This is a genomic window from Paraplanobispora siamensis (genome assembly GCF_016863175.1).
GTDB classification, from domain to species: domain Bacteria; phylum Actinomycetota; class Actinomycetes; order Streptosporangiales; family Streptosporangiaceae; genus Planobispora; species Planobispora siamensis.
The window spans coordinates 1-56,926 of sequence record NZ_BOOJ01000009.1 but is presented as its reverse complement, the minus strand read 5'-3'; the positions used below and the strand labels follow the sequence as shown (position 1 = coordinate 56,926).

Annotated in this window: 56 protein-coding genes (1 of these 56 cut by a window edge); 16 read left to right on the top strand and 40 right to left on the bottom strand. The window is 70.8% G+C overall.

Annotated features, from left to right (window positions below; all coding sequences use genetic code 11):
* On the bottom strand, positions 1–628 hold the 5' portion of the coding sequence (locus Psi01_RS04365) for a DivIVA domain-containing protein (protein ID WP_204062616.1). 362 nt of this gene lie to the left of the window's left edge; 628 of the gene's 990 nt are visible here — the first part of the coding sequence; the start codon lies at positions 626–628; its stop codon lies beyond the left edge, outside the window.
* Positions 629–802: 174 nt separating this feature from the next.
* Between Psi01_RS04365 and Psi01_RS04360 the strand changes: the two genes are divergently transcribed.
* Entirely contained in the window at positions 803–1,513 is a 711-nt protein-coding gene (locus Psi01_RS04360) for an ABC transporter ATP-binding protein (protein WP_204062615.1), read from the top strand.
* Between the two features lie 97 nt (positions 1,514–1,610).
* A complete protein-coding gene (locus tag Psi01_RS04355) occupies positions 1,611–2,282 on the top strand; it encodes a hypothetical protein (protein ID WP_204062614.1) in 672 nt (223 codons plus the stop codon).
* A 102-nt stretch (positions 2,283–2,384) separates the two neighbouring features.
* Here the strand turns inward: Psi01_RS04355 and Psi01_RS04350 are convergent, their stop codons facing one another.
* Positions 2,385–2,732, bottom strand: a complete 348-nt coding sequence (locus Psi01_RS04350; RefSeq protein ID WP_204062613.1) for an ArsR/SmtB family transcription factor — start codon at positions 2,730–2,732, stop codon at positions 2,385–2,387.
* 92 nt (positions 2,733–2,824) lie between these two features.
* On the opposite strand from Psi01_RS04350, the gene Psi01_RS04345 reads away from it, so the two are divergent.
* Together Psi01_RS04345 and aspS are read left to right on the top strand one after the other, a co-directional pair.
* Complete coding sequence (locus tag Psi01_RS04345; RefSeq protein WP_204062612.1) at positions 2,825–3,823, top strand: zinc-dependent alcohol dehydrogenase family protein; 999 nt, start codon at positions 2,825–2,827, stop codon at positions 3,821–3,823.
* Positions 3,824–4,250: 427 nt separating this feature from the next.
* Positions 4,251–5,639, top strand: a complete 1,389-nt coding sequence (aspS, locus tag Psi01_RS04335) for an aspartate--tRNA(Asn) ligase (protein WP_239127069.1) — start codon at positions 4,251–4,253, stop codon at positions 5,637–5,639.
* A gap of 4 nt (positions 5,640–5,643) precedes the next feature.
* Here the strand turns inward: aspS and Psi01_RS04330 are convergent, their stop codons facing one another.
* On the bottom strand, positions 5,644–6,219 hold the full coding sequence (locus Psi01_RS04330; RefSeq protein ID WP_204062611.1) for a hypothetical protein: 576 nt from the start codon (positions 6,217–6,219) through the stop codon (positions 5,644–5,646).
* Positions 6,220–6,339: 120 nt separating this feature from the next.
* Positions 6,340–7,464 (bottom strand): dual-specificity RNA methyltransferase RlmN, encoded by a 1,125-nt coding sequence (rlmN, locus tag Psi01_RS04325; RefSeq protein ID WP_204062610.1) that lies wholly within the window; start codon positions 7,462–7,464, stop codon positions 6,340–6,342.
* Positions 7,465–7,537: 73 nt separating this feature from the next.
* Between rlmN and Psi01_RS04320 the strand changes: the two genes are divergently transcribed.
* Positions 7,538–8,662: a suppressor of fused domain protein gene (locus Psi01_RS04320; RefSeq protein ID WP_204062609.1), complete on the top strand. Its 1,125-nt coding sequence runs from the start codon at positions 7,538–7,540 to the stop codon at positions 8,660–8,662.
* Positions 8,663–9,013: 351 nt separating this feature from the next.
* Here the strand turns inward: Psi01_RS04320 and Psi01_RS04315 are convergent, their stop codons facing one another.
* The 6 genes from Psi01_RS04315 to Psi01_RS04290 form a co-directional block, all read right to left on the bottom strand.
* Positions 9,014–9,778 (bottom strand): phosphatidate cytidylyltransferase, encoded by a 765-nt coding sequence (locus Psi01_RS04315; RefSeq protein ID WP_239127068.1) that lies wholly within the window; start codon positions 9,776–9,778, stop codon positions 9,014–9,016.
* 124 nt (positions 9,779–9,902) lie between these two features.
* On the bottom strand, positions 9,903–10,460 hold the full coding sequence (gene frr / locus Psi01_RS04310) for a ribosome recycling factor (protein WP_203875489.1): 558 nt from the start codon (positions 10,458–10,460) through the stop codon (positions 9,903–9,905).
* Between the two features lie 93 nt (positions 10,461–10,553).
* Positions 10,554–11,324, bottom strand: coding sequence for a UMP kinase (gene pyrH / locus Psi01_RS04305; RefSeq protein WP_204062607.1), 771 nt, complete (start codon positions 11,322–11,324; stop codon positions 10,554–10,556).
* Positions 11,325–11,372: 48 nt separating this feature from the next.
* On the bottom strand, positions 11,373–12,206 hold the full coding sequence (tsf, locus tag Psi01_RS04300; RefSeq protein WP_204062606.1) for a translation elongation factor Ts: 834 nt from the start codon (positions 12,204–12,206) through the stop codon (positions 11,373–11,375).
* 144 nt (positions 12,207–12,350) lie between these two features.
* Entirely contained in the window at positions 12,351–13,295 is a 945-nt protein-coding gene (gene rpsB, locus Psi01_RS04295; protein ID WP_204062605.1) for a 30S ribosomal protein S2, read from the bottom strand.
* 302 nt (positions 13,296–13,597) lie between these two features.
* Positions 13,598–14,299, bottom strand: a complete 702-nt coding sequence (locus Psi01_RS04290) for an ArsR/SmtB family transcription factor (RefSeq protein ID WP_204062604.1) — start codon at positions 14,297–14,299, stop codon at positions 13,598–13,600.
* A gap of 106 nt (positions 14,300–14,405) precedes the next feature.
* Here Psi01_RS04290 and Psi01_RS04285 point away from each other — a divergent pair, with 106 nt between their 5' ends.
* The 3 genes from Psi01_RS04285 to Psi01_RS04275 all read left to right on the top strand — a co-directional run bounded on the left by Psi01_RS04285 (position 14,406) and on the right by Psi01_RS04275 (position 17,385).
* Positions 14,406–15,665, top strand: a complete 1,260-nt coding sequence (locus Psi01_RS04285) for an MFS transporter (RefSeq protein WP_204062603.1) — start codon at positions 14,406–14,408, stop codon at positions 15,663–15,665.
* 142 nt (positions 15,666–15,807) lie between these two features.
* Positions 15,808–16,713, top strand: a complete 906-nt coding sequence (locus tag Psi01_RS04280) for a M23 family metallopeptidase (RefSeq protein ID WP_239127065.1) — start codon at positions 15,808–15,810, stop codon at positions 16,711–16,713.
* A gap of 123 nt (positions 16,714–16,836) precedes the next feature.
* The gene (locus tag Psi01_RS04275; RefSeq protein ID WP_204062602.1) at positions 16,837–17,385 is read left to right on the top strand and encodes a hypothetical protein; all 549 of its coding nucleotides are present in this window, start codon (positions 16,837–16,839) and stop codon (positions 17,383–17,385) included.
* Positions 17,386–17,617: 232 nt separating this feature from the next.
* Here the strand turns inward: Psi01_RS04275 and Psi01_RS04270 are convergent, their stop codons facing one another.
* From Psi01_RS04270 to Psi01_RS04190, 17 genes are all read right to left on the bottom strand, one after another.
* On the bottom strand, positions 17,618–18,136 hold the full coding sequence (locus tag Psi01_RS04270; protein ID WP_204062601.1) for a hypothetical protein: 519 nt from the start codon (positions 18,134–18,136) through the stop codon (positions 17,618–17,620).
* Positions 18,137–18,837: 701 nt separating this feature from the next.
* Positions 18,838–20,049 carry a DNA-processing protein DprA gene (gene dprA / locus Psi01_RS04265; protein ID WP_239127064.1) on the bottom strand — a complete coding sequence of 404 codons (1,212 nt, stop codon included), beginning with the start codon at positions 20,047–20,049 and terminating at the stop codon, positions 18,838–18,840.
* On the bottom strand, positions 20,046–21,776 hold the full coding sequence (locus tag Psi01_RS04260) for a YifB family Mg chelatase-like AAA ATPase (RefSeq protein WP_239127062.1): 1,731 nt from the start codon (positions 21,774–21,776) through the stop codon (positions 20,046–20,048). Before Psi01_RS04260 ends, dprA begins: the two co-directional genes overlap by 4 nt.
* 51 nt (positions 21,777–21,827) lie before the next feature.
* The gene (locus Psi01_RS04255) at positions 21,828–22,181 is read right to left on the bottom strand and encodes a YraN family protein (protein WP_204062600.1); all 354 of its coding nucleotides are present in this window, start codon (positions 22,179–22,181) and stop codon (positions 21,828–21,830) included.
* 361 nt (positions 22,182–22,542) lie between these two features.
* Entirely contained in the window at positions 22,543–22,866 is a 324-nt protein-coding gene (locus Psi01_RS04250; RefSeq protein ID WP_089208053.1) for a DUF2469 domain-containing protein, read from the bottom strand.
* A 127-nt stretch (positions 22,867–22,993) separates the two neighbouring features.
* Positions 22,994–23,686 carry a signal peptidase I gene (gene lepB / locus Psi01_RS04245; protein ID WP_204062599.1) on the bottom strand — a complete coding sequence of 231 codons (693 nt, stop codon included), beginning with the start codon at positions 23,684–23,686 and terminating at the stop codon, positions 22,994–22,996.
* Between the two features lie 9 nt (positions 23,687–23,695).
* Complete coding sequence (gene lepB / locus Psi01_RS04240; RefSeq protein ID WP_204062598.1) at positions 23,696–24,565, bottom strand: signal peptidase I; 870 nt, start codon at positions 24,563–24,565, stop codon at positions 23,696–23,698.
* A gap of 265 nt (positions 24,566–24,830) precedes the next feature.
* On the bottom strand, positions 24,831–25,184 hold the full coding sequence (gene rplS / locus Psi01_RS04235; RefSeq protein WP_204062597.1) for a 50S ribosomal protein L19: 354 nt from the start codon (positions 25,182–25,184) through the stop codon (positions 24,831–24,833).
* Between the two features lie 158 nt (positions 25,185–25,342).
* Entirely contained in the window at positions 25,343–26,131 is a 789-nt protein-coding gene (gene trmD / locus Psi01_RS04230; protein ID WP_204062596.1) for a tRNA (guanosine(37)-N1)-methyltransferase TrmD, read from the bottom strand.
* Positions 26,132–26,135: 4 nt separating this feature from the next.
* Complete coding sequence (gene rimM, locus Psi01_RS04225; RefSeq protein ID WP_204062595.1) at positions 26,136–26,651, bottom strand: ribosome maturation factor RimM; 516 nt, start codon at positions 26,649–26,651, stop codon at positions 26,136–26,138.
* A gap of 111 nt (positions 26,652–26,762) precedes the next feature.
* A complete protein-coding gene (locus Psi01_RS04220) occupies positions 26,763–27,005 on the bottom strand; it encodes an RNA-binding protein (protein WP_184945466.1) in 243 nt (80 codons plus the stop codon).
* A 1-nt stretch (position 27,006) separates the two neighbouring features.
* On the bottom strand, positions 27,007–27,468 hold the full coding sequence (rpsP, locus tag Psi01_RS04215; protein ID WP_204062594.1) for a 30S ribosomal protein S16: 462 nt from the start codon (positions 27,466–27,468) through the stop codon (positions 27,007–27,009).
* Positions 27,469–27,978: 510 nt separating this feature from the next.
* Complete coding sequence (gene ffh / locus Psi01_RS04210) at positions 27,979–29,526, bottom strand: signal recognition particle protein (protein ID WP_204062593.1); 1,548 nt, start codon at positions 29,524–29,526, stop codon at positions 27,979–27,981.
* Positions 29,527–29,656: 130 nt separating this feature from the next.
* Positions 29,657–30,250 (bottom strand): GTP-binding protein, encoded by a 594-nt coding sequence (locus Psi01_RS04205; protein ID WP_204062592.1) that lies wholly within the window; start codon positions 30,248–30,250, stop codon positions 29,657–29,659.
* The gene (locus Psi01_RS04200) at positions 30,231–30,653 is read right to left on the bottom strand and encodes a DUF742 domain-containing protein (RefSeq protein ID WP_204062591.1); all 423 of its coding nucleotides are present in this window, start codon (positions 30,651–30,653) and stop codon (positions 30,231–30,233) included. The genes Psi01_RS04205 and Psi01_RS04200 overlap by 20 nt, the downstream gene beginning before the upstream one ends.
* Before the next feature lie 114 nt (positions 30,654–30,767).
* The gene (locus Psi01_RS04195; protein WP_275423584.1) at positions 30,768–31,190 is read right to left on the bottom strand and encodes a roadblock/LC7 domain-containing protein; all 423 of its coding nucleotides are present in this window, start codon (positions 31,188–31,190) and stop codon (positions 30,768–30,770) included.
* 33 nt (positions 31,191–31,223) lie between these two features.
* On the bottom strand, positions 31,224–34,157 hold the full coding sequence (locus Psi01_RS04190; protein WP_204062590.1) for a sensor histidine kinase: 2,934 nt from the start codon (positions 34,155–34,157) through the stop codon (positions 31,224–31,226).
* Between the two features lie 626 nt (positions 34,158–34,783).
* Between Psi01_RS04190 and Psi01_RS04185 the strand changes: the two genes are divergently transcribed.
* Genes Psi01_RS04185 through Psi01_RS04165 form a run of 5 tightly spaced genes read left to right on the top strand, consistent with a single transcriptional unit; the run spans position 34,784 to position 39,195 of the window.
* Positions 34,784–35,770 carry an ABC transporter substrate-binding protein gene (locus Psi01_RS04185; RefSeq protein WP_204062589.1) on the top strand — a complete coding sequence of 329 codons (987 nt, stop codon included), beginning with the start codon at positions 34,784–34,786 and terminating at the stop codon, positions 35,768–35,770.
* Positions 35,770–36,561, top strand: coding sequence for an ABC transporter permease (locus tag Psi01_RS04180; protein WP_204062588.1), 792 nt, complete (start codon positions 35,770–35,772; stop codon positions 36,559–36,561). Before Psi01_RS04185 ends, Psi01_RS04180 begins: the two co-directional genes overlap by 1 nt.
* The gene (locus Psi01_RS04175) at positions 36,558–37,361 is read left to right on the top strand and encodes an ABC transporter permease (RefSeq protein ID WP_239127061.1); all 804 of its coding nucleotides are present in this window, start codon (positions 36,558–36,560) and stop codon (positions 37,359–37,361) included. Before Psi01_RS04180 ends, Psi01_RS04175 begins: the two co-directional genes overlap by 4 nt.
* Before the next feature lie 9 nt (positions 37,362–37,370).
* Positions 37,371–38,153 carry an ABC transporter ATP-binding protein gene (locus tag Psi01_RS04170; RefSeq protein WP_204062587.1) on the top strand — a complete coding sequence of 261 codons (783 nt, stop codon included), beginning with the start codon at positions 37,371–37,373 and terminating at the stop codon, positions 38,151–38,153.
* Between the two features lie 34 nt (positions 38,154–38,187).
* Entirely contained in the window at positions 38,188–39,195 is a 1,008-nt protein-coding gene (locus tag Psi01_RS04165) for a methyltransferase (RefSeq protein WP_204062586.1), read from the top strand.
* Positions 39,196–39,296: 101 nt separating this feature from the next.
* On the opposite strand, the gene Psi01_RS04160 is transcribed toward Psi01_RS04165, so the two are convergent.
* The 7 genes from Psi01_RS04160 to Psi01_RS04130 form a co-directional block, all read right to left on the bottom strand.
* On the bottom strand, positions 39,297–40,538 hold the full coding sequence (locus Psi01_RS04160) for a flavin-dependent oxidoreductase (RefSeq protein ID WP_204062585.1): 1,242 nt from the start codon (positions 40,536–40,538) through the stop codon (positions 39,297–39,299).
* A 568-nt stretch (positions 40,539–41,106) separates the two neighbouring features.
* Positions 41,107–41,646: a GTP-binding protein gene (locus Psi01_RS04155; RefSeq protein WP_204062584.1), complete on the bottom strand. Its 540-nt coding sequence runs from the start codon at positions 41,644–41,646 to the stop codon at positions 41,107–41,109.
* Between the two features lie 7 nt (positions 41,647–41,653).
* Positions 41,654–42,022 carry a DUF742 domain-containing protein gene (locus tag Psi01_RS04150; protein WP_203875513.1) on the bottom strand — a complete coding sequence of 123 codons (369 nt, stop codon included), beginning with the start codon at positions 42,020–42,022 and terminating at the stop codon, positions 41,654–41,656.
* A 56-nt stretch (positions 42,023–42,078) separates the two neighbouring features.
* Positions 42,079–42,501 carry a roadblock/LC7 domain-containing protein gene (locus Psi01_RS04145; protein WP_203875514.1) on the bottom strand — a complete coding sequence of 141 codons (423 nt, stop codon included), beginning with the start codon at positions 42,499–42,501 and terminating at the stop codon, positions 42,079–42,081.
* Positions 42,498–45,662: a sensor histidine kinase gene (locus Psi01_RS04140; protein ID WP_204062583.1), complete on the bottom strand. Its 3,165-nt coding sequence runs from the start codon at positions 45,660–45,662 to the stop codon at positions 42,498–42,500. Before Psi01_RS04140 ends, Psi01_RS04145 begins: the two co-directional genes overlap by 4 nt.
* A 173-nt stretch (positions 45,663–45,835) precedes the next feature.
* Positions 45,836–47,242, bottom strand: coding sequence for an aminobutyraldehyde dehydrogenase (locus Psi01_RS04135; protein ID WP_204062582.1), 1,407 nt, complete (start codon positions 47,240–47,242; stop codon positions 45,836–45,838).
* 29 nt (positions 47,243–47,271) lie between these two features.
* Positions 47,272–48,540 (bottom strand): glycosyltransferase, encoded by a 1,269-nt coding sequence (locus tag Psi01_RS04130; protein ID WP_204062581.1) that lies wholly within the window; start codon positions 48,538–48,540, stop codon positions 47,272–47,274.
* A gap of 152 nt (positions 48,541–48,692) precedes the next feature.
* Between Psi01_RS04130 and Psi01_RS04125 the strand changes: the two genes are divergently transcribed.
* Entirely contained in the window at positions 48,693–49,271 is a 579-nt protein-coding gene (locus Psi01_RS04125; protein ID WP_239127060.1) for a TetR/AcrR family transcriptional regulator, read from the top strand.
* On the opposite strand, the gene Psi01_RS04120 is transcribed toward Psi01_RS04125, so the two are convergent.
* The 4 genes from Psi01_RS04120 to Psi01_RS04105 are packed head-to-tail and all read right to left on the bottom strand — an operon-like array spanning position 49,265 to position 53,064.
* A complete protein-coding gene (locus Psi01_RS04120) occupies positions 49,265–50,302 on the bottom strand; it encodes an ABC transporter ATP-binding protein (RefSeq protein WP_204062579.1) in 1,038 nt (345 codons plus the stop codon). The genes Psi01_RS04125 and Psi01_RS04120 overlap by 7 nt on opposite strands.
* Positions 50,302–51,075, bottom strand: a complete 774-nt coding sequence (locus Psi01_RS04115; RefSeq protein ID WP_204062578.1) for an ABC transporter permease — start codon at positions 51,073–51,075, stop codon at positions 50,302–50,304. Before Psi01_RS04115 ends, Psi01_RS04120 begins: the two co-directional genes overlap by 1 nt.
* Positions 51,068–51,943 carry an ABC transporter permease gene (locus Psi01_RS04110; protein WP_204062577.1) on the bottom strand — a complete coding sequence of 292 codons (876 nt, stop codon included), beginning with the start codon at positions 51,941–51,943 and terminating at the stop codon, positions 51,068–51,070. The genes Psi01_RS04115 and Psi01_RS04110 overlap by 8 nt, the downstream gene beginning before the upstream one ends.
* Complete coding sequence (locus Psi01_RS04105; protein WP_204062576.1) at positions 51,940–53,064, bottom strand: polyamine ABC transporter substrate-binding protein; 1,125 nt, start codon at positions 53,062–53,064, stop codon at positions 51,940–51,942. The genes Psi01_RS04110 and Psi01_RS04105 overlap by 4 nt, the downstream gene beginning before the upstream one ends.
* 141 nt (positions 53,065–53,205) lie before the next feature.
* Here Psi01_RS04105 and Psi01_RS04100 point away from each other — a divergent pair, with 141 nt between their 5' ends.
* Both Psi01_RS04100 and Psi01_RS04095 read left to right on the top strand, forming a co-directional pair.
* Positions 53,206–54,288 carry a hypothetical protein gene (locus Psi01_RS04100; protein WP_204062575.1) on the top strand — a complete coding sequence of 361 codons (1,083 nt, stop codon included), beginning with the start codon at positions 53,206–53,208 and terminating at the stop codon, positions 54,286–54,288.
* Between the two features lie 36 nt (positions 54,289–54,324).
* Positions 54,325–55,281, top strand: a complete 957-nt coding sequence (locus Psi01_RS04095) for an SIS domain-containing protein (protein ID WP_204062574.1) — start codon at positions 54,325–54,327, stop codon at positions 55,279–55,281.
* A 60-nt stretch (positions 55,282–55,341) separates the two neighbouring features.
* Here Psi01_RS04095 and Psi01_RS04090 read toward each other — a convergent pair whose 3' ends face one another.
* Both Psi01_RS04090 and Psi01_RS04085 read right to left on the bottom strand, forming a co-directional pair.
* On the bottom strand, positions 55,342–55,755 hold the full coding sequence (locus Psi01_RS04090) for a DUF742 domain-containing protein (protein WP_204062573.1): 414 nt from the start codon (positions 55,753–55,755) through the stop codon (positions 55,342–55,344).
* 3 nt (positions 55,756–55,758) lie between these two features.
* Entirely contained in the window at positions 55,759–56,217 is a 459-nt protein-coding gene (locus Psi01_RS04085; RefSeq protein WP_204062572.1) for a hypothetical protein, read from the bottom strand.
* Positions 56,218–56,926: the final 709 nt, after the last annotated feature.

Genomic DNA, 56,926 nt, shown 5'->3' with positions numbered 1-56,926 from the left:
GCCGGTAGGGCTGCTCCTGAAGCGGCTCCTGGTAGGGCTCCTGGTACGGCTCCGCCTCGGCGGATCCCTCCGGTCCGGGGGCGTGCTCCTCACCGCCGTGCGCCACGGCCGCCCGGCCCTCGTCGTCGGCCGGGCCGTCCCCGCGCGCCGGCTCCGCGCCCACGGCCGCCGGGGACCGCACCGCGCCGGAATCGGGCCGATCCGGTACGGCGACGCCCGGGCCGGGCCGATCCGGTACGGCGACGCCCGGGCCGGGCCGATCCGGTACGGCGATGCCGGGATCGGGCCAGCCGGACGGGGAAGCCGCGGGTACGGCGGGCCGCGCCGCGCCGTTCCCCGATCCGGGCGCCGGAGTCCGGGTCTCCACCGTCCGCGCCTGCGCGGCGTGCAGCTCCGCGGCCCTGGTCTCCACCGCCACGATGAAGGCCTCCAGCGCGAAGTCCACCGCGGTCTCGTTGTAGCCGCCCAGTTTGGTACGGAAGCGCGCGTCGCGGATCTCGTCGGCGGTGATCGGCTCTCCGACCAGCGTGCCCCGGCCGAGGGTGCCCTCGATGCGACGGATCAGTGCGTCCACCTGGTCCGGGTCATATCCGGAACGCACGCCCAGCACCCGTGGAAAGCGGTTCAAAACCCCGCATCCTTTCCATTCCCTGTGTGACATCTCATTCTGAAGGGCCGTACCCGGTAAAGCGAGTAACGGTGACGGCTCGATCCGGCGACGACAACGATCACTGTGGCGACGGCGGGGACGTCCGCTACGGGGACAACGGGGCCGATCACGGCGAGGTAGGGTGGCGGGCCTATGCGGCTCTCCGATGTGTCCTTCCGATACTCCCGCCGCGGCCCGTGGATCATCCAGGAGGTCGAGCTCGCGCTCGGCGCCGGGTCCGTCGTGGAGGTCACCGGCCGCAACGGGGCCGGCAAGTCGACGCTCCTGCGCCTGCTGGCCGGGATCGTCCCCCCGACCCGGGGCTCGATCGCCGACCGGCCCCCGGTCGTCGGCTACGCCCCCGACGTCTTCCCCGTCGACCAGCCGTTCACCGTCTCCGCCTATCTGGCGCAGATGTCCCGGATCCGGGGCGTGCCCGCCGCCTCGGGCACGGCCCTGGCCGAGCGGCTGAACGCCTCCCACCTGCTCGGCCAGCCGCTCGGCGACCTGTCCAAGGGCAGCGCGCAGAAGGTGGGGCTGATCCAGTCGCTGCTGGCGCCGCCCGGTCTGCTGATCCTCGACGAGCCGTTCTCCGGCCTCGACGAGCAGACCAGGACCGAGCTCCCGGAGATCATCGAGGAGGTCGCCTCGGCCGGCGGCGCCGTCGTGGTCAGCGACCACCAGAACCAGCTGCGCAGCTTCCCCGGCGCCGACCACTGGCTGGTCGAGGACGGCGCGGTCGTCGCCCGCGACGGCGAGCGGGCGCGGCGGACGGTCATCGAGGTGATCGTCGACGCCGACGAAGCCGACGAGGTCGAGCAGAAGCTGCGCGCCGACGGCTACACCACCAGGCGGGCCACATGAGGCGCGGCAGCCGTACGGCGAGGGGAACGGGCCGCGTGGGGGTGGACGCGGACCGCGGAACGGCGCGGGTGCGCTCCACGGTGCGAGGAGACCTCCGGTGATCCGTCTCATGCGGTTCAAGCTGGCCGCCTACGCCAGGTCCCACCGGTTGCTGCAGCCGGTGATCGGGCTGTTCACGATGATGCTGATCTTCTACTCGTCGGTGATCCCCGACGGCAAGCAGCTGACCTCCTACGCCGACTCGGCCGGGCTGCTGATCGTCGTCTTCGCGTGGGCCGCCCGGGGCCTGCTCGACACCGAGCCCGCGGCGCAGCGGCTGATCTCGATGACCGCGGCCGGAGGCCCCCGCAGGGAGATCGGCGCCGGGCTGCTGGCGGCCCTGACCGTCAACATCGGCCTGGCGGCGATCGCGATCACCCTGCCGCTGATCCACGGCTTCGCCTCCGTCCCCCCGGCCGGCGACATCGCCAGAGGCGTCGTCCTGCACCTGCTCGGCCTCGGCGCCGGCACCGCCCTCGGCGCGCTGACCAGCAAGCCGATCATGCCCTCCCCCGCCACGTCGATGCTGGTGCTGTTCGGCGGCTACGTGATGCTGCTGCTGATCAGCCTCACCCCGATCGGCTCGTTCACCGTGCCGGTCATGCCCTGGATGCGCGCGGCCAACGCCGGCACCCTCGACGAGATCCTGCTCCCCGTCACGGCCGCCACCCTCCTGTGGTCCACCGCCGGCGCCCTCGCCTACATCCGTCTCCGCCGCACCCGCCCCTGACCGGTGACCCCACCCGTGGAGCGCGTCCGCAGTGGGCCACGCGCCGCCCGCCCCCGCCGCCCCGGCGATCGTCGACAGCACGAGCTTCGGCCGTTGACGTGTTCAGCCGGCCGTGGCGCGTTCGGGATCACCTGTCGGCCGCTCGGCTGTGACGATGGCGTCCAGCAGACCGGGGAAGACCTCGTCGACCTCGTCGCGCCTCAGGGCGTTCATCCGTGAGGTGCCGGCGTAGTACTGCCGGATGAGACCGGCCTCACGCAGGATCCGGAAGTGGTGCGTGGCCGTGGACTTGCTCACGGGCAGGTCGAACCCGCCGCAGGCGATGTCGCCGGAGGCGCCGCACAACTGCGTGACGATGCTCCGCCGTACCGGGTCGACGACGGCTTCGAGGACCCGCTGCAACGTGATCGTCCGTACGTCGGGGTGGTGAGGGATTCGATCGGCCTCCATGACCCCATAGTACGACAGCCATCAAAGTTTGACCGCCATCGTACTTTCGTGCTTGGGTGGATCATCATTCATCACGGCGGGAGGACGGGGCGATGAGCAAGGCGGTGCTGTTCCGCGGACTCGGCGGGCCCGAGGTCATGCGACTGGAGGACGTGGAGACCGGTGAGCCGGGCCCGGGCGAGGTGCGGATCCGGGTGGACGCGATCGGCCTGAACCGGGCTGAGGTGCTGTTCCGCACCGGGGACTACATCGAGCCGGTGCGGCGGTTCCCGGCCCGGCTGGGCACGGAGGCCGCCGGTGTGGTCGAGGCGGTGGGCGAGGGCGTGACCGGGTTCCGGCCCGGGGACGCGATCAGCACCGTGCCGGCGTTCTCGCAGAACGACTACGGCGTCTACGCCGAGCGGGCGATCGTGCCCGCGGCGGCAGTGGTACGGCGCCCCGAGGGGCTTGACGCGGTGGAGGGCGCGGCGGTGTGGATGCCGTACGTCACGGCCTACGGCGGGCTGGTGGAGGTCGGCGGAATGCGTCCCGGGGACACGGTCGTGCTGAACGCGGCCTCCAGCAGCGTCGGCCTGGCCGCCATCCACGTCGCCGAGCGGATCGGCGCCACGCCGATCGCCGTCACCCGCACCGCCGCCAAGAAACGGGCGCTGCTGAAGGAGGGCGCCGCGGAAGTGATCGTCAGCGAGTCGGAGGACGTGGCCGAGCGGGTGCTCGCGGCGACCGGCGGGCGGGGTGCGGAGTACGTCTTCGACGCCGTCGCCGGCCCCGGGGTGCGGGATCTTGCCAAGGTGGTAGCCGACGACGGCACGCTGATCCTGTACGGCGCGCTGAGCGGCGAGGCGACCCCCTATCCGGGATTCGAGCTCGGCATGCCCGCGCTGAACATGCGCACCTACACGTTGCTGGAGACGACCAAGCGGCCCGAGCGGCTGCGCCGGGCGGCCGCCTTCGTGACCTCCGGGCTGCGCTCGGGAGCCTTCCGGCCCGTGGTGGACCGCACCTTCGAGCTGGGCGACATCGTCGAGGCGCACCGCTACCTGGAGTCGAACGCCCAGATCGGCAAGATCGTGGTCACCGTCACGCACTGATCACCGCCGGGCCGCCGGTCGCGGGATCCCCGGCCGATAACCGTTTGCGGGTTCGATGAGGCGCCTCCTAGGGTGGCGGCAACGCGTTGACGGAGACGAGTAGTCCGAAAGATCACGCGGGTCGAGAGAGCCGCCGGAAGCTGTGAAGGCGGCCCTGCGCCTTCGGACGAAGACCCTCCCGAGTGCGGGGAGGAACGGCCCCGCCGCCGGAGTGCGGCACCGGGCCCGATGCCCCGCCGGCCGGCCCCCGTCATCGGGCCCCAGAGGCCGCCGCCTCACCATCCGGCACCGGATGCGCCCCGCGCCGTCGGGCGTCACGGGTCACCCGGCGCCACGGGACGGCGGCGGCGAAAGTGCGGTGGCACCGCGAGTTGCCCTTCTCGCCCGCACTCCCAAGGGATCAGCTCATGCTCCGTGAGGAAACGTGATGATCCATCGAGTTCTCGCCGCCGACCTGCCCGCGCACGTCGGCCGTACCGTCCGGCTCTCCGGCTGGCTGCACCGCCGCCGCGAGCTGAAGTCCGTCTCGTTCCTGGTGGTCCGCGACCGTTCCGGGCTGGCCCAGGTCGTGCTCCGCGAGCCGGTGCCCTACCCCGAGGAGACGGTCCTGGAGGTCACCGGCACCGTGGTCGCCAACCCCGCCGCGCCGGGCGGTGCCGAACTGGCCGGAGCCGAAGCGGAAGCCGAGACCGGCACCGGGGCCGAGACCGCCTCCGAGACCGGCACCGGGACCGGCACCGGGACCCGGCCGGTGGCCGGGAGTCCGGCCGGGCCGGTGGTCGAGGTGCTGTCGGAGGCCGTTCAGCCGCCCCCGTTCGACCTCTACCGGCCCGCCGTTCCGGCCGCGCTGCCGACCATCCTCGACAACGCCCCCGCCGCCCTGCGTCACCCGCGTCTGCGGGCGCCGTTCGAGATCGCCGCGGCCGGGGTGGCCGGGTTCCGGGCCGCGCTGGACGGGCTCGGGTTCGTCGAGACCCACACGCCGAAGATCGTCGGCACCGCCACCGAGTCCGGGGCGAACGTCTTCGGCATCGACTACTTCGGCCGCCCGGCCTTCCTGGCGCAGTCGCCGCAGTTCTACAAGCAGGCGCTGGTCGGGGTCTTCGAGCGGGTCTACGAGGTGGGCCCGGTCTTCCGGGCCGAGCCGCACGACACCGCCCGGCATCTGGCGCAGTACACCAGCCTGGACGCCGAGCTGGGGTTCGTGCGCGACCACCGGGACGTGATGGCCGTGCTGCGGCAGGCTCTGGCGGGCATGCACGCCTCGGTGTCCGCGCGGGCCGGATCCGCGCTCGCCCTGCTGGAGATCGAACTGCCCGAGGTTCCGCAGGAGATCCCCTCGATCCACTTCGCCGACGCGCAGGAGCTGATCGCCCGGCACACCGGCGAGGACCCGCGGGGCGAACCCGACCTCGCGCCCGCCCATGAGCGCCGGCTGGGCGAGTGGGCGCTGCGCGAGCACGGTTCGGAGTTCGTGTTCGTCACCGGCTACCCGATGGTCAAACGCCCCTTCTACACCCATCCGGACCCGGAGCGGCCGGAGTACTCCCGCAGCTTCGACCTGCTCTTCCGCGGGCTGGAGCTGGTCACCGGCGGGCAGCGGCTGCACCGGCACGCCGACTGTCTGGCGGCGCTGACGGCCCGGGGCGAGGACCCGCGGGACTACGCGGGCTACCTGGCCGCCTTCGCCTGCGGCATGCCCCCGCACGGCGGCTTCGCCATCGGGCTGGAGCGCTGGACCTCCCGGCTGACCGGGGCGGCCAACATCCGGCAGGCCACGCTGTTCCCGCGCGACCTGCACCGCCTCAGCCCATGAGGGACTACTTCTCCTCCAGGTCCTCCAGTGCGATCCGGGTCTTGCCGAAGGGGATGTACGGCGCCGCCTCCTTGGACATGTGCAGGAAGCCCACCGTGTCGGCGTCGACCCAGTAGCAGCGGGTGCCCTCGCCCTCGGCGAGGTTCTGGCAGGCGGCCGCGGCGGGGGACACTCCGGGGCTCACCGGGACCCAGCCCGTCTTCGCCCCGGCCGGCGTGCCGGCCTTCTCGGTCAGCCAGTCCAGCGCGGCCTTGAGGTCGCTCACCTGGGCCTGGGCTCCGGTGGCGGTGACCTGCTGGCCCGCGGTGGGCCCCTCGCCGCTGCGGTAGGTCACGGTCAGCTGCTGGCCGGCGGCCTTGTGGCTCGGCCCGTCCGGGATCACGGCGTCCCCCGCGGCGGGCACGACGGAGACGCGGTCCATCGTGAACAGCCTGTCGGGGAACGGCTCGGCGAAGGTGCCGGGCGCCTTCGTCTTCTCGGGCGACGCCGCGTCCGCGGTCAGGTCGGCCTCGACGGTATAGGTGCACCCGGCCAGGACGCCCGCCAGGAGCGCCGTCAGGGAGATTCTCGCGATGTTCACCCTCCGAGGATTCACCGGCGGGCTTGCGTGCCACTTGGAACCCTCTGGTAACGGACGGACCCCGGCCTCCCACACGGGGAGCCGGGGTCCGTCCGCCGTACGGGGCGGGGTCCGGGAGCGCTATTCGGCGGCGGCGAGCTGGCCGCAGGCGCCGTCGATCTCACGGCCGCGGGTGTCTCGGACCGTGACCGGGACGCCGTGGTACTCCAGGCGGCGGACGAAGGCCCGCTCGTCCTCGGGGCGGGAGGCGGTCCACTTGGAGCCGGGCGTGGGGTTGAGCGGGATCAGGTTGACGTGCACGAGCTTGTTCTTGACGAGCTTGCCGAGCAGGTCGGCCCGCCACTCCTGGTCGTTGATGTCCTTGATCAGGGCGTACTCGATGGAGACGCGGCGCTTGGTCTTCGCCGCGTAGTCCCAGGCGGCGGCCAGGACCTCGGAGACCTTCCAGCGGGTGTTGATCGGCACCAGGGTGTCGCGGAGCTCGTCGTCGGGGGCGTGCAGGGACAGAGCCAGCGTCACCGGCAGGCCCTCGTCGGCGAGCTTGCCGATCGCGGGGACCAGGCCGACCGTGGAGACGGTGATCCCGCGGGCGGAGATGCCCAGGCCGGAGGGCGAGGGCTCGACCAGCCGGCGGACGGCGCCGATCACGGCCTTGTAGTTGGCCAGCGGCTCGCCCATGCCCATGAAGACCACGTTGCTGACCCGGCCGGGACCGCCGGGCACCTCGCCGGCGGCCAGCGCGCGGGCGCCGGCGACGACCTGCTCGACGATCTCGGCCGTCGACATGTTGCGGGTCAGCCCCGCCTGGCCGGTGGCGCAGAACGGGCAGTTCATGCCGCAGCCCGCCTGGGAGGACACGCACATCGTGGTGCGGTCGGTGTAGCGCATGAGCACCGACTCCACCAGGGCGCCGTCGAACAGCCGCCACAGCGTCTTGCGGGTGGTGCCGTTGTCGGTGGTCAGCTCCCGCACGGAGGTCAGGAGCTTGGGGAACAGGGCGGTCCCGAGCTTCTCGCGCGCCGCGGCGGGCAGGTCGGTCATCGTCGCCGGCTCGCCGTTGAGCTTGTCGAAGTAGTGCCGGGAGAGCTGGTCGGCGCGGAAGGGCTTCTCGCCCAGCTCGGCGACGGCCGCCCGGCGCTCGGCCATGGTGAGGTCGGCCAGGTGGCGCGCGGGCTTGGCCCGGCGGGGCGCCACGAAGGTGAGCTGGCCGGGAGCGGGGGTCCCGGTCGGGCTGGCAGTCGACACGTCCGAAGCCTTCTCTCGACGATTGTGCGAATACTCGAAGCGGCACCCGGCCCTTGATCTAAAGTCCGGATGTATGGCGACATTCCGCTCCACGGGTGAGCGGGGAGACGGCGTCGAGGTCGTGCTCACCGACGTCAATCCCTACGGAAGCCGGACCCTGGTGGTCGAGCGCGACGAGATTTCCTCGGTAGCTTACCTGTGCGAACCCACGGGGGCGGTGCACGGAGCGGTCTGGCTGGCCAACCACGCCCCGGCCCCGCCGGCGGTCGATCTCAACCGCCTGAACTCCGGCCGTCCCCCGGTGGCGCCCCGGGCCAACACCCGGCACCCCTCCGGCCGGCCGCCGCTGGGCACGCTGCGGCCGCTGTGGTTCGAGGAGGGCGACGGCGTCGCCCTGTACGAGAACGACGAACTGCTCGCGGTCATTCCTGGCTGGGCGGACATGACCAGGGCAATGCCCGGCTACTCCCGCGACGCCATCGGCGAGACCCCGTTCGCGTGGTCGCTGGAGGAGGCCCACGAAGGGCTGGCCCCCCGGCTGGCCAAGGCCCGCTCCTACTGGGAATGGCGCGGCGGCGACGGCGCGTGGGCGTCGTTCCAGCAGTTCGTGATGGGGCACCTGGACCGGGCCGTGGGGTCCGCGGGCCGGTTCTGGGACGCGGGCGGCGGGCGGCTGCCAACCGTGGGGATCACCGAGCGGCCCCCGGAGCGCAGCCGCCGCTACACCATCCTGTCCACGGTCGGGATGAGCTGCCAGCGCATGCCCACGGTGGAGCAGTACATCGACCGGCCGGACGCCTACGCCCGGGTCGAGCTCGCCGTGGCAACCCCCGGCGACCCGCGGGACGCGGCCCGGCTGTTCATGTGGCTGGGCCAGTATCCGTGGCACTCGGTCACCTGGCTCGGCCACGGCCACACGGCCCGGTGGTACCACCGGCCCGAGACCTTCCCGCTCGGTTCCGCCTACAGCGGCGTCATCATGCTCGCCGGGCTGCCCGGTCTACCCGACCTGTCCGGTTTCACCTTCGGCGGCGACGCCGTGCAGTGGCTGTGGCTGGTGCCCGTCACCGCGGAGGAGCTGGAGACGGCGGCGCAGGACTATCAGAAGCTGCTCCCCCACCTGTCGATCGACCGCCTCATCCGGCCCTCCCAGGGAACGCTCCCGGGCGGGAGGGGAAATTCGATCGGCGACGGATGATCTTTCATGAACACTGCCCGGATGTCCTCAGACGCGGACGCCGCCGCCGTCGCCGCGCAGGCGCGCTGGGACCGGGAGTTCGGCCTGGCGACGATGACCGGCAACGCCTTCCGGTGCCTGGTGGACGACGACGATCCGCGCGCGTCGCTGACCGCGGTCCGGGCGGCGCTGCGCGACGGCGGCCGGTTCGCCTTCGAGACGCGTCATCCGCAGGCCCGCGCGTGGGAGGACTGGAACCCCTCGGTCGAGGAACAGTACGGCGACTGGGACCGCGGCCCCGTCACCGCCGGCAGCCGCGGGATCGCCACGATCGCGCGCCGGGTCCAGGACGCCGGGTTCATGACGCCGCGCTCACACCAGCAGGCTCAGCAGCGCCCAAACCGGAACCACCGCGGCGACCAGGGAGTCGAGGCGGTCCATCATCCCGCCGTGGCCCGGCAGCACGCTGCTCATGTCCTTGATTCCGAGATCCCGCTTGATCACTGACTCGACCAGGTCGCCGAGCGTGGCGAGGACCACGACGACCGCGCCGACCAGCGCGCCCTTCCAGATCTCGGTCTCCAGCAGCCACACCGTCAGCCAGCCGCCCACGGCCATGCAGGCCAGCGCCGAACCGGCGAAGCCCTCCCAGGTCTTCTTCGGGCTGATCACCGGCGACATCTTGTGCCTGCCGAACAGGACCCCCGCGACGTACCCGCCGATGTCGCTGGCGACGGTGGTCGCGATGAAGACCACCACCCGGTCCGGGCCCTGGTCCTGGGCCAGCATGAGCGCCACGAACCCGGCCAGCATCGCCGGGTAGACCGTGACCAGGATCGTCGCGGTGACGTCGCGGACGTAGCCGTCCGTCCCCCGGAACATCCGCCAGATCATCAGCCCCACGACGGTCGTCGCGAAGATCGCGAGCAGCCAGCCGGGCCCACCCCAGTAGGCGCCGGCGAGCATGGCCGTCATCCCGGCGAGCGCGGGGATCAGCGGGACGCCGATCTGCCTGCTCGCGAAGGCCTGGATGAGTTCCGACACCCCGACGCCGACCGCCGCGATCACCACGGCGAGGAAGAGCTCCTTGACGGTGTAGAGGGAGCCGATGACGGCCGCTCCCAGGCCTACGCCCACCGCGATCGCGGCGGGGAGATTCCGTCCTGTACGGCTAGCGCCCGCCGCTGGTTCCACTGGTCCCACTCTCATACGAAAAATCCTTGCCCCGCGCGGCGAGGCCACGCGGGACAAGGACCGTTGCTCACACTTCGAGCAGCTCGGCTTCCTTGTGCTTGAGCAGCTCATCGATCTTGGCGACGTGCTTCTGGGTGAGGTCGTCGAGCTCCTTCTCGGCGCGACGCACCTCGTCCTCGCCGGCCTCGCCGTCCTTGACCATCTTGTCGAGGGTCTCCTTGGCGTGACGGCGGATGTTGCGCACCGAGACCCTGGACTGCTCGGCCTTGGTGCGGGCCACCTTGATGTACTCCTTGCGGCGCTCCTCCGACAGCTCGGGGAAGGCCACGCGGATGACCTGGCCGTCGTTGCCCGGGTTGACGCCCAGGTCGGAGTCCCGGATGGCACGCTCGATCGCGGCCATCGACCCCTTGTCGTAGGGCTGGATGATGACCATGCGAGCCTCGGGGACGTGGAACGAGGCCAGCTGCTGAATGGGGGTGGGCGTCCCGTAGTACTCAGCGTTGATCTTGTTGAACATGGACGGGGTGACGCGGCCCGTGCGGATGCCGGCGAAGTCGTCCTTCGCCACCGCGACGGCCTTGTCCATCTTTTCCTCGGCTTCGAGGAGGGTTTCGTCGATCACAGCGGCTCCCTGTCTTCTACGTCACTCACCGTTCCCGCGCGCTTCACGGGCCGCTCGCCGCGTACCGCTCCGCTCCGTCAGGTTCGTCGCGTCCTATTTCCCTGCCGGACTCACCAGCGTGCCGATTTTCTCACCGCGGACCGCCCTCAGGATGTTGCCCTCGCCCATCAGGTCGAAGACCACGATCGGCAGACCGTTGTCCATGCACAGGCTGATGGCGGTGGCGTCCATGACCCCGAGGCCGCGGGTCAGCACCTCACCGTACTCGAGGTGGTCGAACCGGACGGCGTCGGGATTCTTTCTGGGGTCGGCGTCGTAGACGCCGTCCACCTGGGTGCCCTTGAGCAGCGCCTCGGCACCGATCTCCAGCGCGCGCTGCGCGGCGCAGGTGTCGGTGGAGAAGAACGGCGAGCCGAGCCCGGCCCCGAAGATGACCACGCGCCCCTTCTCCAGGTGGCGGATGGCGCGGCGGGGCAGGAAGGGCTCGGCCACCTGCTGCATGGTGATGGCCGTCTGGACGCGGGTGTCGACCCCCCGCTTCTCCAGGAAGTCCTGGAGCGCCAGGCAGTTGATGACGGTGCCGAGCATGCCCATGTAGTCGGCGCGGGCCCGGTCCATGCCGCGCTCGGACAGCGCGGCGCCGCGGAACATGTTGCCCCCGCCGACCACCACCGACACCTGCACGCCCACCCGGACGGCCTCGGCGATCGAGTCCGCCAGGTGGCCGACCACCGAGGGGTCGATGCCCAGCGGCTCGCCGCCGGCGAAGGCCTCGCCGGACAGCTTCAGCATGACGCGCTTCCAGCGGAGCGTGCCCGCGTACGACGAAACCGCCGACGTAGCGGGTTCTGAGTTCTCCTGCACGACGGCGGCCTCCTCGTAGGTGTTCTGTTGAGAGAAGCTGGGTTAAGACTAAGCCTGGCCCACCTTGAAGCGGACGAAAGCCTGGACCTTCACGCCGTTCTCGTCGGCGTACTTCTCCACGGACTTCTTGTTGTCCTTGACGAACGCCTGCTGGAGCAGGGTGAAGTCGCGGTACCAGCCGTTGACGCGACCGTCGACGATCTTGGCGATGGCGGCCTCGGGCTTGCCCTCCTCGCGGGTCATCTCCTCGAAGAGCGCGCGCTCCTTCTCGATGACGTCGGCGGGGACCTGCTCGGGGCTGAGGAACTTCGGAGCCATCGCGGCGGCGTGCTGCGCGATGTCCTTGGCGACCTCGGCGTTGGCGGTGTCGAGCTGCACCAGGACACCGACCGTCGGCGGGAGCTGCGGGTCGCTCTTGTGCATGTAGGCGCCGACGTAGCCGCCCTCGAGGAGAGCGAAGCGGCGGATCTCGATCTTCTCGCCGAGCGCGGCGTTCGCCTCGTCGAGCAGCTCCTTGACGGTCCTGCCCTCGAGCTGCGACTCGAGCAGGGTCGGCACGTCGCCCGGCTTGGTCGCCAGGACGTGCTCGACGACCTGGGCCGCGAGCTGCTGGAAGCGCTCACCCTTGGCGACGAAGTCGGTCTCGCAGTTGAGCTCGAGCAGCGCGGCGGCGGACTCGTTGTCCTGCTTCAGGGCGACGAGGCCGTTGGAGGCGGTGCGGGCCTCGCGCTTGCCGACGTCCTTGGCGCCCTTGAGGCGCAGGAGCTCGACGGCGCGGTCGAAATCGCCCTCGGCCTCCTCCAGCGCCTTCTTGCAGTCCATCATCCCGGCCGCGGTCAGCTCACGAAGCCGCTTGACGTCGGCCATGTTCACGGAAGCCATTGTCTTTTCCTCGTGGGAATCATCACCGATCCCGGAAGTCGGCACGGATCGGTGTCTGGGTGGATCGGGCGGGTGCGCCGTGACGGGCGCACCCACCCGGAAGGAGCCTTGCGGGTCGTACGGCCTGCGCCGTACGAGAAGAGGCTAGGCCTGCTCGGCGTCGTCGGCCTGAGCGGTCTCGGCCTCGGCGTCGTTCTCGGCGACCGGGGCGGCCTCGGCAGCCTCAGCCTCGGTGGCCTCGGCGGCCGGAGCCTCGGCGGCCGGAGCCTCGGCGGCCTCAGCGGTCTCGGCGGCCGGAGCGGCCGAGCCCTCGAGGAGCTCCTGCTCCCACTCGGCCAGCGGCTCGGCGCCACCGGCGACGGCCGGCTTGTCGTCGCCACCGCGACCGGCACCGGCGCGGGCCATCAGGCCGGCGGCGACGGCGTCGGCGACCACGCGGGTCAGCAGGCCGACGGCGCGGATGGCGTCGTCGTTGCCCGGGATCGGGTAGTCGACCTCGTCCGGGTCGCAGTTGGTGTCGAGGATCGCGACGACCGGGATGTTGAGCTTGCGGGCCTCGCTGATCCCGATGTGCTCCTTCTTGGTGTCGACGACCCACACCGCGCTGGGCACGCGGGACATGTCGCGGATACCGCCGAGGGTGCGCTCCAGCTTCTCCTTCTCACGACGGCGCATGAGGAGCTCCTTCTTGGTGAGCCCCGACGCGGCGACGTTGTCGAAGTCGAGCTCCTCGAGCTCCTTCAGACGCTGCAGCCGCTTGTGCACGGTGGAGAAGTTGGTGAGCATGCCACCCAGCCAGCGCTGGTTGACGTACGGCATGCCGACGCGGGCGGCCTGCTCGGCGATGGCCTCCTGCGCCTGCTTCTTCGTGCCGATGAACATGATCGTGCCGCCGTGCGCGACGGTCTCCTTGACGAAGTCGTAGGCACGGTCGATGTACGACAGCGACTTCTGCAGGTCGATGATGTAGATGCCGTTGCGCTCGGTGAAGATGAAGCGCTTCATCTTCGGGTTCCAGCGACGGGTCTGGTGACCGAAGTGAACGCCGCTCTCAAGGAGCTGTCGCATGGTGACGACGGGGGTGGACATGTGATTGTCCTCCAGGTCGGGGCACCCGTGACCGGGTGCGTTTCGGTTGGCGCGGCGGCCCTCGGCCGCCACCCTGATGCCCCGGGACCACTCCCGCCGGGTCATGGACCCGGACCGGGGGAGCGACCCCTGAGGGGGCATGCGAAGTCGGCCTGCCAGTGACAGGCCATCGGAAATTGTACCCGTAGCGGCACCTCCGGCCGACCTTCCGGGGCGGGGCCACGCCAGACGCCCCGGAAACGACCGCCTCCGCCCTCCGCGGGAGCGGCCCGGAACGCCCTCCCGGAACGGCCGAGACGTCCCTAGAACGGCCCTTCGCCGTCTCCGTCGCCCCAGACGTTCCCGGCGTCCCGGGCCTCTCCGTCACTCCCGGCGGCGGATGGCTCCCCGTGGTCCTCGGAGGGCAGGCCGTGCGGCCGCCGTTCGGTGCGGGGGAACACGGTGATCTGCGTCTCGGCGATCCTCGCGCCCGGCGGGGCCTGGCTCCGGTCCCGGGCTGCGACCCGGTAGGGCTCGATGAGCTCCTCGATCCGCCGGATCAGCTCTTTCAGCTCGGCGGCGTCGACGAGCAGCACGGAGCGGGCGAACGTGGTCGCGTCCCGCCACTCCCGCGGTTCCCTGTCGAAGTTCTCCAGCGCGCGCTTCGCCTCGGCCGCCGCCTCGTCGCGGACGAGGTTGATCAGCATGTTCTTCGCCGCCCGCACCTCGGGCTGGTCGTCGATGTCCGGACTGACGCTCCAGCTCGCCCCGACGCGCCGCCACACCCGCTCCCGGCCGTCACCGCGCGGCGGCGCGTCCTCGACGAAGCCGTACTTGGCCAGCATGCGCAGGTGATAGCTCGCCGCGCTCGGTGTGACTCCGACCACCTCGGCGACCTCCGTGGCGGTGGCGGTGCCGTCCGCCTGGATCTTGTTCAGGATGGCGAGCCGGGCGGGATGGGCCAGCGCCCGCATCGCCCGGGGGTCGCTGAGCTCCCGCTCCTCCCTGCGCTTCTCCTCGGCCATAAGCAGACCGTACCCGTTCCGAGATATGAAGTATTGCCTTCACAACTGTGAAGGGTTACCTTCATAAATGTGAAGCGAATCCTTCAGAAAGACGTGGGAGGTCCCGATGTTCCAGCCCGCCCCCTTGCGCAGACAGCGTGACTACCGGCTGCTGCTCTCGGCACGCGCCGTCTCCGAAGCCGGGACCGAGGTCTCCCGGCTGGCCGTACCGCTGGTCGCGGCGACCCTGCTCGGCGCCTCACCCGCCCAGATGGGAGTGCTCACCGCCGCCGCCTCGCTGCCCTGCCTGCTGATCGGGCTTCCGGCCGGAACCCTGGCAGACCGGGCACGGTGGCACCGGCCGACCATGGTCACCTGCGAGGCGATCTCCGCCGTCGCCGTGGCCACGATCCCCCTGGTCTGGATCGCCGGACTGCTGAGCGTGCCGTGGCTGATCGCGGTGACCTTCGTCGTGGGCGCCTGCTCGGTGATCTTCCGTACGTTCAACTTCCCGCACCTGACCTCGGTGGTCCATGAGAGCCAGCGCACCCAGGCCCTGGCCGGGTTCCAGTCGGCCTACTCCCTGGCCTCCGTCGGCGGGCCCGGCCTCGCCGGCGCGCTCGTCCAGATCTTCACCGCACCGTTCGCGATGCTGGTCAACGTGGTGTCGTTCCTGGCCTCGGCGTTCCTCATCCAGGGAATCAGGGCCCCGGAGACGCACACCCCGGCCGAGCCCCGCGGCATGTGGACCGAGATCCGCGAGGGACTGACCGCGGTGGCGGGGCACCGGGTGCTCCGCGCGCTCTGCGGCGCGGGAATCGCGATCAACTTCTTCGGCAGCGCCTACATGGCGCTCTTCGTCATCTACGCGGTCAAGGCCCTCGACCTCCCCGCCGGCATGATCGGCGCGCTGACCGCCTTCTTCGGCGCGGGCGGCCTGCTCGGCGCGGCCGTCGCCGTGCGCCTGGCCCCGCGGATCGGCGAGAACCGGATGCTGGTCTACGCGGTGCTGCTGTTCCCCCTGGACTTCGTGGTCGCCGCGCTGGCCTCCGGCCCCGTCTGGGCCAAGTTCGCCCTCATGTCCGCCAGCACCCTGATCACCGGCATGGCCGTCGTCGCCTTCTCCGTCTGCTTCGGCTCGGTCGTCCTCCGCGAGACCTCCGACACCATCCGCGGCCGGGTCAACGCCACGATGACCTTCGCCATCCAGGGAGTCATGGCCCTGGGCGGCCTCGCCGGCGGCCTTCTCGGCGAGTTCCTGGGCCTGCGCCCGGTGCTGTGGCTGTGCGCGGCCGGAGTCCTGGTGACGATCCCCGTCATCTGGCTCTCACCCCTGCGCACCTCCGGACGCGAGTCCGAGGCGCAGGCCCGGAGCGTGAGCCCTTAGGCCCAGGCCGTGTCCCGCTCCCGCTCCCTCTCCCGCTTCACGGCGTGGTCCTCGTCCCGGGTTCGTCCACAGGGGGCGGTCGCTGTCCACAGAATCCCGATCGGCCCGTTGAGCACCTCCGCTGAGCAGCACCCTTGCAACCGTGTCCTCTCACCCGATCGCCGCCCTCCTCACGGCTCTGCTGATCACCGTTCCGGGATCAGCCGCCACGGACCCACCGGTCCCGGCGAGCACGGCGAGCACGGCGAGCACGTCTTCCCAGGAGACGAAGTCACTCCCGTCCTCGAAACAGCCGTCCGTTCTGCGGGCGCGACCTACTACGTCGACGGAACCGGTCGTCCCGGAGCGGCCGAGTGACCCGTGGGGGGAGGCCTTTCCCCGGTGGGCATGGCCCTTCGCCGAACGGCCCAGGGTCCTGGAGGGCTTCGCCCCGCCCCCTCAGCCCTGGCTGGCCGGGCACCGCGGTGTCGACCTCGCCGCGTCCGCAGGAGAGGAGGTCCACGCGGCGGGCGCCGGAACCATCGGCTACGCCGGGCCGCTCGCCGGACGCGGCGTCGTCACCGTGCTCCATCCGGGCGGACTGCGGACGACCTATCTGCCGGTCCGCGCTTCAGTACGGCTGGGCCAGGAGATCGCGTCGGGCGATGTGATCGGCACCGTGGAGGACGTCCCCGGCCACTGCCCGGTCACCTGTCTCCACTGGGGCCTGCTCCGGGCGCGAGACTATCTCGACCCGCTCCTCCTCCTCGGCCTCGGCCAGGTCCGTCTCCTCCCCACCTGGACCGCTCTCCGCGAGACCGCCCCGGCTACCCTTCACACCGCCTTGGCCTCCATGAGGTCACCCGTGATGCGCTACCGGGCCGAGCACTTCCCCCGCTCCCCAGCTCACCGACGAAACCGGCGACGCCTTGAAAACCGGTCCTCCGACGACGGCTACGAGGGCCTGCCCCCGGCGCCGGTCCAGGCCGAGGACTCACCCGTGATTCCGGTGGAATCACGACCCACCCCGACACCGGTGAGGCGTCGAAGGCGGAGAACTGATCGGTAATGCCTTCCGCAGACCGGCTGGTGCCGTATCAGGTGCCGTTCGCCCCGTTTCTCGGGCCGCTGTCCCGACTGCCGGGATCTCGCTGTTGACGTTGCGGGCCCGGGATGAGCAGGCTCAGGCGTCATGGACGAGCTGTCGATGACCGGTGTTCCCGCGCTCGATGCGGTCGCGCAAGACCTGCTGACTGAGCATCGCTTCGCCGACGGTGAGGGATTTCCGGCCTCCTACCGCCAGTACGTCTTGCGGGCCGGGTTCTCACGTCTGTTCGGGCTCTGGCTCGTCTACCCGCCGGCACGGGACGGTTTCGCCGATGGCTGGCAGCATCGGGCCGCCCGGTTGACCGAGGTGTTCCGGCAGACCTATGCCGAGGCGCGCACCGAGGAGTTCGACTGGAAAGTCGAGCCGGACGGTGACTGGTCGATGATCGACAGCCTCGTCGTGTTCGCGTTCAGCGAGAACGGTGATGCCCTGCTGTGGGACACCAGAGGGCGGGTCGACGGCGAGTTCGACGTCTACTACAGCGCCCGGCTCGACTCGCTGCACCGGCTCGGCGCCTCCCTCGGTGAGGCCCTTCCCCGGCTGCGTGAGCTGAGTCAGCCGTTCGCCGACCGCACGGCGGCAGACATCGAGTGTCTGACTCCTGCCCTGCTGGATCTTCCTGCGGATCGGTGACCGGCTCCAGCTCCCAGTCATCCGGCAGGTTGTCGCCCGTAGCCGGGCTATGGCCTCCTGACCTGCCGTGCGATGCACCACCGCCCGTGCGATGCACCACCGCCCGTGCGATGCACCACCGCCCGTGCGATGCACCACCTTCGAACACCGCTTTCCTCGTGGCGGACGTTGCCTGCTGCGGCGCCGGCACACTCAATCCGCCAGCGACGTCTCACCTCGTCGTGTGGGCCTTTCAGGCGCCCTGCCAGTGCGGGGTGTGCGATTCGACCTCCGCCGGCACACGGATTCGTCCGTCCAGCAGAACGAGCGGTGTGATCTCAACACTCTCGTAGTGGCGCAGTTGTCCGGCGAAGAACTCGATCCCGGCGGCATGCGCGTTGAGCGAGGAACGGCCGAGCCAGTCCAGCAATGTTCTGAGCCGGTAGAAAGCGTCGGGATGCAGTTCCTGGCGGACCGTCAGTGACCAGCCGTCCGGCTGCTCCCGCCTGACCAGCTCGGCGAGGAGCGCGCCGCCCACCTTCCAGGCGGCGCCACGCTGCGCGAACGCGGGCTCCGGTTCCGCGGTCTCCCACTCGCAGTCGGGGTCGTCGGGATCACCCAGCGGATAGGCATCCAGGTAATTGTCGGTGCCGAGCGGCAGCCGCTCGGGTCGTGGCCCTCCCCCCACATGCCACCGCAGTTCGGCAAGCTCGTCATCGGTGATGTCAGCGCGAATGTCCATCGACAGCACAAGCTCGTAGATGTCTCCCATCGGCGCACCCTACTGAACCGGACCGCCGACACTGAACCGGACCACCGACACCGAACCGGACCGCCGACGCTGAACCGGACCGCCGACGCTGAACCGGACCACCGACACCGAACCGGACCGCCGACGCTGAACCGGGCCGCCGACGCTGAACCGGGCCGCCGACGCTGAACCGGGCCGCCGGCACGCCGTTGGGCGAAGCTCAGCCGCGCCCCACACTGCGCACGGCCCTCATCGCCGCACTGCTCAGGGCAGCCACGCATCTACCGGGAGAGCCACGAGGGCGACCGGGAACCTCCGGGGTCCTTGTCGGTGCTGCCGTCTGCCGACGCCGCCTCGGAGGATCGCCCTGTCCACTCCGATGACCGCCGACAGGATAAGAACAACCGCATTCGATGGCAGTGCAGCCGACGATCCGGGTGGGATCAGTCCGCAGATCGGTGGCGCGGGCAGGCTCGCCTAGCCGTACGGCGCAGCCCGGGTGAGCAACACCAGGCCCACCACGGACACGCTTAACGGGTGGGTCCAGCAGCCGATACGCGCCGCGAATCCACGTCCAGCGCCAGGCTTACCCATCCAGCTGCCGTCAGGCAGGGGCACGGTGTGACGCGGGGCGACTGACATCGTGCCTGCCGTGCTCCCTGCTGGTTCTCCGTCTCGCAATCGATGAGCATCTCCTTGCGGCAGGGATTTCGGGGTGCCGGTCACGGGGGGCCTGATGGAGGGCTGGGGCGTAGGCGCCAGCCTCGGGGGACGCGTTCGACGTATCCGGCTGCGGCGAGGCCGCCGAGGCAGGAGAGGACCGTGTCGAGGTCGACGCCCGCCGCGAGGGCGATGATCGCGGGGCCTGCTCCGGCTCGGGTGGGTACGGCTTCCAGGACGCGGCGGGTCTCGGGGGAGAGCTGGTCACGGGGGAAGACCGGGCCGCGAGGCTCGGGGGCGAGGTCACCTCCGACGGCGCCGACGAGTTCGATCATCTCCGCGGGGGTGGTGACGCAGGTCGCCGCGCCCTGGCGGATCAGCCGGTGGCATCCGGCCGAGGTCTCGGAGGTGACCGGGCCTGGCACGGCCGCCAGGTGGCGGTTGAGCTCGGTCGCGTGCCCGGCCGTGTTGAGGGCGCCGCTGCGCACCGCCGCCTCGACGACGAGGGTTCCCCGGGACAGCGCGGCGATGAGCCGGTTGCGGACCAGGAAGCGTGGCCGGGTCGGCCGTACGCCCATCGGGCACTCGCTCACCAGCAGGCCCTGGGTGCGCACGGCCGCGAACAGATCGTGGTGCGCCGTGGGATAGGTCACGTCGGCGCCGCAGGCGAGCACGGCGACGGTGGGCGCGTCGCAGACGAGGGCACCGCGGTGCGCCGCGCCGTCGACGCCGTAGGCACCGCCGGAGACCACCCCGTATCCCCGTTCACTCAACCCGGCGCCGAACTCCGTCGCGACGTGCGTGCCGTACGGCGTGACGGCCCGGGAACCGACGATCGCGACCGAGCGGACGCAGGAGAAGCGCAGGTTCGCCTCACCGTGCAGCCACAGCGCGTGGGGCCGGGAGTCTCCGAGGTCGTCCAGCTGGGTGGGCCACTCCGGGTCGCCCGGCACGATCAGCCGTGCCCCGATCCGCTCGCCGTCGGCCAGGTCGCGGTCGGGGTCGGCCGTCTCCAGCCGGGCCGTCCAGGAGGCGAGGATCCGGTCGAGCTTCACCGCCGCATCGTCGTCCAGCGCCGTCTCGTCGCCCGCCGTCCCGGCCGCGCCACGGCGGCGGGTGCCCGCGAACCACCGGGCGAACCCCGCGTCCAGCCGTCCGGCGCGGATCTGCGCGAGCGCCCCTTCGGGGCCGTGCGCGGCCACGAGTCTGCCCATCACCGCGTCGCCGGGCTCGGCCAGCCTCATCAGCGTGAGTCGTGCGAACCGGTCGTTCACCGCTCTTCTCCCAGCCACAGTCCGAGGGCGGCGTTGGTCTCCTCGACGCCCGGCCTTCCCCGGTCCTTGAGATCGGCCAGGCTCCAGGCGACCCTGAGCACCCGGTCCAGCCCCCGGGCGCTCAGCACCCCGCTGTCCAGGCAACTGAGCAGCGGCGTCATCGCCTTCGCCGGAAGGCGGTATTCGCTGTGCAGGGCACCGGTGGGCACCTCGGCGTTGCACCGCCACGGCGTGCCGGCGAAACGCTTGGCCGCGCGTTCGCGGGCCAGGAGCACCCGCTCGGCCACGACCCGGCTCGATTCGATGAAGCGGCGGTCGGCGAACAGCTCTCGCCGGGTCGCCCTCATGACGCTGACCTTGACGTCGATGCGGTCCAGCAGCGGGCCGGAGAGCCTGGCCAGATAGCGGCGGCGGGCGGCGGGGGTGCACCGGCACGGTTCCTCCGGACGGGTCCGCTGCGCGCACGGGCAGGGGTTGGCGGCCAGCACCAGCATGAACCGGGCCGGGAAGGTGACCGAGCCCAGCGCTCGGGACACCGTCACCTGGCCCGACTCGAGAGGCTGGCGGAGCGCGTCCAGGACGTTCGCGGGAAATTCAGGAGCTTCATCCATGAACAGAACGCCCTTGTGCGCGAGGGAAACGGCGCCGGGGCGGATCGTTCCGCTGCCTCCGCCGATGATGGCCGCGATGGTCGCCGTGTGGTGGGGCGCCATGAAGGGCGGGCGTCCCAGCAGGGGGCGGTCGGCCGGGAGCGTCCCGGCGACCGAGTGGATCGCGGTCACCTCCAGCGCCTCGTCGCGGTCGAGAGCCGGGAGCAGGGTGGGCAGCCGCTCGGCGAGCATCGTCTTGCCGGTGCCCGGCGGTCCCAGCATCCAGAGGTTGTGACCGCCGGCCGCGCAGACCTCCAGAGCCCGGCGGGCGAACGGCTGGCCCGCCACGTCGCACAGGTCGGGGGCGGGAGCCTCGGAGCCTGCGTCATTCGGCGTCCGCGAGACGTCCGGACCGGTAGAGAGACCAGCGGAGAGGCCGGTGGAGAAGCCGGTGAGGCCGTTTCCCGGACGGCCTGGGCCGTCTGGGCCGTCTGGGCCGCCTGGGCCGCCTGGGCCGCCGGAGGGATCCGGCCCGTCACCCGGCTCGCCGCCGGGGTCACCGGATGCGCCTGGGGCGGGTTCTCCGAACAGCTGGTCCGTGAGAGTCGGCAGGTTGATCGGGTCTCCGCTGCGCAGCCATCCCACCAGCTCGCCGAGCGTGCTGACGGGGATCACCGTCACCCCGGGCACGAGACAGGCCTCGGGCCCGTTGCGGGCCGGGACGACGACCGTGCCGGCACCGGCGCCGGCCGCGGCCAGGACGGAGGGGAGCATTCCCCGCACGGCTCTGAGCGAGCCGTCGAGTCCCAGCTCACCGAGGAAGAAGGAGTCGGCCACTCTGGCCCTGGGCACGAGCCCGGCCGCCGCGAGCAGGGCGACGGCGATCGCGAGATCGAACGTGCTGCCCCGTTTGGGCAGGCTGGCGGGGAACAGGCTCACGGTGATCCGCGCGTCGGGCCAGGCGTAGTGGCTGTTGACCACGGCCGAGCGGACCCGGTCCCGTGCCTCACTGAGCGCGGTGTCCAGCATGCCGATGAGGTGCATGCCGGACAGGCCGCTGCCGACGTCGGCCTCGACGTCGATGACGTGGCCGGTCACCCCGATCAGGCAGACGCACCGCGTGCGTGCGACGGCCACTCACGCCACCCCCCGGGCGGCGCCGGTGATCCACGACAGTCCGGGAGGCATTCAGCACACCCCCCGCTCGTGGCGGATGGCGAAGTCTCCCGCGAACCGCTCCAGCGCCACCACGTCGATCCGGACCGACTCGAAGCGCTCGCGTCGCGTGCTCAGCCACTGGACGGCGAGCCTGCGCAGCCGTACGAGCTTGGCCCTGTTGACCGCTTCGAGGGCGGTCCCGTGAGTCCGGCCGGAGCGGGTCTTCACCTCCACCACGACGAGCGCCCGCCCGTCCCGGGCGAGCACGTCGATCTCGCCGTCCGGGCACCGCCAGTTGCGGTCCAGGATCTGCATGCCGTTTTGCAGCAGGTATCCGACGGCGATCTGTTCGCCGTGCCTGCCGAGCTCGTCTTTCGCGGCCATGGAACCACCTCCGGTCCCCGACCTTCGCGCAGCGCACGCCTCCGGCGGGAAGCCGAACGCCTTTCTGTGGACGACACGCTGGGTCCTCCGTCACCTGTGGAGAACCTCTCCTCCCCGCAGGGCGAGGACGAGTCGCAGGGCGAGGACGTCACGGAGCGTGCGGCCGGGACCTCAAGGTCCCTGAACAGGGCATGGCATGGCGATGGGCCGCGACATAGCCGGGCAGGACGGCGGCGGGCCGGGTGGCGGGTGTCCGGGACGGCTGAGGGAACCCCGGACGAGCTCAACCGGAGAGAGCCCCGCGCGGGCTCAACCCGAGAGAATCCCGCGCGGGCTCAACCCGAGAGAGCCCCGGGCGGGCTCAGCCGGAGAAGCCCTCCTTGGGCATCTGGAGATCGGGCTTGGCCAGCTCTTCGACGTTGACGTCCTTGAAGGTGACGACGCGGACGTTCTTGACGAACCTGGCGGGGCGGTACATGTCCCAGACCCAGGCGTCCTGCATCTTCACGTCGAAGAACACATCACCGTTCTCCGCCGTCCGGACGTCCAGGTCGACGGAGTTGGTGAGGTAGAAACGCCGTTCGGTCTCCACGACGTAGGTGAACAGGCCGACGACATCGCGGTACTCACGGTAAAGCTGCAGCTCCATCTCGGTCTCGTACTTCTCGAGATCCTCTGCGCTCATCCCGTTCCTCCTGTCACACGCCTTCCCGGTCCCGCCCGATCAGACGACACCGGCCCCCACTTCATTCTTGCCCATCGCCGTACCGGATTCGGACCGCACCGCCGGGGGTCGCGGCGGCACGGAGGCGCTAGTCATCACCGGGGAACTTCCTGGCGAAGGTGTCCGGGGTCGTCAGCAGGGTCGCCCGCGAGAAGGGCCAGTAGATCGCGACGGCCCGGCCGATGACGTCGTCCTCCGCTATCGTGCCGTCTCCCTCCTGCTCCTCGTGACCGCGGGAGTCGTAGGAGGCGGAGCGGTGGTCGCCCATCACCCACAGGCGTCCCTGCGGGATCACCTTCTCGAACTCGTCCCCCGACGGCAGGTCGTCGGGGTGGATGTAGATCTTCTCGTCGAGCGGCACCCCGTTCACCGTGATGCGGTCCTGCGCGTCGCAGCACTTCACAGTGTCACCGCCGATCGCGATGACCCGCTTGATGGTGTCCTTGCCGTCGCCCCAGCCCTTGAAGACCACCACGTCGCCGCGCTCGACCTGGCCGTGCAGCTTGTTGATGACCACCCGGTCGTCCTTCAGGAGCGTGTTCTCCATCGACTCCGAGGGGATGTAGAACGACTGGAAGACGAAGGCCTGCAGCAGCAGCGCCACCACGACGCCGGAGACCAGCAGGAACAGCGTCTCGCGCAGGCTGCCCTTGCGGGAGCCCTTGCCCTTGTCGTCCTTGCCCTTGCCGGCCTGCGCGCTCTCGGTCTCACCGGTCTGCACGCTCTCGGTCTCACCGGTCTGCGCGCCTTCAGCCTGCGTGCTGTCTGGTTCAACGGACATGAGGTACGGCTACCGCCTTGCCTGCCTGCGACGACGCCAGAGCACGAGCGGGACGGCACCCGCGACGCCGGCGAGGAGCGGGGTCGCCCCTCCCACGACGCCGGCGGCCTTCAGCGCCGGCTGGGCGAACGTGTCGGGAATGGGGAGGGTGGTGGCCCGGGAGAAGGGCCATACGATGACGAAGGCCCGCCCGATCACCTGGTCCACCGGGATCGTGCCGCCACCCGGGTCGCCCTGGTGCTCGCGGGAGTCGAGGGAGACGTCGCGGTGGTCGCCCATCACCCACAGGCGGTTCTGCGGGACCTTGATCTCGAAGTTCTTCTGGGACGGCTCGTTGCCCGGGTAGAGGTAGCTCTTCTCGTCGAGCGGCACCCCGTTGACGGTGACGCGGCCGGCCTTGTCACAGCACTTCACCGTGTCACCCGGTATGCCGATGACACGCTTGATGTAGTCCTTCTCGCCGGGGACCACGCCGAACGCGGTGCCGACCCAGTGGAAGAACGCGGCGACCGGGTTGGACGGCTCCTCGTACTCCACTTCGCCGTCCCAGGAGTCGACCCCGGAGAAGACCACCACGTCGCCGCGCTCGATGTCGCGGACGTGGTAGACGAGCTTGTTGACCAGGACCCTGTCGTTCTTCAGGAGCGTGTTCTCCATCGACTCCGAGGGGATGTAGAACGCCTGGACGACAAAGGACTTGATCAGGAACGCGAGGACCAGCGCGACCACGACAAGGACGGGCAACTCCCGCCAGAAGGAGCCCTTTTTCTTCTCCTTGCCGCTCTTGGCGGTCTTCTTCGTGTCTTCGGCGACCACACCCACCTCGTCCTCGACAGGTCGACGCGAGGGAGCGTCGTACGCCTGGTCTTCGCTAGTCATCGTTGACGAGCCTAGATGATGACCGGGGCTCGATGGTCGAGCCGGTGGTTATGGACTGCTCTCGATTCCATCATCGTTGGTCCGCCTTCGTCCGTCATTGCCGGTTCCGACCGTCTCGCGACGACAGCGGGAACGGCGGGCTCCATACCCGCCGAACCACCTCCGTATGCGGAAACGTACCGCCACCACATGCGAAAACGGCCCGCCCCCACGGGGACGGGCCGGAGCCGCTGTCGCGCGGACCCGAAAGGGGCCGCGCGGGGCGTCAGCGAGCCTCGCGCTTCTCGCGGATGCGGGCGGCCTTGCCGCGCAGGTCGCGCATGTAGTAGAGCTTGGCGCGGCGGACGTCACCACGGGTCACGACGTTGATCTTCTCGATGACCGGGCTGTGCACCGGGAAGGTGCGCTCGACGCCGACGCTGTAGCTGATCTTGCGGACGGTGAAGGTCTCACGGGCGCCGCTGCCCTGACGGCGCAGGACGAAGCCCTTGAAGACCTGGACACGGGACCGGTTGCCCTCGATGACGCGGACGTGCACCTCAAGCGTGTCACCGGGACGGAAGTCCGGGACGTCGCTGCGGAGCGTGGCCTTCTCAAGCTCGGTGATCAGCGTGTGCATGACAGTGGTACCTCATTTACGCGAGCATGCGGAGGTCCACCCGGCCGCGCCGAAGGCGGCATCGCGGTGGACGCACATGCTGGGCTGGATGTGTCCTGGAAGCCGGGCCCGTCGGCCCGGCGGCGCGCGCCGACCCGTGAACAGTCTGCGGCAACGGTTCAGTGTGCCATATTTTCGCCGCTCACCGGAAATCCGAGCTCCTCGAGCAGCCTCCGGTCGTGCTTGTCGAGGCTCTGCGGATCGAGCGCCGCGAGCAGTTCGGGACGGTTTTTCGCGGTACGGCGCAGCGCCTCGTCCCTCCGCCATCGGGCGATCTTCCCGTGGTGGCCGGAGAGCAGGATCTCGGGCACCTCGCGCTCCCGCCACCGGGGCGGCTTGGTGTAGACGGGGCCTTCGAGCAGGTTCTCCATGGCCCCGGGGGCGAAGGAGTCGTCCGCGACCGAGCGGGCGTTGCCCAGCACCCCGGGCAGCAGCCGGCCGACCGCCTCGACCATCACCAGGACGGCCACCTCTCCCCCGGCCAGCACGTAGTCGCCGATGCTGACCTCGTCGACCCGCAGGCGGGAGCCGTACTCGGCCATGACCCGGGAGTCGATGCCCTCGTAGCGCGCCGGGGTGAACAGCAGCCAGGGCTCGGCGGCGTACTCCATGGCGAGCTTCTGGGTGAAGGGGACCCCGCTCGGCGTCGGCACGACGATCCGCGGCCGGGCGGCGGGGTCGGCGGCCAGGACGTCGTCGATGGCCTCGCCCCAGGGGTCGGGCTTCATGACCATGCCGGGACCGCCGCCGTAGGGCGTGTCGTCCACGGTGTGGTGCACGTCGTGCGTCCAGTCGCGCAGCTGGTGCAGGTGGACGTCGAGGATGCCGCGCTCGCGCGCCTTGCCGATGAGCGAGACGTCGAGGGGGGCGAAGTACTCGGGGAAGATCGAGATGATGTCGATGCGCATGTCGTCAGACGGCCTGGTCGGGGTCGAGCAGGCCCGCCGGCGCGACCACCAGGAGCGTGCCGGCCTCCAGGTCGATCTCCGGAACCAGCGCCTTGACGAACGGGATGTAGACGTCCCTGCCGCCGCGCCGTACGACCAGCAGGTCCTGGCCGTGGTGCAGCACGTCGGTCACCTCACCGGCCCGCTCGCCGTCGGGCGTGACCACGGTGAGGCCGATGAGCTGGTGGTCGTAGAACTCGTCGGGGTCGTCGGAGGGCGGGATGTCCGCCGAGTCGATGACGAGCATGGTGCCGCGCAGCTCCTCGGCCCGGTCGCGGTCGTCCACACCCTCGAAGCGCACCAGCAGGACGCCGGAGTGCCAGCGGCGGGAGGCGACGACGAGCGGTCCCGCGGAGGCGGGGTCGGTGGAGACGGTCGCCCCGGGGGCGAAGCGCTGCTCCGGGTCGTCGGTGCGGACCTCCACGGTCACGTCGCCGCGGAGCCCGTGCGGGCGGCCGATGCGGCCTACGACAAGCTGCACGCCCGTCTCCTGAAATCGTCGTGTGCGAAAACCTGGTGTGGAAACAACGCAAACGGGTCATCCACATCGGTGGATGACCCGTCCGCTCGATGAATCTCGTGGAATCTCGTGTCAGCGGACCTCGTCCAGGTCCAGCAGGTCGACCCGGACGTATTTTCCGTCGCCAAGAGCGTTCACGACGGTGCGGAGCGCCTTGGCCGTACGGCCACCACGGCCGATGACCTTGCCCAGGTCCTCTGGGTGGACCCGGACCTCAAGCACGCGCCCGCTGCGGATGCGGCGGGCCCGGACCTGGATCTCGTCGGGATGCTCGACGATGCCCTTCACCAGGTGCTCGAGGGCCTCCTCGAGCACCTCAGGCCTCGCCTTCCGGCTTCTCCTCGGCGGCGACCGGCTCGGCCGGGGCCTCGGCGGCGGCCTCTTCGGCCTTGGGGGCCTTCTTCGCCGACTTCTTCGGAGTGGTGGCGGCGTCGAGGGACAGGGTCTCCTTGGCCGCGGCCTCGTAGGCGGCGTGCCGGTCCGGCTTGGGCTCGGCGACGAGCTTCGGCGCCGGGGCGGGCTCGCCCTTGAACTTCTGCCAGTCACCGGTGATCTTGAGGAGCTTCAGAACCGGCTCGGTCGGCTGCGCGCCGACACCCAGCCAGTAGGCCGCCCGCTCGGCGTCGATCTCGATGCGCGAGGGGTTCTCCTTGGGGTGGTACAGGCCGATCTCCTCGATCGCCCGGCCGTCACGCTTGGTGCGGCTGTCGGCGATGACGACACGGTACTGCGCGTTGCGGATCATGCCGAGCCGCTTGAGCTTGATCTTGACTGCCACGGGTGTGGTCTCTCCATGCATTAGGGCGTGGGTGAGCGACGGCTCATCGAGTGGGGCACGAAGAGCGGATCGCTGCAGGGACAGGCACGACCGGCGGGGGTTAGAGGGCGCCCGCGCAGCCGAGATGTTCCAACATGCCATTGTGCCAGATGCATGGGGGTGCCCGGCCAACCGACGCCCGTCTCCCCCGGCTCCGGAGGGAAAATCTCGGTAACCACACGCGGCGGCCCCGGCACACCGGCCCCCGCCACGCCGCAGACCACCGGACCACCGGCCCCCGCCACGGACGCGCCGATCCCCGTAACGCCAGAAGGGCCGTCGCACGCGCGACGGCCCTCCTACGGCCTCACTCGGGGCGGCCCCGCTTGAGACGGCCTCACTTGAGACGACCCCACTCGGGGCGGCCTCACTTGGGCCGGATCCCCAGCAGCTCCAGCGCCGCCACCGCGATGAAGCCCACGATGATGATCACCCAGATCCACCGGGCGCGCGCGAAGAACTTGTCGTCGCTCATTTCTGTCCCGGGAACTTGAACTTGGAGGGGTCGAAGCCGGGCGGCAGCTCGATGCCCGGCGGGAGCTGGCCCGCGCCGAGGTTGCCGAGGGCGCCGCCGAGGTCGGGCGACTTGCCCGCCCCGCCGGACGCGCCCTTGGCGAGGGCGGCCTTGCGCGGGTCTCCGCTGACGCGGCGGCCCTTGCCGGCCTTCTTCTGCGCTGCCTTGGCCTTGCGCCCGCCCGGCATGCCGGGGATGCCCATCCCGCTGGTCACCCGCTTCATCATCTTCTGGGCCTCGAAGAAGCGCACGACCAGGTTGTTGACCTCGGTCACCGTGACGCCGGAGCCCTTGGCGATGCGCTCGCGGCGGGACCCCTTGATGATCTTCGGGTCCGCGCGCTCGGCCGGCGTCATCGAGCGGATGATCGCCGCGACGCGGTCCAGGTCGCGGTCGTCGATCTGGTTGAGCTGGTCGCGCATCTGCCCCATGCCGGGCATCATCCCGAGCAGGTTCTTGATGGGGCCCATCTTGCGGACCATCATCATCTGCTCGAGGAAGTCCTCCAGCGTGAAGCCCTCGCCCGAGGTGAGCTTGCCCGCCATCCTGGCGGCTTCCTGCTCGTCGAAGGTCTTCTGGGCCTGCTCGATCAGGGTGAGGATGTCACCCATGTCGAGGATGCGGGAGGCCATCCGGTCGGGGTGGAAGGCGTCGAAGTCCTCGAGCTTCTCACCGGTGGACGCGAACATGATCGGCTTGCCGGTGATGTGGCGGACCGACAGGGCGGCACCGCCGCGGGCGTCGCCGTCGAGCTTGGTGAGCACGACGCCGTCGAAGCCGACGCCCTCCATGAAGGCCTGGGCCGTGGAGACGGCGTCCTGACCGATCATGGCGTCGACCACGAACAGGACCTCGTCGGGCGAGACCGCGTCGCGGATGTCGGCGGCCTGCTTCATCAGCTCCTGGTCGATGCCCAGGCGGCCGGCGGTGTCGATGATGACGATGTCGTGCTGCTGCCGCCGGGCGTGGTCGATCGACTGGCGGGCCACCGCGACCGGGTCGCCGACGCCGTTTCCGGGCTCGGGCGCGTAGACCGCCACGCCCGCCCGCTCGGCCACGACCGACAGCTGCTGGACCGCGTTGGGACGCTGCAGGTCGGCGGCGACCAGCAGCGGGACGTGGTTCTGCTCCCGCAGGTGGCGGGCGAGCTTGCCGGCCAGAGTGGTCTTTCCGGCACCCTGGAGACCCGCCAGCATGATGACGGTCGGCGGGTTCTTCGCCAGGCGGAGCCGGCGGGTCTCACCGCCCAGGATCTCGATCAGCTCGTCGTTGACGATCTTGACGACCTGCTGGGCCGGGTTCAGCGCCTGGGAGACCTCCGCCCCGCGAGCGCGCTCCTTGACCTGGGCGACGAACGTCTTGACGACGGGAAGGGCGACGTCCGCCTCGAGCAGAGCGATGCGGATCTCGCGGCAGGTCGCGTCGATGTCGGCATCGGAGAGCCGACCCTTGGACCGAAGGGAGGAGAAGACCGATGTGAGCCGGTCGGAAAGCGTCTCGAACACGTGATTGGCCAGCCTCTGCGCTACAGGGTCTGCGACTCGACCTCCCAGCCTATCCGCTGGGGGATGCGCCTGACGCCCCGGTGCGGGCGGCGTCGCGGGCGTGGCGCCCGGTCGCGGCGGGACGTGCCGCCTAGCGGCCCCATCCCGGCACTGCCATCCGCATGGTCAGGGCGTGCTCGACCAGGGTGATGAGCGTGGCCTTCACCGCGTCGCGGGAGCGCGCGTCGGTCCGCGAGATCGGGATGTTGGGGGCGAGCGTCAGGGCCTCCCGCACCTCCTCCTCACCGTGCGGATAGGTGCCGTCCCAGCCGTTGAGCGCCACGACGAAGGGGAGCCGGGCCTCCTCGAAGTAGTCGATGGCCGGGAAGCTGTCGGCCAGGCGGCGGGTGTCGACCAGCACGATCGCGCCGATCGCGCCGCGGACCAGGTCGTCCCACATGAACCAGAACCGGTGCTGGCCCGGCGTGCCGAACAGGTACAGGATCAGGTCGCGGTCCAGGGAGACCCGGCCGAAGTCCATCGCCACCGTGGTGGTGGTCTTGTTCGGGGTCAGGCCGAGGTCGTCGATGCCGGCGCTGGCGTCGGTCATCACCGCCTCCGTGGTCAGCGGGAGGATCTCCGACACCGCCCCCACGAACGTGGTCTTGCCCACACCGAAACCACCGGCGACGACAATCTTGGTCGATGTGAGGCCGCCACCGCGGCTAGAGCCTGCGAAGTCCACTGAGCACCCTTTCCAGCAGGTTGAGATCCGGCTTGCCCGCGTTGAGCTGCGGCTGGTGCAGTTGGACCAGACCCTCGGCCGCCATGTCGGCGATCAGGATCCGGGTGACGCCCAGCGGGATGCGGAGCATCGCGGAGATCTCAGCGACCGAACGCACGTGCCGGCACAGGGCGCTGATCGCCTGGTACTCCGGTGTGCGGGTAGACAGATCGAGATGGATCGACGTCGCCGAGGAGACCAGGGCCTCCATGGCGAGTTGCGTGCGCGGGGCGGTGCGTCCCCCGGTCACCGCGTACGGCCGGACCAGGGAGCTCTGCTCCGCCGGCGGCGGCTGCACGTGGTGCACGGGACCACCCTGCTGCAGGTGGGCGTCGTCCGTCGGCCGATGGGGGGGACCACTCATCGGTCCCCTGTCATCGGGCCAGCCAGGGCCTGCCACGGCACCCTCCTAGGACAGTGTCTGCCGCGACGCGGAAGCGTCGCGGCCGGCGCCGGCGACCGGCGCCTTCGCGGACCCTCATCGCGGATGGGAGGCTTGGAGTTCAGCCCGGACGGCCGGCGTCAGCACCTGGCCGGCACGTTCGACGAGCAGCGTCATCTGGTAGGCGACCAGGCCCATGTCGCAGTCCGGGGAGGCCAGGACCGCGAGGCAGGAGCCGTCGCTGATCGACATGATGAGGAGCAGCCCGCGCTGCATCTCCACCACGGTCTGGGTCACCCCACCGCCCTCGAAGACCCGTGAGGCGCCCTGGGTCAGGCTGATCAGGCCGGCCGCGACCGCGGCCAGCTGGTCGGCCCGGTCGCGGGGGAACCCGTCCGAGAAGGCCAGCGGCAGTCCGTCCGTCGAGACCACCACTGTGTGGGCGACTCCGGGGACGTTGTTCACGAAGTCGGTGATCAACCAGTTGACCCCGCGAGCTGCCTGGCTCAGTTCACGCACGCGTCATCCTCCTCGGCGATCGGATGGGCTCGCTCACCGGTCCTCCTCGTTTCCTTCAACGTTCCCGGCGAAGCCGGGATACGCCTGCTCTGCGCCGGCTTCGCCCCGGGCGACCGCCCGGCCCTGCCGTACGCCTCTCTGGAAGCTCGCCAGCCTGTTGCGGACCGCGTCCGGGGAGACCGAGGGGCGCGGGGCTGCGGAGGCCTGCGGGACGCCGCCCGCCTCCGAGGTGACCGTGCCGGGCACCAGGTTCGCCTTGGGCACCCGCTTGGGCAGTCCGGCGCCGGTCACTCCGCCGAGCGAGGGCTCGCTCGCCGCGCGGGCCGCCTGCCAGCCCGCGTCGGCCGGCGAGGACCAGTTGCTCTGCACCGGCGGGGGCGGCGGGGGCGGGGCCGGGACCGCGGCGGTCTCCTGGACGTCCTCGTTCTGCTGCGGCGCGGCCGGGGCCTCGGGAGCGGGGGCGACGGGCTCGGCCTTCCTGAACCAGTCGGACTCCACCGCCGCGAAGATCGGCAGGAACTCCTCCCGCTCCCCCTCCAGCGAGTAGGACTCGCTGACCACGGGCAGCGGCCCCGTGTTGTCGGACTCCGGCCCGAACCCGCGCCGGTTCGGCCGGCCGGCCGGGGAGCCCCATCCCCCGCTGTCGCCGCCGCGCATCGGTCCTGAGGGCCACGGCCCGGAGTCCTGGAAGGCGGAGGGCCAGCTCGGCGCCGCCGGAGCGGAACCCGGCGGCGGCACGTGCCCCGGCCACGGGGTGTCGAGCGGCGCGCCGTACTGGCCGCCTCCCTGCACCGGCGGGGAGCTCTGGAAGGGCTGTGAGCCCTGGAAGGAGGTGTACCCCTGCGGGTCGAAGGAGGCGAAGCTCTGTCCGGCGTCGAAGGAGTTGAAGTCCTGCCGGGCGGCTTCGAAGGAGGCGAACGCGGGTCGCGCGGAGTCCAGCGAGACGGGGCTGGCCATGACCGGCGGCCGCTCCATGGAGGACGCCGAGGCCCAGTCCCCGTGGCCCTGTCCCATGGATCCCTGCGCCATGGGCGGCATCCCGGGCATCTGGGGCGCGGCGGCGAGCAGGTTCTCGGGGAGCAGCACCATGGCGGTCAGGCCGCCGCTGTCCTGCTGGCGGAGCTGGACCCGGATGCCGTGGCGCAGGGCCAGGCGGCCGACCACGAACAGGCCCATCCGGCGGGAGACCGACACGTCCACGACGGGCGGGTTGGCCAGCCGCCAGTTCGCCTGCGCGAGTTCCTCGGCCGTCATGCCGATGCCGATGTCGGTGACCGAGATCATCACGCCGCCGCCGTCGATGCGGTTGCTCGACACGACGACCTTCGTCTCGCGCGGAGAGAAGGAGATGGCGTTCTCCACCAGCTCGGCGACCAGGTGGACGACGTCGTTGACGCACGTTCCGGCCACGGACACCCCGCCGGAGATGCGCAGCTCCACCCGCTCGTAGCTCTCGACCTCCGACAGGGAGGCGCGGACCACGTCGATGAGCGGGACGGGCTGGCTCCACCGGCGTGCGGGTTCCTGGCCGGCGAGGACCAGGAGGTTCTCGCTGTTGCGGCGCATGCGGGTGGCCAGGTGGTCCAGCCGGAACAGGCTGCCGAGCCGGTTCTCGTCCTGCTCACCCTGCTCCAGGCTCTCGATCAGCGCCAGCTGGCGCTCGACCAGGGTCTGGCTGCGGCGGGAGAGGTTGACGAACATCGCGTTGACGTTGCTCCGCAGCGACGCCTCCTCGCCCGCCAGCCGTACGGCCTCGCGGTGGACCTCGTCGAAGGCCCGGGCCACCTCACCGATCTCGTCGTCGGAGGACACACCGATCGGCTGGACGCTGACGGCGGCGACCTCGCCGCTCTCGCGCATGGCCTGCACGGTCTCCGGCAGGCGCTGGCCGGCGATGGACAGCGCCTCGGTGCGCAGCCGGCGCAGCGGCTTGACCAGCGAGCGCGCCATCACCGTCGTGACGATCAGGACCAGCAGGAGCAGCAGCCCGGTCAGGGCTCCGGCGATCAGGGCGCCCCGCTGTTCGGCCTCCTGCAGGACGAGGCTTCGCGCGATGACCTGGTCGGCCACCTTCTTCTCCACCTCGCGCATGCGCTCGACCACCTCGGAGGAGGCGTCGAACCAGGTGGTCTGGTCGTTGGCCCGGGTGCCGGACACGTCGACGCGCACGAGGCGGGGAGGAGTGTTCTTGGCCAGCACGAGCGCACGCTGCCGCATGGACTCCGCGCGGTCCTTGCGCTGGCTGCTGACGGTGTCGTCGAACAGCTGGCGCTGGGCGACCGTGGCCTCGGTCTGGAAGGTCGCCAGCTCGCTGTCGCGTCTCGCCCGGGCGCCGACGAAGGCGTCCAGGCCCTCGGAGGTGAACTCCCTGGCGGCGAGGGCGACGGCCAGGATGGCCCGTTCCTGCGAGGCCAGCTCCTTGGCCCTGGTCAGCGCGCCGAAGGCGATCGCGGAACTGGCCAGGTCCGGGTCGGCGGCACCCTGGAGGATCTCGTCGTGCAGGGCAAGGAGGTCGGTGATCGTCCGCGTGTACATCGCGATCGTGGGCTGGGCGGGCAGCTGGGTCTCGGTCGCCGTCTTGCGCACGCTCCCGAGCTCGTCGATGCGGTTGCGCACCTGCGCGAGCTCGGTCCTGCCCTGGTCCCCGAACAGCTCGGCTTCGCTCCCGCCGAGGATGAGGTCGACGCGGTCGCCGACGTCCCCCGCCACGTCGTCGACGAGGCCGTACTGCTCCCGCAGTGCCGCCAGGCCGCTCTGCGCCCGTCCCTGCGCCACGAAGCGCGCGGAGAGGTCGCGCTCCTCCTCCAGCTCGTGCGCCAGCTCGCTGAGCTTGGCGGCGAGCTCGGCGTTGACGTGCACCTGCTCGTAGTCGGCCGCGCTGCTCAGCGAGGAGATGACCCGCAGCCCACCCAGGATGATCGCGGCGATGGTCGGGATGGCGATGAGCGCGATCAGACGCGATCGCACCCGCCAGTTGCGCAGGGCCAGTTTCCCGCCCGTGTGCGTGCCGGCGGCGTCGGGGTCCGGGTCGTCACCGCCTGCCGATCCCCTCTGAGCGGCGGGAACGGGGGCCGCGGCCGGATCCGGTCCGCGTTGGCTGGGGATTGACGCTGTCCTCACTGGCTCCGCTGCCTCTCCTGGGATCCTCATGTAGTGGAGGGGGTTCGCGTCACATCAGCTGATAAGCAAGGGACGCCGACACATCCATGGGGTAGGGGTTATTGGAGCACAGCCGGAGGAGTTCGGCCAACGGTGCATAAGCCACTAGTTACTATCAACCGGTACATCTCCCCATCAACCGGACAATACTTCTTCCCCTATATCCGGTTCGCCGTGTTCGCCGCCCCGCAAACGCTTGCGATCTCAACCTTCTAGGGACGCGACAAACGATGGCAAACGGCGCATAGAAATGAGATAAGTGAGTCTATGACCGGTTTAGCCCAATAGACCGATATTTGTTATTTGGGCGATCAGCTCCGCTACTCTGATCCACGATCGACACCCCCCTGATCACACACCTCACGGGACCGTCTCCGTGCCGCCGCATGCCCCGGCGAGTCCCACCGGGGTGGAAATGCAGCTAAGGAGAGCTGATGAGGTTCAGACTCGCGAGCCGGGTCACCGCCGTAGGGTTCGTCGCCATGCTGGCGCTCAGCGCCTGCGGCGGCTCGGACACCCCCACGGAGACGACCGCGGCCAACGCCGGCGGACTGGAGAAGACCGAGCTCACCGTCGGCGCCCTGCCCATCCCGGACGCCGCCTCGCTCTACATCGCCAACAAGAGGGGCTTCTTCAAGGAAGAGGGCCTCACGGTGACGATCGAGACCGTCCAGGGCGGCGCGCAGGCGCAGCAGAGCCTCATGGGCGGCTCCCTGGACGCGACGCAGACCAACTACGTCTCGACCTTCCTCGCCGTCTCGGCCGGCAACAAGCTGAAGATCATCTCTGACATGTACCAGGCGACGCCGAACTCCTTCAACCTCATGGTGCCGAAGGGCTCCGACATCAAGACCCCGGCCGACCTCAAGGGCAAGAAGGTCGCGGTCAACAGCAAGAAGAACATCGGCACGCTGGCCGTCACCTCGGTGCTGAAGGCCCACGGCCTCGCCGAGACCGACGTCGAGTTCCTGGAGTTCCCCTTCCCCGAGATGGCGGGCAAGCTCCAGCAGGGCGTCGTCGACGCGGCCTGGATGACCGAGCCGCACCTGACCGCCGTCCAGAAGAACATCGGCGCCACCAAGCTCGCCGACACCATGACCGGCCCCACCGCGGACTTCCCCATCGCGGGCGTGGTCGTCACCGAGGACTTCGCCAGCAAGAACCCCAAGACGGTCGCCGCCTTCCAGCGCGCGATCGCCAAGGCCCAGGAGATCGCCGCCGCCGACCGCAAGGCCGTGGAGGAGATCCTGCCGACCTACACCAAGATCGACGCGGCCACCGCCGCCGTCATCACGCTCGGCACCTTCCCCACCAGCCTCGACGAGACCCGTCTGCAGCGGGTGGCGGACCTGATGCTGGAGCAGGGCTACCTCAAGAGCGCGATCTCGGCCAAGACCATCCTCCCGGGTGCCAGCGGCTGATGACCGGGCGTTCCCCGCTCAGCAGCAGACTGCTCTGCGGCGCCGCCGGCGTCGCAGGGCTGTTCTGCGTCATGGAACTCGCCGGGCGCTCCGGGCTCATCGACCCGATCGTGTTCCCGCTGGCCTCCACGGTGGTGAGCCGCGCGGCGGCGCTGGCGGCCGACGGCGAGTTCCTCGCCGACGTCGCCTCCACCCTGGGCGCCTGGGCGGCCGGCCTGCTGATCGCCGTGCTGGTCGCCGTCCCCACCGGTTTCCTGCTCGGCACGCTGCCGCGCGTGGAGGCGGCGCTGCGGCCGGTCCTGGAGTTCCTGCGTCCCATCCCGTCGGTGGCGCTGATCCCGCTGGCCCTGCTGCTGTTCTCCGACAGGTTCGACATGAAGGTGGCGGTGATCGTCTACGCCGCCTGGTGGCCGGTCCTGATCAACACCATGTACGGCCTCAAGGACGTCGACCCGCTGGCCAAGGAGACCCTGCGCAGCTTCGGCTTCGGCCGGATGGCCGTGCTGTGGCGGGTCTCGCTGCCCAGCACGGCGCCCTTCATCGCCACCGGGGTACGACTGGCCGCCGCGATCGCGCTCATCCTGGCGATCAGCGCCGAACTGCTGGCCGGAGGCGCCAGCGGCATCGGCACGTTCATCATCGAGGCCGGCGGCAGCCCCGACGCCCTGGAGTACATCATCGCCGCCACCATCTGGGCGGGGATCATCGGAGTCGTCTCCAACAGCCTGTTCACCCTGGCCGAACGGCGGCTGTTCCACTGGCACCTGGCCCGCACCGGGGGGACCCGGTGACGGCCGCGGCGATGCGGTTCCTGCGCGTCGCCGGCCGCCTGTGGCTGGTGCCCGTCGTCCTGGTGGCCTGGGAGGTCGCGACCCGGACGGCGGAGGACATCTTCTTCCCGCCGCCCACCGTGATCGCGTCCCGCATGCACGAGCTGTGGTTCTCGGGTCCCGCCCAGCACCTCTGGCTGACCGAGGGGGCCCTGGAGAACATCCCCACGAGCCTCGGCCGGATCTTCTCCGGATGGCTGCTCGCGGGCGTGATCGGGATCGCCCTCGGCATCATGCTGGGGCGTTCCGAGCGATTCTCCCAGTTCGTGGATCCGATCATCCAGTTCGGGCGCGCCATCCCGCCTCCCGCCCTGCTCCCCCTCTTCCTCGCGCTGTTCGCCATCGGCACGCAGATGCAGGTCGCCACGATCGTGTTCGGCATCATCTGGCCGATCCTGCTCAACGCCAGTGACGGGGCGCGTCACGTCGACCGGCTGCACCTGGAGACCGCCTCGGCCTTCGGCTTCTCCCGCGGCCAGCGGCTGATGCGGGTCATCCTGCCCTCGGCGATGCCCAAGATCTTCGCAGGTCTGCGGCTCAGCCTGTCGCTGGCGCTGATCCTGATGGTCATCTCCGAGCTGGTCGGCAGCACCAACGGCATCGGCTTCCAGCTCCTCGACGCCCAGCGGTCCTACGACTACCCCGGTGTGTGGGGAAGCATCGTGCTGCTCGGCGTCCTCGGATACGTCCTCAACACCGCGTTCCTCGCGGCCGAGCGGCGCATCCTGTCGTGGCACCGGACCGCCAACCAGACGACCTGAGGACCCGCTGTGCTTGAGATCTCCAACCTTGACCACACCTACGGCAGCGGACCCGGCGCGCACCACGCTCTGGGCGGCATCGACCTGCGGGTCACCCAGGGCGAGCTGGTGTGCATCGTCGGCCCCTCGGGGTGCGGCAAGTCAACCCTGCTGCGCTCCATCGCCGGCCTCCTGAAGCCCACCGGCGGCACGATCACTTTGAACGGCACCCCCGTCGACCGGACCCCGGACGACCTGGCCGTGGTCTTCCAGGACTACAGCCGGTCCCTGTTCCCGTGGATGTCGGTGGGCGACAACGTCGCGCTGCCGCTGCGGCGCAAGGGCATGGACCGCGGGCAGCGGCGGGCGGCCGCCGAGGAGGCCCTGGAGCAGGTGGGCCTGGCCGGCGCCTCCGGCAAGTATCCGTGGCAGCTGTCGGGCGGCATGCAGCAGCGCGTGTCCATCGCCCGCGCGCTGGCCTACCGGCCGTCCCTGCTGCTGATGGACGAGCCCTTCGGATCGGTCGACGCCCAGACGCGCGAGGACCTGGAGGACCTGACCCTGCGCGTGCGCAACCACCACAACATGACCATCCTGCTCATCACCCACGACATCGACGAGAGCGTCTACGTCGGCGACCGCGTCGTGGTGCTGGCCAAGGCCCCGGCCACCGTCGTCGGGGACCTGCGGGTGGACCTGCCCGGACCCCGCGACCAGATCACCACCCGGGAGAACCCCGCCTTCGTGCACCTGCGCGCCGAGGTCGGCCGCCTGGTCCGCGGCATGCGGAGCCACCCGGCCGCCGCTTCCTGAACCCGCGCTTCCCGAACCTGAGAGAGGACTGTCAATGGACGACCCGCAGGCGCCGATCTGGGATGCGATCGGAGGGGTGTCCCGGTTCGCCGCCCTGGCCGTGATGGCCGAGCTGGGCTGCGCGGACCACCTGCACGAGGGGCCGATGAGCGCGGACGAGCTGGCGGCCCGCTGCGGCGCGGCCCCCGCCGCGCTGGGCCGGGTGCTGCGCCAGCTCGCCTCCATGGGAATCGTCACGACGACGGCGCCGGGGGTGTACGGGCTGACCGAGGCGGGCGCCACGCTCCGCAGCGACGCGCCGGACTCCCTGCGCCCCGCCGTACGGATGATCGCCCAGGAGGGCTTCTGGTACGGCCTGGGCACGCTCCCGCGGACCGTGCGCACCGGGAGGTCGGCCTTCGTGGAGCGCTTCGGGCCGATGTACGGCGGCTACCTCAAGGAGAACCCCGAGGCGGGGCGGCTGTTCGACGACTACATGGTGGCCAGGGCCCGGCCGTTCGCCGAGGCGGTCGCCTCCCGCTACGACTTCTCCGGGGTGCGCACCCTCGTCGACGTGGCGGGCGGCAAGGGACACGTCCTGGCCGCCGTTTTGAACTCCCATTCAAATGTCCGCGGCATCCTGTTCGACCTGGAACAGGTGGTCCCGGGCGCGCGGGAGCTCTTCGCCGAGGCCGGTCTTGAAGATCGATGCGAATGCGTCAGCGGCGACTTCTTCGCCTCCGTGCCCGCCGGGGCGGACGCCTACATGCTGGGCAGCGTGATCCACAACTGGTCCGACGAGGACGCGGTGCGGATCCTGCGCAACGTACGTGAGGCCATGACCGACGACGGCAGGGTGCTGCTGGTGGAGATGGTCGTGCCCGACGACGACAGCCCGCACATCTCCAAGGACGTGGACATGCGCATGCTCGCCCTGTTCGGTGACGGCATGGAGCGCAGCACGTCGGAGTACGGCGAGCTGCTCGGCAAGGCCGGGCTCCGCCTGAACCGCCGGATCGAGCTGACCGCCGGGGCCAGCATCGTCGAGGCCCTGCCCATCTGAGGGCCCATCTGAGGGCCCATCTGAGAAGCCCGTCCGGGGAGCCCCCGGCACGTGACGCGGCGGCCCCGTCCTCCACACGGAGGGCGGGGCCGCCGCGGCTTTCACACGACGCTCCACGAGGCCCGTTCGTTGAGCAGCCGGACGTCCATGTCCGTCATCCGCCGCTGCCCGGCCGCCATCTCGGCCAGCTCCTCCTCGGTGAGCACCTCGGAGACGTCCCCGAAGCCGTGCGGCGCCCGCTCCTCCACCAGCGCGAGGGTCCGCTCCATCAGCATCTCCCGGTTGGCCAGGACGAGCGGGGTGGTGGCGGTCCTGCGCTCCTCCTCGTAGGCGGTCAGGCCCTCCACCGGCCCGGACGCCGCCAGCGACCGGGCCAGCACCCGGGCGTCGAGCACAGCCTGGGAGCCGCCGTTGGAGCCCACCGGGTACATCGGGTGGGCGGCGTCGCCGAGCAGCGTCACCCGCCCGGTGCCCCACGAGGGCAGCGGATCCCTGTCCACCATCGGGTACTCCAGGACGTGCCGGGCCCCCTTCATCAGGCCCGGCACGTCCAGCCAGGGGAACCTCCAGCCCTCGAAGTGCGGCAGCACGTCCTGCAGGCGCCCCTCGCGCGACCAGTCTGCGGGCGGCACCTCGCCGCCGTCGCCCACCTTCACCTCGGCGACCCAGTTGATCTGCCGGCGGTCGGCCGAGACGGGATAGGCAACGAACTTGCACGACCGGTTCGAGCCCGCGACGGCCACCGTGGCCCCGTCCAGGAACGGCTCGTCCTCGGTGACGCCGCGCCACATCCTGACACCGGACCACAGCAGCGGCCCGCCGCCGGGGTGGAGCCCCGCCCGCACGGCCGAGTGCACCCCGTCTGCGCCGACCAGCACGTCCGCCGCGAGGGTCAGCCGCGCGCCGGTGCGCACCTCCCGCAGGAACGCCACGACTCCCGCCGGGCCCTGCTCGACGTCCTCGAAGCACAGCCCGGTTCGCACCGCCGCAGGACCGAGCCGCTCGCGCACCGCCTCCAGCAACAGCATCTGCAGCAGGCCGCGGTGGATGGAGTACTGCGGCCAGCGGTAACCGGCCGCCCTGCCGCGCGGCAGGGACAGGATGACGCTCCCGAAGCGGTCGGTGTAGGTCTGGAAGCTGGTGGGGACGCCGGTCGCGGCGAGCCGGTCGCCCAGCCCGAGCTCGGTCAGCTCCCTGACCGCGTGGGGCTGGATGTTGATTCCCACGCCCAGCGGGCGCAATTCACCCGCGCTTTCGACGATCGTGCAGGCGATTCCCGCAGCGTGCAGACTGAGCGCGGCGGTGAGGCCCCCGATGCCGCCGCCGATGACCAATACGTGCATGAGCCCCCCGACGCGCCGGCCGCGAATGTGAAATCGGAAGTCGATCCGACAGTGACGGAATCCGCACAATCCGCGCACGGCCATTCCGCCATTCCTGTGGCGCCCGATTCCCGACAGACTCTAGCAATCGCGCAAACGACAGGAAAGCAACAGACAATGCGCATTCCACGGATGGCGGTACGGCACGGCGCCACCCAATAGTCATGAGAACAAAAGGGTATTGAGGAAGGGCCGTTTCATATTCTCGGCGGAGAAATTCCTCAACTCAAACAAAAAAGGCCGCCGGTGACGGCGACCACGGAGGACGGGGCGGCCCGCCGTACGGGCGGCGGAGGAGGAGGGTGGAGCGACTCACCGTACGGGCGGCGGAAGGTGGAGCGGCCCGTCGTACCGGCGGGAGCTGCGAAGACGCGGGAAAGGCGCGCGGCGCACGACGGCATGGCCGTCCGTGCCGGGGACCGGAGGCGGGGATCCTCCGTACGACCGCCGTCACGTCATCGGGACGGCGGCGCGGAACGGCGCGTGCTTCGCCGGCATCACGGAGCACGCGCCACACGGCGGTGCCGGGTCAGACGCGGAGGGTGAGGACGTGCTCGACCAGGGTGATCAAGGTCGACTTCACCGCGTCGCGGGACCGGGCGTCGGTCCGGACGATCGGGATGTGCGGGGAGATCGTCAGGGCCTCCCGCACCTCCTCCTCGCCGTGGAGGTGGTTGCCCTCGAAGCCGTTGAGGGCGACGACGAAGGGCAGACCGGCTTCCTCGAAGTAGTCGATGGCCGGGAAGCTGTCGGCCAGACGCCTCGTGTCGACCAGCACGATCGCGCCGATCGCACCCTTCACGAGGTCGTCCCACATGAACCAGAACCGGTGCTGGCCCGGCGTACCGAACAGGTACAGGATCAGGTCACGGTCCAGGGAGACCCGGCCGAAGTCCATGGCCACCGTGGTGGTCCGCTTCGTCGGGATCTGGGAGAGGTCGTCGACCCCCGAACTCGCCTCCGTCATGACCGCTTCCGTGGTCAGCGGCATGATCTCGGAGACCGCGCCGACGAAGGTCGTCTTGCCGACACCGAAGCCGCCGGCGACGACGATCTTCGTCGACGTCATCCCGGCGTCAGAGCCTGCGAAGCCCACTGAGCACCCTTTCAAGCAAGTTGAGATCCGGCTTTCCGGCATCCAGCGACGGATGGTGGATCTGCACCAGACCCTCGGCCGCCATGTCCGCGATCAGCACCCGGGTCACGCCCAGCGGCATGTGCAGCATGGCCGAGACCTCGGCGACCGAGCGTATCTGCCGGCACAACGAGGTGATCGCCTGATACTCCGTGGAGAGCATGGCGAAATCCACGCTCGGAGCAGTCGCCGAGGAGACCAGCGCCTCGAGCGCTAGCTGCGTCCGAGGAGCGGTCCTTCCCCCGGTCACAGCGTACGGGCGAATCAGACGATTCCGCCCGCTCTTGGCCTGAGGCGGCGGCTCGTTCATCGGATGCTATCCCTCCTTCTCGGTTGTTGTCCCGGCGTTTCGCGAGCGATGCTCGTCTATCGCTGGGACGCCTGAAGCTCGGCGCGCAGGGCCGGGGTCAGCGCCTGGCCCGCCCGCTCGGCAAGAAGTGTCATCTGGTAGGCCACCAGGCCCATGTCACAGTCGGGGGAGGCCAGCACGGCGAGCGCGGAGCCGTCGCTGATCGACATGGTCAGCAGGAGGCCCCGCTGCATCTCGATCACGGTCTGCACCACCGGGCCGCCCTCGAAGACCCGCGCGGCACCCTGGGTCAGGCTGATCAGACCGGCCGTGATCGCGGCGAGCTGGTCGGCGCGGTCCTTGGGGAACCCCTGGGAGTAGGCCAGCGGGAGGCCGTCCGTGGAGACGATCACCGCGTGCGCCACACCCGGCATCTCCTTGACGAACTCGGTGATCAGCCAATTGAAGCCGCGAGCGGCCTGACTGAGTTGGTGGTTCACTGCTTCTCTCCCTCGTCGGCGTTGAATCGCTCGTTCATCTCGGCGCGACCCTGCCGTACGCCTTGCTGGAAACTGGACAGACGACTGCGCACCCGCTCAGCCGAGAGCGGGGGCATCGGGGAAACGGGTGGAGCCGGCGCGGACGGAGCCGAGCCGGGCACCAGGTTGGCCTTGGGCACCCGCTTGGGCAGGCCCGCCCCGGTCACCCCGCCCTCGACGGGCTTGCTGGCCGCCGCGGCCGCGGCCCAGCCCTGGTCGGCGGGGGTGCTGCTCCAGGGCTGCCGCGCCGGGGGCGCGGCCGGAGGCTCGGCCGGGCGGATCCGGGTCCCGGTCTCGGCCGGGCCGGACTCCGCCCGGTCGCCGCCGGGCTCGCCCGGGGCACTCGCCTCGGGCCCGGCCGCGGGCGCCTCCACCGGGACGCTGCTGCGGAACCAGTCGGAGCCGACCGCCGCGAAGATCGGCAGGAACTCCTCCGGCTCCGGGTCGGTCGCCGAGACCTCCACCGCGGGCAGCGTCTGGGTGTTCTCCGCCTGCTCCAGGCGCCGCGGCGACCAGGGGTCCGCCGAGGACGTCTCGCCCCAGGGGTCCGCCGGGGGGACCTCCGGCCAGGACGGCGGGAAGGACGGCGGCGGGGCGGACGGCGGAGCCGAGGAGAACGGCGACCGGGAGACGGGCGGCGCGGCCGGGGGCGCCGGCAGCGGGGCGGCCGTGGCCGGCGGCTGGGTCGGCGTCAGCGGCGAGGCCCACAGGCTCTCCACCTCGGAGGCGGACACCATCGGCTTGGACCACAGGTCCGACACCGACGGCGGGGCGGCCGGGGGCTCCGGCGCGAGGGCCGCGGGCGGGGCCGCCTGTGCCGCGGAGTGCTCGCCGAACGGCGTGTCACCCACGGGCGGCATCCCGAACGGCGTGTCACCCACGGGCGGCATCCCGAACGGCGGGCGCTCGTTCTGCTCGCGCAGCGGGGGCATCCCGAACGGCGGGCGTTCCTCCTGCTCGCGCAGCGGCGGCATGCCGAAGGGCGGCCGCTCGGCGTCCCGGCGCGGAAGGCCCGGCGCGGCGGGCTCCTCCGCCGAGGGAGGACCGGAGAACGAGCTCTCCCCCGGCAGGGAGGCGCCGAAGGAACCGAAGGAGGAGCCCGCCGACGGGGTGGATCCGAACGGGTCCTGGCGCAGGCCGCCGGCGAAGGGGTTGCTCTCCAGGGCCGGGGCCGGGCCCCGGTTCGAGGCGGCCATCGCCAGGGCCGGGGCCATCGACTGCGCGACGACCTGGGCGGGCAGCAGGACGACGGCGCTCAGGCCGCCGGTCTCCGGCCTGCGGAGCTGGACGCGGATGCCGTGGCGCTGGGCCAGGCGGGCGACCACGAACAGGCCCATCCGGCGGGAGACCGACAGGTCCACCGCGGGCGGCTCGGCCAGGCGGCGGTTGGCCTCGGCCAGCTCCTCGTCGCTCATGCCGATGCCCTGGTCGGTGACCGCGACGATGACGCTGCCCATCTCGTTGCCGTTGCTGGTCACCGTGATCTTGGTGTCCTGCGGCGAGAAGAAGATCGCGTTCTCGACGAGCTCGGCGATCAGGTGGACGATGTCGTTGACGGCCTGGCCGATGATCAGGGTGCCGGACTCCACGCGCAGGTTGACCCGCTCGTAGTTCTCGACCTCCGACAGCGAGGCCCGCACGACGTCGCTCAGCGGGACCGGCTCACTCCACCGGCGGCTCTGCTCCTGACCGGCGAGAACGAGCAGGTTCTCGGAGTTGCGGCGCATGCGGGTGGCCAGGTGGTCCAGCTTGAAGAGGCTGGCCAGCCGGTCGTCGTCCTGCTCGCCCTGCTCCAGGTCGTCGATGAGGTCGATCTGGCGCTCCACCAGCGACTGGGTGCGCCGGGAGAGGTTGACGAACATCGCGTTGACGTTGGCCCGCAGGCGGGCCTCGTCGCCCGCCAGCCGGATGGCCTCGCGGTGGACCTCGTCGAAGGCCCGGGCCACTTCACCGATCTCGTCGCGGGTGAGCACTCCGATGGAGGGCACCTCGACGTTCGGGGCCAGGTCGCCGGACTCGCGCAGCGTGCGGACGGTGTCGGGCAGCCGGGAGCCGGCCACCTCCAGCGCCTCGCTGCGCAGCCTGCGCAGCGGGCGGACGAGCGTCCCGGCCACCCAGGCGGTGATCAGCAGGATCAGGACCAGCAGGACCAGGATCGTGCCACCGGAGATCATGGCGTTGCGCTGCTCGGCGCTCTCCATCTCCTGGCTGCGCGCGACCACCGTGGCGGCCATGTCCCGCTCGACGGTGCGCATGCCGTCCACCGTCGCGCTGGAGGCGTCGAACCAGGTCCGCACGCCCAGGTTGCCCAGGCCCTTGTTCTCGCGCATGCGCGACATGACCAGGGCGCGCATGGCGTCGGCGCGGTCGACCTTCGGGCCGCTGACCGCGTCCTGGAAGCGCTGGATCTGGGCGGCGGAGGCGGTGGCCTGGAAGGCCGCCACCTCGCTCACCTGGCTGCGGTAGGCGCCGATGAAGTCGGCGGGGTCGTCGAAGTCGAAGCCGCCTTCGAGCCGGGCGACGAGCAGGATGCCCCGCTGCCTGGCGACCTGCTCCTTGGCGCGGGTCAGCGCGCCCAGGGCCAGCGCGTCACCGATCAGGCGTTCGTCTCCACCGCTGCGGCCGAGGTCGTCGTGGAGGGTGACGAAGTCGGCGATCATGCGCGAGTACATGCCGAGGGCGGCACGCGGGAGCACGCTGCCCTCGGTGATCAGGTTGCGCAGGCCGCGCAGCCCGTTGAGCCAGCGGCGCACCTGGGAGGCCTCGGTCTGCACCCGGGCCGCGTGCCCGTCGGTGATGGCGGAGATGGCGGCCAGCACCTGGGTGCCGGCCTGGTCGACCACCTCGCGCTGCTTCTTGACCTGGGTGAGCCGGGCGGGACGGCGGTTGTCCGCGATGTACCAGGCGGTGAGGTCGCGTTCCTCCGCCATCTCGTGGGAGAGGGTGCCCAGGCGCTCGACCAGGGAGGCGACCTCGGACATCCGGCGGTACTCGGTCGCGGTGGACAGCGCGGTGGTGAACTGGAATCCGCTCAGCAGTACGGCCGCCGCGGTCGGCAGAAGGATCAGCGCGACCAGGCGGGGACGCACGCGCCAGTTCGACGGCAGGAGCCGGCTGCCCATCCCTGCCGCACGACGGTTCCGGCGGTCTTGTGTCTTCACTGGCCTACGTAACCCCTCGCCGAGTAGGGAAGCGGCGCAAACAATTTGAGCACATCCTTTATGTCACTACGAATGGGGTAGATATCTACAAATCACCCTGAAAGGGATTCCAGCCGACAAAAAGCACCAGATTTCTAGGCGGGCCGGAACGAGTCCCTCACCTCCGGAGCCTGATGCTTGATCATCAGATGGCGCGTCACCGAGTACTCCTGCACGGCCTCCTGGCTCATGTCCTTGCCGAACCCGCTGCCCTTGACCCCGCCGTGGGGGGCCTCCGAGGCGATGGGCAGATGGTCGTTGACCCAGGTCACGCCCACGTCGAGGCGGTGGGAGACGCGCAGCGCCCTGGCCACGTCCCTGGACCAGACCGAGGAGGCCAGGCCGTAGGGGGTGTCGTTGGCCAGCCGCACCGCCTCGTCCTCCCCGTCGAAGGGCAGGGTCACCAGCACCGGGCCGAACAGCTCGCCCTGGACGATCTCGCTGTCCTGGCGGGCCCCGTCGACCAGCGTCGGCGGGTAGAAGAAGCCGGGGCCCTCCACCGGGGCGCCGCCGCACAGCACCGCGGCGCCCGCGGCCCTGGCCCGCTCGACGAAGCCGTGCACCCGGTCCCGGTGCCCGGCCGAGATCAGCGGGCCGATGTCGGTCTCCGGAGCCCAGGGGTCGCCGACCTTGATCCCCGTCAACATGCCGTGAAGCGCTTCGACGGCCTCGCCGTACACCTCTCTGGCGATGTAGACCCGGGTGGCGGCGGTGCAGTCCTGGCCGGTGTTGTAGGTCGCGCCCATCGCCACGCCCCTGGCCATCTCGGCCAGGTCCGCGTCGCCGAAGACCAGCGCCGGAGCCTTGCCGCCGAGCTCCAGGTGGACCCGCTTGAGGGAACCGGCGGCCCCGCGCATGACGGCGCGGCCGGTCTCGGTGGAGCCGGTGACGCTGACCATGTCCACGCCCGGGTCGGTGACCAGCGCCTGGCCCACCTCGGCGTCGCCGAGCACGACCTGCAGCAGCCCCTCGGGCGCCCCGGCGCGGGCGAACAGCGCGGCCAGCCGCAGCGTGGTGCCCGGCGTCTGCGGCGCCGGCTTGATCACCACCGCGTTGCCCGCGGCGAGCGCGGGGCCGACCTTCCAGACCGCCATCACGAGCGGGAAGTTCCACGGGGCGATCGAGGCGACCACGCCCACCGGGCGGCGGACCAGGACGGAGGTGTAGCCGGAGCTGAACACCCCCGCCCCGGTGCCGTCCAGCGAGCGGGCCGCCCCGGCGAAGAACCGGAGGTTGTCCACGGCGAAGGGCAGCTCGCCGTCGCGGAAGACCGCCGCGGGCTTGCCCGTCTCGCACACCTCCAGCCGGGTCAGCTCCTCGGCGTCGGCCTCGACCAGGTCGGCCAGACGCAGCAGCACCCGGGCCCGCTCGGCCGGGGTCGCCGCGCTCCACTCCTCGAACGCCGCCCGCGCCCGCCGTACGGCCTGCGCCACCTCGGTGACCGGGGTCTCGGCCGCCTCCGAGAGAGGCTCACCCGTCGCCGGGTTGATCAACTTGCCCATGGAACGTCCCTACTCGCTTTTCGAAAACCTCAGGCGCCGGCCTGCTCGATGAGGTCGGCGGCCCGGCGCAGCCCGTCGCGGCGGCGGATCTCCTCGCCGGCGGCGGCCAGGCGCGCGCGCAGCTCGGTGTCGCCCAGCAGCCGCTCCAGCGCGCCGGTCAGCTCCTCGTCGGTGAAGCCGTAGGTGGACAGGCGCACGCCGTAGCCCAGCTCGTGCATGCGCTGGGCGTTGTCGTACTGGTCCCAGAACAGCGGCAGCAGGATCATCGGCTTGCCGAAGTGCAGCGCCTCGGTGGTGGTGTTGTTGCCGCCGTGCGTGATGACCAGGTCCACCAGCGGCAGGATCTTCGTCTGCGGGACGGTCTCGGCGCCCCACATGTTGTCGGCGAGCTTGATCTCCTCGTGGAGCGGGCCCTTGGAGACGATGAAGCGGTACGGGGTGGTGGCCAGCACGTCGATCACCCGCTGCATCAGCTCCACGTCGGCCGAGCCGAGCGAGCCGAGCGAGAAGTAGATCAGCGGGCTGTCGCCCCGGAGCGACTCCGGCACCTCGAACTCCTGGTCGGTCTCGCGGACCGAGGAGTCCAGGCGGTGCCAGTTCGCGCCCAGCGGGCGGGCGTCGACGTAGTCGGCGATCTCCGGGTAGACGTACAGGTTCAGGTCGCCCTCGTGGATGAAGTCCAGCTCGGGCAGGGGCGCGGTGCCCTGGGCCACGCACCACTCGTTGAAGGCGGTCCAGATCTCGCGGTGGGTGCGGTCGTACTCGGCGCGGAAGGCCTCCCACTCGGAGCGGTCGTCGGCCGGCAGGCCGGAGAAGACCGGGGCCACGTTCTCGCCGCGGACCTCCAGCGGGTTGCAGGAGACGATTCGCACGAAGGGCTTGCCCGCCGTCAGAAGGGCCGGGAACGTGATGACGTTGTCCTCGACGATGACGTCCGGCTGAACCCGCCCGATAATCTCCTTGAGCTGCGGCTCACAGTACTTCACGCCGTCGATGAGCGCTTCCCAGATCGGCTTGGTCACCGTCTCCAGCTGCTCGGTGGTCGACTTGCGATATTCCGGCGCGGTGTCCCGGATGAAGTCCTTCCAGAACTGCCCGGCGTCCTGCTCCTCCTCCGACGGAGGAGCCAGATCGACCAGATCCTCCTCGAAACCGAGCGCCTCCAGCTTTCCCTTCCAGGACGCCTCGGCGGCGAAGACGACGCGGTGACCGCGCTTGCGGAGAATGTCGCCGATGCCGATGCAGTTGTTCGTCGGCCCGTAGGCGCTCTCCGGCATGAAGAGGATAGTGAGGGACATCCTGACTCCAGGTCTGGCAACTTGTTTTTGAATACGGGTTTAAATCTTGATCTAGCGGAAATGTCACTGAGCGGTCACTATGGACCCCGGCATAAATCGTCAGTAGGGACGGACGGGGGAATATGACGCGCAAGAGCCGGACGGACCGGCGCGTGGATCTCATCGATGCGGCACGCCGCGCCATCATCAGGCACGGCACCGAGGGTGTGGGGCTCAACCACGTCGCCGAGGAGGCGGGACTGACCTCCGGCGCCGTGCTCTACCACTACCCCAACCTCAGCGAACTGCTGGTGGACGCCCACCACGCGGGCATGGAGCGCTTCTACGAGCTGCGGCTCAAGCGCATCAGCGGCATGCGCGACCCGGCCGAGAAGCTCGTCGTGACCATCCGCTCCGGCCTGCCCCACGGCCCGGACGATCCGGACGTACGGCTGCTCAACGAGCTGGGCGGCGCCGCCGCCCGCAACCGCATGTACGCGCTGCTGCTCACCACGCTCTACGACCGGCAGGTCGCCATGTACCAGAGCATTCTGGAGACGGGCGGCGCGCTGGGGACCTTCACGCTGACCGACGACTCTCTGGTCATCGCGCGCAACCTGGTCGCGCTCGAGGATGCGTACGGTTACCGCATAACGGCCCGCCACCCGGTTATCGGCCCTGATGAGGCGGTCGACCTCATCCTCGCCTACGCCCGGACGGCCACGGGCAACCCGCTGAAGACGTCTCATTGAGGCACCAGGACCCCGTCCCCCGCCGCCCACGACAGGCTCACCCGCGCACCGGCCCGGATCGGCGTGGCCCCCTGGGTGGCCGCCAGGACCGGCTCCGCGCGGCCCGGCACGGTGACCGAGACGTGCGACACGCCGCCGTAGAAGCTCACGTCGGCGACCTCGCCCTTCAGCACCCCTTCCCCGTTCTGGCCGCCGTCCAGCCGCAGCCGCTCGGGCCGTACGGCCAGCAGCGCCGGAGTGCCGTCGGGCAGGTCCGAGGAGCCGGGCAGCACCCCGAGGCCGTCCGCGGCCAGGCCGACCGAGCACGCCCGGCCGGAGAAGAGGTTGTTGGCCCCCACGAACCCCGCGACGAACGGGGTGCGCGGCCGCTCGTAGAGCGCCACCGGCGCGTCCACCTGCTCGACCTGGCCCGCGCTGAAGACCGCGATCCGGTCGGCCAGCGACATGGCCTCCTCCTGGTCGTGGGTGACCACGACGAAGGTGATGCCGACCTCGTGCTGCAGCCGCTTGAGCTCCAGCTGCATCTCCGCGCGCACCTTCTTGTCCAGGGCCGACAGCGGCTCGTCCAGCAGCAGCAGCCGCGGCCGCTTGACGATCGCGCGGGCCAGCGCGACCCGCTGGCGCTGGCCGCCGGACAGCTGCTGCGGCCGGCGCCCGGCCATCGAGGTCAGGCCCACCTTCTCCAGCACCTCGGCGACCCGCGAGCGGACCTCCGCCTTCGGCAGCTTCTCGCGCTCCAGGCCGTAGGCGACGTTCTTGGCCACGGTCATGTGCGGGAACAGGGCGTAGGACTGGAACATCAGGTTGACCGGGCGGCGGTGCGCGGGGCGGCCCAGCAGGTCCTCCCCGTCGAGGGTGACGGCCCCGGAGTCCGGTGACTCGAACCCGGCCAGGATGCGCAGGAGCGTGGTCTTGCCGCAGCCGCTGGGGCCCAGCAGCGCGAAGAACTCGCCCTGGCGGATCTCCAGGGAGACGTCCGCCAGCGCTGTGACGTCGCCGAAGCGGCGGCTGACACCGGTGATCTGCAGCATCAGGAAAGGGACTCCGTCAGTCGGGTCATCCGCTGGGCCACGATCACCACGGTGAAGCTCACGGCCAGCAGCAGCGTGGCCAGCGCGTTGATCTCGGGGGTGACCCCGAAGCGGACCATTGAGTAGATGACGATGGGCAGGGTCGGCTCCGTCGGCGCCGCGGTGAAGAACGCGATGACGAACTCGTCGACGGACAGGGTGAAGGCCAGCAGGGCGCCGGCGGCGATCCCGGGGGTCAGCTGGGGCAGCGTGATCCGCAGGAAGGTCGTCACCGGACCGGCTCCCAGGTCCCGCGAGGCCTCCTCCAGGGAGGTGTCGGCGTGGGTGAGCCGGGTGCGGACCACCGCGGCCACGAACGCCATGCCGAACACCGTGTGGGCCAGCAGCACCGAGTGCAGGCCGAGGGTCATCTTGATCATGCCGTAGAAGACCAGCAGTCCGATGGCCAGCACGAGGTCGGGCAGTACGGCCGGCAGCACGCTGACCGCGTCCAGCAGCTTGGACCTGCTGTGGCGGGCCATGCCCACGGCCAGGAGCGTACCCAGCACGGTCGCCAGGATCGTGCTGCCCAGGGCGACGACCAGGGTGTTGACCAGCCCGTGGCGGATCTCGGCGTTGCCGGCCAGCTCGCCGTACCACTTCAGGCTGAAGCCCTCGAAGGAGTACGGCGAGTCGCCGGAGTTGAACGACATGAAGACCAGCACCGCGATGGGCGCGTACAGGAAGAGGTAGGTCGCCCAGAACGGGACGTACAGCAGGCGGGGTCTACGCACGGCGGGCACTCCAGGCCTGCAGGAGCAGCAGGACGATCAGCACGGCGATCAGCGCCAGCGCGAGCGTCGAGCCGAACGGCCAGTCGCGCGCCTTGAGGAACTGGTCCCTGATCAGGTTGCCGACCATGATCGAACGGCCGCCGCCGAGCAGCTCGGGGATGATGAAGTTGCCGAAGCTCGGCACGAAGACGAACAGGCACCCGGTGACCACGCCCGGCAGGGTCAGCGGCAGCGTGACCGAGACGAACGTGCGGGCGGGCCGGGCGCCGAGGTTGGCCGAGGCCTCGCGGAGCTGCGGGTCGAGCTTCTCGATCGCGGCGTACAGCGGCAGCACCATCAGCGGCAGGTAGGAGTAGACCAGGCCGGTGACGATCGTGCCCTGGTTGTACAGGAACTCGAACGGGCCCAGTCCCAGCTCGCCCAGCGTGGAGTTGACCAGCCCCGGGCCGCTGAGCAGCACGATCCAGGCGTAGATGCGGACCAGGAAGTTCGTCCAGAACGGCAGCACGATCGCGACCAGCGCGACCGTCTTCCACTTGCGGGGGAGCATCGCGATCAGGTACGCCGTCGGGTACCCGACCAGCAGCGCGATCACCGTGGCGATCGTGGCCAGCCGCAGCGAGCTCAGGATGACGTCGAGATAGAGCGGGTCGAACAACCGGGTGAAGTTCTCCCCGGTCGCCTCGTAGACGACCCCGCCGAAGCGGCCCCTGCGGAACAGCGTGTAGCTCAGGACCAGGGCCAGCGGGATCAGCAGAAGAACGATCAGGTAGGTCAGGCCGGGACCGAGGAAGATCAACCGTCCCAGCGCACGCGACCGGCGCGACCGCGATGCCGCGGCCGCGCCGGAGACGGTGGAACGTGTCACTGTTGCGCCGCGACCTCGGTCGCCAGGCGGGTGAACTTCTGCGAGTCCTCGCCCAGGTCGATGATCGACTCACCCTGGAGCAGCTGCGCCGGCGTCATCTGCAGCGACGGGGTCTTGGCCTTCAGGTCGGCGTCGACGATGTCCATCGCGGCCTTGTTGGGCACGCTGTACAGGATGTTCGAGGCGGCCCAGCCGTGGACCTGCGGGTCCAGGATGTAGTTGATGAACGCGTGCGCGGCCTCCTTGTTCTTGGAGGACTTCAGGACGACCATCGTGTCCACCCAGAGGTCGCTGCCCTCCTTGGGGACCACGAAGTCGATGTTCTTCTCACCGGCCGGGCACCAGCCGTCCCACGCCTCGACCATCACGGCCTCGCCCTTCTTCAGGCGCTCGCCGAAGGTCGTGTCGTCGTAGGCCAGCAGGTTCGCCTTGGCGGCCAGGAGCTTCTCCTTGACCTTGGCCAGCTCCTCGTCGCTGCGGGTGTTGACCGAGTAGCCGAGCGCCTTGATGGCGGGCAGGGCCAGCCAGCGCTCGGTGGTCATCATGGTGACCTTCTTCTTGGCCTCGGCCGGCGGGTCGAGCAGGTCGTTCCAGCTCGTCGGCGGCGTCTTCAGCAGGTCGGTGCGGTAGCAGATGCCGGTCGTGCCCCAGGTGTAGGGGACGGAGAAGACATTGCCCTTGTCGTAGGCCAGCTCCTTGGCCTCGGGGAACAGGTTGGCCAGGTTCGGCACCAGCTCGGGGTGGATGGGCTCCAGCAGCCCGGCCTCGTTGAGGGCCTGGGCGTACTGGCCGGAGACGAAGGCCACGTCGAGACCGGTGTCGGCACCCGAGGTGAGCTTGCCCATGATCGTTTCGTTGGTGTCGTGCAGGGTCACCTTCAGCTCGGTCTTGAGCTTCTCCTTGACCTGCTGCGGCAGCTCCTTGGGCGTGTACCCGTCCCAGACCGAGATCGTGACACTCTGCTTGGAAAGGTCCGCGTTGGGGTCGAGCTGGGCGGACGAGGCGCTGGCGGCGGGCGCGGCGGTGTCGGCGGCCTCTCCGCCACACGCCGAGACCGCGAGCGCGAGACCGGCAACCAGAGCGGCAGCCGGAAGACGACGGCTGTACCGGGAACGGGACACGGCCGCTACTCCTTCAAAATTCAGATTTATGGAGCGGTCCGACGATGGGGACACGACAGACCAAAGCAGGAGTGTTGCAGGCAACATCAACATCGGCAACACTTTTCATGACATCGTCACATTGGAAGTTTGATCTGTCTGTTGAACCGATCTTCAATATGGGAGCGGCTGGGCACCGTGCCCCGCGCCGGCGACGGACGGACCGTCGATCTCCTGGTGGCCCTGACCTCGGAGATCCCTCCGCCGTACGTCGTACGGCACTTCCACCCGCTCCCCGAGACGTCCCCCGGAGCCGCTGAACGGGGCTTCGATGTGGACCAGACGAATCATTCCGTCGTCGTCGGCGAGAGCGTCATCGTCAAGTGGCTCACCCCGCCCGCCCCGCTCCCCCAGCCGACCCCCGAGGCGTTCGCCCACCTGACCGCGGTGGGCTTCACCGCCACGGCGGCGCCGTACGCGGCGATCTCCCGCGGCGGGGAGCTGCTGGCGCTGGTGACCGCCTACCTGCCGGACGCCCGCGACGGCTGGGAGTGGTGCGTGGACGAGGCCGCCGCCGGCCGTACCGCCTTCGCCGCCGATCTGGGACTCCTCGCCGCCGATCTGCACGCCGCCCTGGCCACCCCGTCCCCGGCCTTCCCCGACCCGGTACGGCTCCCGCCCGTCTCACCGAACCCGTGGCCCGCCCGCGCCCGGACCGCGCTGCGCGAGGCGCTGGAGCTGACCGGCGGCGAGGACGGCCGGTGGCTGGCCGCCCGCGCGGACCGCATGGAGCGCGACTTCGGCGCCCTGGAGGATCCCGGGGCGACCCCGCTGATCCGCATCCACGGCGACCTGCACGTCGGTCAGATCCTCCGGTGGCGGGAGGGGTACGCGGTGATCGACTTCGACGGCAACCCGACGGTCTCCGACACCGACCGCCACCAGCCGGCCGCCCGCGACCTCGCCCAGCTCACCACCAGCCTGGAGCACGCCGGCCAGGTGGCCGTCAGACGCCGCGACGCCGACCCCGCCGCGATCGGGCGCTGGGCGGCGCAGGCGGTCGGCTCGCTGGAGGACGCCTACAGGCGGCGCCTGCGCGAGCGCGGTCACGCGGATCTGCTCCACGACGGGCTGCTGCGGGCCTTCGCCGTGGAGCAAGAATGCCGCGAGCTCATCTACGCCGCCAAACATCTGCCACGCTGGCGGTACGCACCCATGGGCGTGCTGCGGTCCTGGTATGCCTGAGAGACACGACCGCACCCCCGACGTGAAGGAGCGCATGTGAACGCCGAGCTGTATCTCGCCGACCTGGAGGCCAAACCGGCCGCCCTGTCCGAACTCGCCGACGCCCTGGAGGCCGCCGACCCGTTCGAGGCGGTCCCGGACGGCATCAGGCGGGTGGTCTTCCTCGGCATGGGCAGCTCCCGCTACGCGGCCCGGGTCGCCGCGCTCCACCTGCGGGCCGCGGGCTTCGACGCGGTCGCCGAGTACGCCTCCGCCACGGCCTCCTACCCCGCGACCCCGGACACCCTGGTCGTCGCCATCTCCGCCACCGGCGGCAGCCGGGAGACCCTGGACGCGGTGGCCCGCTATCGCGACCGGGCCCCGGTGCTGGCCATGACCAACCGGCCCGGGTCCCCGATCACCGAGAACGCCGACCTGGTGGTCCCGATGCTCGCCGGCGAGGAGCGCGGCGGCGTGGCCTGCCGTACGTTCCAGCACACGATCGCCCTGCTGATGTCCCTGCGCAACCGCCTGACCCGCACCGACACGGACGTGCCCGCGCTGCTGTACCGCGCCGCGGAGGCGACCTCGGACCTGCTGGACCGGCGCGGCGAGTGGCTGGAGTCCGCGGCGGACCTGCTCGACGGCCCGGACGGCGTCTACACCCTCGCCCCCGCCGAGCGCCTGTCCTCGGCCGAGCAGTCGGCCCTGATGGTCCGCGAGGGTCCCCGCCGGGCGGCCACCGCCTGCGAGACGGGCGACTGGTCCCACGTCGACGTCTACCTCACCAAGACCCTCGACTACCGCGCCCTGGTGTTCCCCGGCTCCCCCTACGACGACCAGGCCATGGACTGGATCCGCCAGCGCGGCTCCACCGTCCTGACCGTCGGCGGAGACCTCCCCGGCGCCAAGTCCGCCATCCGCTACCGCCACGACCACGACCCCGACGTCTCCCTGCTGACCGAGACCCTGGTCGCCGAACTCATCGCCGCCCGGTGGTGGCTGGCCCAGTAGCCGCCGCCGTACGGCGGGCAGGCCGGGGACGGGGGTCGCCGGGGAGAAGGGGAAGGGACGTCACAGGCGGCGCAGACCGCTGAGGACGCGTTCCAGGAGGCCGAGGTCGGGGCCGCGCTCCTGGACCTGGGGGTGATAGATCCGGACCAGGCCCTCGGACTCCATGTCGGAGATCAGGACCCGGGCGACGCCCAGGGGGATCCCGAGGAGGGCGGAGACCTCGGCGACCGAGCGGACCTGGCGGCACAGCTGACTGATCGCGCGGTACTCGCGGGTGAAGGACATGCCGAGCGTTCCGGAGGTCGCCGAGGAGACCAGGGCCTCCATGGCGAGCTGACCGCGTGGAGCGGTCCTGCCGCCGGTGACGGCGTACATCCGCACCAGCGAGCTCTCCTCCTCCTGCGGCGGGCCTGCGTGGGGCGGGCCGTAGCCGTCGGCCCCGCCCCGGGGGTCGTTCCAATGGGGGTCTGTCATGGCTCAGCTCTCCCGGTTCGGGAGTTCGTTGCGCGCCTTGCGCACACCCTGCTGGAAGCTCGCCATCCGGCTGCGCACCCGTTCGGCGGAGACCGGGGTCACCGGCGGGGGCGGTGGCGGGTTCGGGGAGGGCGGCTCGGCCGGGTTCGCGGGTGTCACCGAGCCGGGGACCAGGTTCGCCTTGGGGGTGCGCCGGGGCAGGCCGGAGGAGGTCACGGCGCCGTAGACCGGCTCGCTCGCGGCCTGGGCGGCCTGCCAGCCGCTGTCCGCCGGGGACGACCACTCCTCCACCGGCGGGGACGACGCCTCATCCGAGGTGCCGTCGGCGGAAGACTCCTGCTTGTCGGTCTTCGTCCGGTCGATCGTACGGAACCACCCCGACTCGACCGAGGCGAAGATCGGGAGATATTCGTCCTCGGTGTCCAGCGCCGAGGTCTCCACCGTGGGAAGCGCGCCGCTCACGGCCGGCTCTCCGGGGGTCGGGAGGCTGTCGGGCGGTCCCGGGTCCTCGACGGACCGCCTCGTGAAGCGGTCGAACGGTCCGGTCTCCTCCGCGGGATTGACCGCGAAGCGTTCGAGCGAGCCGGGTCCGTCGGCGGAGTGCAGCGCGAAGCGGTCGAAGGGTCCGTGTGAGGGGACCGGAGGGCCGGAGCGTTCCGGCGGGTTCCACACGCTGGGGCCGGTCGCCCCGGGCGGCCTGCCCTGCGGTGGCACGGCTCCCGCCGGGGAGGCGGGCGCGGGTGTTCCCGGAGGGAAGGACGGGGCCGCCGGAGGCGGGGGGAAGAGCGGGTCGGCGGGCCCCGGGGGGAACGGGGCCGCGGGGCCGGTGGACAACGGGGGGAAGGCGGGCACGCCGGTGGGCGGGGTGGGCCCGGTGCCGTCGGCCGCTCTGCGGAACGGCGGTGTGTCCGCGAAGCCGCCCCGCTCCCGGGAGGGGTCGGGGCCGCCGGGGAAGGACGGGGCGGGAGTCCCGAGGACGGGAGGTCGTCCCCCGGCGAAGGACGGATCGCCACCCCCGAAGGGGGACTGCGGTCCGGGGGGGAACGGCGGATCGGCGTTCCCGAAAGGAGCTCTCGGCCCGGGAGGGAACGGTGGATCGGCGCTCCCGAAGGGGGACTGCGCCCCGGCGAAAGACGGGTCGGCGCTCCCGAAGGGGGACTGCGTTCCGCCG

Excerpts from the sequence above, each read along its gene's own strand:
- Psi01_RS04165 (WP_204062586.1), top strand. The coding sequence starts at position 38,188 with ATGGACGACCCGCAGGCGCCGATCTGGGATGCGATCGGAGGGGTGTCC.
- Psi01_RS04140 (WP_204062583.1), bottom strand. The coding sequence starts at position 45,662 with ATGGGCAGCCGGCTCCTGCCGTCGAACTGGCGCGTGCGTCCCCGCCTG.
- Psi01_RS04270 (WP_204062601.1), bottom strand. The coding sequence starts at position 18,136 with ATGGGAGACATCTACGAGCTTGTGCTGTCGATGGACATTCGCGCTGAC.
- Psi01_RS04130 (WP_204062581.1), bottom strand. The coding sequence starts at position 48,540 with ATGTCCCTCACTATCCTCTTCATGCCGGAGAGCGCCTACGGGCCGACG.
- Psi01_RS04250 (WP_089208053.1), bottom strand. The coding sequence starts at position 22,866 with ATGAGCGCAGAGGATCTCGAGAAGTACGAGACCGAGATGGAGCTGCAG.
- Psi01_RS04160 (WP_204062585.1), bottom strand. The coding sequence starts at position 40,538 with ATGCACGTATTGGTCATCGGCGGCGGCATCGGGGGCCTCACCGCCGCG.
- rpsB (WP_204062605.1), bottom strand. The coding sequence starts at position 13,295 with ATGTCCACCCCCGTCGTCACCATGCGACAGCTCCTTGAGAGCGGCGTT.
- aspS (WP_239127069.1), top strand. The coding sequence starts at position 4,251 with ATGATCCATCGAGTTCTCGCCGCCGACCTGCCCGCGCACGTCGGCCGT.
- tsf (WP_204062606.1), bottom strand. The coding sequence starts at position 12,206 with ATGGCTTCCGTGAACATGGCCGACGTCAAGCGGCTTCGTGAGCTGACC.
- Psi01_RS04275 (WP_204062602.1), top strand. The coding sequence starts at position 16,837 with ATGGACGAGCTGTCGATGACCGGTGTTCCCGCGCTCGATGCGGTCGCG.
- Psi01_RS04285 (WP_204062603.1), top strand. The coding sequence starts at position 14,406 with ATGTTCCAGCCCGCCCCCTTGCGCAGACAGCGTGACTACCGGCTGCTG.
- Psi01_RS04155 (WP_204062584.1), bottom strand. The coding sequence starts at position 41,646 with ATGACGTCGACGAAGATCGTCGTCGCCGGCGGCTTCGGTGTCGGCAAG.
- Psi01_RS04180 (WP_204062588.1), top strand. The coding sequence starts at position 35,770 with ATGACCGGGCGTTCCCCGCTCAGCAGCAGACTGCTCTGCGGCGCCGCC.
- Psi01_RS04200 (WP_204062591.1), bottom strand. The coding sequence starts at position 30,653 with ATGAGTGGTCCCCCCCATCGGCCGACGGACGACGCCCACCTGCAGCAG.
- trmD (WP_204062596.1), bottom strand. The coding sequence starts at position 26,131 with ATGCGCATCGACATCATCTCGATCTTCCCCGAGTACTTCGCCCCCCTC.
- Psi01_RS04135 (WP_204062582.1), bottom strand. The coding sequence starts at position 47,242 with ATGGGCAAGTTGATCAACCCGGCGACGGGTGAGCCTCTCTCGGAGGCG.
- rplS (WP_204062597.1), bottom strand. The coding sequence starts at position 25,184 with ATGCACACGCTGATCACCGAGCTTGAGAAGGCCACGCTCCGCAGCGAC.
- lepB (WP_204062598.1), bottom strand. The coding sequence starts at position 24,565 with ATGACTAGCGAAGACCAGGCGTACGACGCTCCCTCGCGTCGACCTGTC.
- Psi01_RS04090 (WP_204062573.1), bottom strand. The coding sequence starts at position 55,755 with ATGACAGACCCCCATTGGAACGACCCCCGGGGCGGGGCCGACGGCTAC.
- Psi01_RS04150 (WP_203875513.1), bottom strand. The coding sequence starts at position 42,022 with ATGAACGAGCCGCCGCCTCAGGCCAAGAGCGGGCGGAATCGTCTGATT.
- Psi01_RS04255 (WP_204062600.1), bottom strand. The coding sequence starts at position 22,181 with ATGGCCGCGAAAGACGAGCTCGGCAGGCACGGCGAACAGATCGCCGTC.
- lepB (WP_204062599.1), bottom strand. The coding sequence starts at position 23,686 with ATGTCCGTTGAACCAGACAGCACGCAGGCTGAAGGCGCGCAGACCGGT.
- Psi01_RS04345 (WP_204062612.1), top strand. The coding sequence starts at position 2,825 with ATGAGCAAGGCGGTGCTGTTCCGCGGACTCGGCGGGCCCGAGGTCATG.
- Psi01_RS04290 (WP_204062604.1), bottom strand. The coding sequence starts at position 14,299 with ATGGCCGAGGAGAAGCGCAGGGAGGAGCGGGAGCTCAGCGACCCCCGG.
- Psi01_RS04360 (WP_204062615.1), top strand. The coding sequence starts at position 803 with ATGCGGCTCTCCGATGTGTCCTTCCGATACTCCCGCCGCGGCCCGTGG.
- Psi01_RS04320 (WP_204062609.1), top strand. The coding sequence starts at position 7,538 with ATGGCGACATTCCGCTCCACGGGTGAGCGGGGAGACGGCGTCGAGGTC.
- Psi01_RS04120 (WP_204062579.1), bottom strand. The coding sequence starts at position 50,302 with ATGCTGCAGATCACCGGTGTCAGCCGCCGCTTCGGCGACGTCACAGCG.
- Psi01_RS04185 (WP_204062589.1), top strand. The coding sequence starts at position 34,784 with ATGAGGTTCAGACTCGCGAGCCGGGTCACCGCCGTAGGGTTCGTCGCC.
- Psi01_RS04350 (WP_204062613.1), bottom strand. The coding sequence starts at position 2,732 with ATGGAGGCCGATCGAATCCCTCACCACCCCGACGTACGGACGATCACG.